Origin of the sequence: Psychroserpens sp. (assembly GCF_036960315.1) — a bacterium.
Taxonomy (GTDB): domain Bacteria; phylum Bacteroidota; class Bacteroidia; order Flavobacteriales; family Flavobacteriaceae; genus Psychroserpens.
In genome coordinates this window covers 230,685-288,355 of sequence record NZ_JBALVR010000002.1, presented here as the reverse complement: position 1 = coordinate 288,355, position 57,671 = coordinate 230,685, and the positions used below count along the sequence as shown (strand labels likewise).

At 33.4% G+C, this 57,671-nt stretch carries 61 protein-coding genes, 1 pseudogene and 1 riboswitch (1 of these 63 only partly in view); of the genes and pseudogenes, 29 read left to right on the top strand and 33 right to left on the bottom strand.

Features of this window, described 5'->3' with window-relative positions:
- Positions 1 to 234: the start of an RsmB/NOP family class I SAM-dependent RNA methyltransferase gene (locus V7719_RS04985; RefSeq protein ID WP_335728771.1), read on the bottom strand. 981 nt of this gene lie to the left of the window's left edge; the window shows 234 of its 1,215 coding nt (coding positions 1-234); its start codon is at positions 232 to 234; the stop codon falls past the left edge of the window.
- A gap of 184 nt (positions 235 to 418) precedes the next feature.
- Between V7719_RS04985 and V7719_RS18785 the strand changes: the two are divergent.
- From V7719_RS18785 to V7719_RS04960, 6 genes and pseudogenes are all read left to right on the top strand, one after another.
- A pseudogene (locus V7719_RS18785) lies at positions 419 to 523 on the top strand (YHYH protein); the annotation flags it as partial.
- A 59-nt stretch (positions 524 to 582) separates the two neighbouring features.
- Entirely contained in the window at positions 583 to 831 is a 249-nt protein-coding gene (locus V7719_RS04980) for an EF-hand domain-containing protein (protein ID WP_335728770.1), read from the top strand.
- Between the two features lie 74 nt (positions 832 to 905).
- On the top strand, positions 906 to 1,772 hold the full coding sequence (locus V7719_RS04975; protein WP_335728769.1) for a YHYH protein: 867 nt from the start codon (positions 906 to 908) through the stop codon (positions 1,770 to 1,772).
- 123 nt (positions 1,773 to 1,895) lie between these two features.
- On the top strand, positions 1,896 to 2,342 hold the full coding sequence (locus V7719_RS04970) for a toxin-antitoxin system YwqK family antitoxin (protein ID WP_335728768.1): 447 nt from the start codon (positions 1,896 to 1,898) through the stop codon (positions 2,340 to 2,342).
- Positions 2,343 to 2,351: 9 nt separating this feature from the next.
- On the top strand, positions 2,352 to 3,002 hold the full coding sequence (locus V7719_RS04965; RefSeq protein ID WP_335728767.1) for an SCO family protein: 651 nt from the start codon (positions 2,352 to 2,354) through the stop codon (positions 3,000 to 3,002).
- Positions 3,003 to 3,080: 78 nt separating this feature from the next.
- Positions 3,081 to 4,145, top strand: a complete 1,065-nt coding sequence (locus V7719_RS04960; protein WP_335728766.1) for a WD40/YVTN/BNR-like repeat-containing protein — start codon at positions 3,081 to 3,083, stop codon at positions 4,143 to 4,145.
- Positions 4,146 to 4,174: 29 nt separating this feature from the next.
- Here V7719_RS04960 and V7719_RS04955 read toward each other — a convergent pair whose 3' ends face one another.
- The 3 genes from V7719_RS04955 to V7719_RS04945 are packed head-to-tail and all read right to left on the bottom strand — an operon-like array spanning position 4,175 to position 5,700.
- The gene (locus V7719_RS04955) at positions 4,175 to 4,624 is read right to left on the bottom strand and encodes a sensor of ECF-type sigma factor (protein ID WP_335728765.1); all 450 of its coding nucleotides are present in this window, start codon (positions 4,622 to 4,624) and stop codon (positions 4,175 to 4,177) included.
- Positions 4,621 to 5,127, bottom strand: coding sequence for a hypothetical protein (locus V7719_RS04950; protein WP_335728764.1), 507 nt, complete (start codon positions 5,125 to 5,127; stop codon positions 4,621 to 4,623). Before V7719_RS04950 ends, V7719_RS04955 begins: the two co-directional genes overlap by 4 nt.
- A 30-nt stretch (positions 5,128 to 5,157) precedes the next feature.
- On the bottom strand, positions 5,158 to 5,700 hold the full coding sequence (locus tag V7719_RS04945) for an RNA polymerase sigma factor (protein ID WP_335728763.1): 543 nt from the start codon (positions 5,698 to 5,700) through the stop codon (positions 5,158 to 5,160).
- A gap of 368 nt (positions 5,701 to 6,068) precedes the next feature.
- Here V7719_RS04945 and V7719_RS04940 point away from each other — a divergent pair, with 368 nt between their 5' ends.
- Positions 6,069 to 7,097 carry a hypothetical protein gene (locus V7719_RS04940; protein WP_335728762.1) on the top strand — a complete coding sequence of 343 codons (1,029 nt, stop codon included), beginning with the start codon at positions 6,069 to 6,071 and terminating at the stop codon, positions 7,095 to 7,097.
- A 1-nt stretch (position 7,098) separates the two neighbouring features.
- Here V7719_RS04940 and V7719_RS04935 read toward each other — a convergent pair whose 3' ends face one another.
- The 4 genes from V7719_RS04935 to V7719_RS04920 all read right to left on the bottom strand — a co-directional run bounded on the left by V7719_RS04935 (position 7,099) and on the right by V7719_RS04920 (position 12,281).
- The gene (locus V7719_RS04935; RefSeq protein WP_335728761.1) at positions 7,099 to 8,925 is read right to left on the bottom strand and encodes an ABC transporter ATP-binding protein; all 1,827 of its coding nucleotides are present in this window, start codon (positions 8,923 to 8,925) and stop codon (positions 7,099 to 7,101) included.
- Positions 8,925 to 10,655 carry a phospho-sugar mutase gene (locus V7719_RS04930; RefSeq protein WP_335728760.1) on the bottom strand — a complete coding sequence of 577 codons (1,731 nt, stop codon included), beginning with the start codon at positions 10,653 to 10,655 and terminating at the stop codon, positions 8,925 to 8,927. Before V7719_RS04930 ends, V7719_RS04935 begins: the two co-directional genes overlap by 1 nt.
- 100 nt (positions 10,656 to 10,755) lie before the next feature.
- Positions 10,756 to 11,703 carry a glycosyltransferase family 2 protein gene (locus tag V7719_RS04925; protein ID WP_335728759.1) on the bottom strand — a complete coding sequence of 316 codons (948 nt, stop codon included), beginning with the start codon at positions 11,701 to 11,703 and terminating at the stop codon, positions 10,756 to 10,758.
- A 44-nt stretch (positions 11,704 to 11,747) separates the two neighbouring features.
- Entirely contained in the window at positions 11,748 to 12,281 is a 534-nt protein-coding gene (locus V7719_RS04920) for a DUF4199 domain-containing protein (protein ID WP_335728758.1), read from the bottom strand.
- 159 nt (positions 12,282 to 12,440) lie between these two features.
- On the opposite strand from V7719_RS04920, the gene V7719_RS04915 reads away from it, so the two are divergent.
- The 3 genes from V7719_RS04915 (at position 12,441) to V7719_RS04905 (ending at position 14,886) form a co-directional block, all read left to right on the top strand.
- Positions 12,441 to 12,692: a type B 50S ribosomal protein L31 gene (locus V7719_RS04915; RefSeq protein ID WP_335728757.1), complete on the top strand. Its 252-nt coding sequence runs from the start codon at positions 12,441 to 12,443 to the stop codon at positions 12,690 to 12,692.
- Between the two features lie 101 nt (positions 12,693 to 12,793).
- Complete coding sequence (locus V7719_RS04910; protein WP_335728756.1) at positions 12,794 to 13,969, top strand: GlmU family protein; 1,176 nt, start codon at positions 12,794 to 12,796, stop codon at positions 13,967 to 13,969.
- 17 nt (positions 13,970 to 13,986) lie between these two features.
- Positions 13,987 to 14,886, top strand: a complete 900-nt coding sequence (locus V7719_RS04905) for a TolB family protein (protein ID WP_335728755.1) — start codon at positions 13,987 to 13,989, stop codon at positions 14,884 to 14,886.
- On the opposite strand, the gene V7719_RS04900 is transcribed toward V7719_RS04905, so the two are convergent.
- The gene (locus V7719_RS04900) at positions 14,873 to 16,507 is read right to left on the bottom strand and encodes an ABC transporter substrate-binding protein (RefSeq protein ID WP_335728937.1); all 1,635 of its coding nucleotides are present in this window, start codon (positions 16,505 to 16,507) and stop codon (positions 14,873 to 14,875) included. The two genes, V7719_RS04905 and V7719_RS04900, sit on opposite strands and share 14 nt — an antisense overlap.
- Positions 16,508 to 16,594: 87 nt before the next feature.
- Here V7719_RS04900 and mtaB point away from each other — a divergent pair, with 87 nt between their 5' ends.
- Positions 16,595 to 17,920: a tRNA (N(6)-L-threonylcarbamoyladenosine(37)-C(2))-methylthiotransferase MtaB gene (gene mtaB, locus V7719_RS04895; RefSeq protein WP_335728754.1), complete on the top strand. Its 1,326-nt coding sequence runs from the start codon at positions 16,595 to 16,597 to the stop codon at positions 17,918 to 17,920.
- A 38-nt stretch (positions 17,921 to 17,958) separates the two neighbouring features.
- On the opposite strand, the gene V7719_RS04890 is transcribed toward mtaB, so the two are convergent.
- A complete protein-coding gene (locus V7719_RS04890; RefSeq protein ID WP_335728753.1) occupies positions 17,959 to 18,255 on the bottom strand; it encodes a GNAT family N-acetyltransferase in 297 nt (98 codons plus the stop codon).
- 116 nt (positions 18,256 to 18,371) lie between these two features.
- Between V7719_RS04890 and V7719_RS04885 the strand changes: the two genes are divergently transcribed.
- Positions 18,372 to 19,043, top strand: a complete 672-nt coding sequence (locus V7719_RS04885; protein WP_335728752.1) for an alpha/beta hydrolase — start codon at positions 18,372 to 18,374, stop codon at positions 19,041 to 19,043.
- A 79-nt stretch (positions 19,044 to 19,122) separates the two neighbouring features.
- A complete protein-coding gene (locus V7719_RS04880; RefSeq protein WP_335728751.1) occupies positions 19,123 to 20,064 on the top strand; it encodes a lytic transglycosylase domain-containing protein in 942 nt (313 codons plus the stop codon).
- 8 nt (positions 20,065 to 20,072) lie between these two features.
- Here the strand turns inward: V7719_RS04880 and V7719_RS04875 are convergent, their stop codons facing one another.
- The 3 genes from V7719_RS04875 to V7719_RS04865 all read right to left on the bottom strand — a co-directional run bounded on the left by V7719_RS04875 (position 20,073) and on the right by V7719_RS04865 (position 21,959).
- Positions 20,073 to 20,759: a hypothetical protein gene (locus V7719_RS04875; RefSeq protein WP_335728750.1), complete on the bottom strand. Its 687-nt coding sequence runs from the start codon at positions 20,757 to 20,759 to the stop codon at positions 20,073 to 20,075.
- Positions 20,760 to 20,897: 138 nt separating this feature from the next.
- Complete coding sequence (locus V7719_RS04870; protein ID WP_335728749.1) at positions 20,898 to 21,458, bottom strand: DUF2892 domain-containing protein; 561 nt, start codon at positions 21,456 to 21,458, stop codon at positions 20,898 to 20,900.
- Positions 21,459 to 21,515: 57 nt separating this feature from the next.
- The gene (locus V7719_RS04865) at positions 21,516 to 21,959 is read right to left on the bottom strand and encodes a DUF6263 family protein (RefSeq protein WP_335728748.1); all 444 of its coding nucleotides are present in this window, start codon (positions 21,957 to 21,959) and stop codon (positions 21,516 to 21,518) included.
- A gap of 197 nt (positions 21,960 to 22,156) precedes the next feature.
- Here V7719_RS04865 and rpmH point away from each other — a divergent pair, with 197 nt between their 5' ends.
- The 4 genes from rpmH (at position 22,157) to V7719_RS04845 (ending at position 27,182) form a co-directional block, all read left to right on the top strand.
- On the top strand, positions 22,157 to 22,318 hold the full coding sequence (rpmH, locus tag V7719_RS04860) for a 50S ribosomal protein L34 (protein WP_091426250.1): 162 nt from the start codon (positions 22,157 to 22,159) through the stop codon (positions 22,316 to 22,318).
- Positions 22,319 to 22,419: 101 nt separating this feature from the next.
- Positions 22,420 to 25,272, top strand: a complete 2,853-nt coding sequence (gene carB, locus V7719_RS04855) for a carbamoyl-phosphate synthase large subunit (protein WP_335728747.1) — start codon at positions 22,420 to 22,422, stop codon at positions 25,270 to 25,272.
- A 139-nt stretch (positions 25,273 to 25,411) separates the two neighbouring features.
- Positions 25,412 to 26,281: a T9SS type A sorting domain-containing protein gene (locus V7719_RS04850; protein WP_335728746.1), complete on the top strand. Its 870-nt coding sequence runs from the start codon at positions 25,412 to 25,414 to the stop codon at positions 26,279 to 26,281.
- A 130-nt stretch (positions 26,282 to 26,411) separates the two neighbouring features.
- Positions 26,412 to 27,182: a T9SS type A sorting domain-containing protein gene (locus tag V7719_RS04845; RefSeq protein WP_335728745.1), complete on the top strand. Its 771-nt coding sequence runs from the start codon at positions 26,412 to 26,414 to the stop codon at positions 27,180 to 27,182.
- Positions 27,183 to 27,234: 52 nt separating this feature from the next.
- Here V7719_RS04845 and V7719_RS04840 read toward each other — a convergent pair whose 3' ends face one another.
- From V7719_RS04840 to V7719_RS04810, 7 genes are all read right to left on the bottom strand, one after another.
- The gene (locus tag V7719_RS04840) at positions 27,235 to 27,771 is read right to left on the bottom strand and encodes a YceI family protein (RefSeq protein WP_335728744.1); all 537 of its coding nucleotides are present in this window, start codon (positions 27,769 to 27,771) and stop codon (positions 27,235 to 27,237) included.
- 17 nt (positions 27,772 to 27,788) lie between these two features.
- The gene (locus V7719_RS04835) at positions 27,789 to 28,151 is read right to left on the bottom strand and encodes a hypothetical protein (RefSeq protein ID WP_335728743.1); all 363 of its coding nucleotides are present in this window, start codon (positions 28,149 to 28,151) and stop codon (positions 27,789 to 27,791) included.
- An 11-nt stretch (positions 28,152 to 28,162) separates the two neighbouring features.
- Positions 28,163 to 29,011, bottom strand: coding sequence for a DUF5777 family beta-barrel protein (locus V7719_RS04830; RefSeq protein WP_335728742.1), 849 nt, complete (start codon positions 29,009 to 29,011; stop codon positions 28,163 to 28,165).
- A 59-nt stretch (positions 29,012 to 29,070) separates the two neighbouring features.
- Entirely contained in the window at positions 29,071 to 29,838 is a 768-nt protein-coding gene (locus V7719_RS04825; protein ID WP_335728741.1) for a T9SS type A sorting domain-containing protein, read from the bottom strand.
- Positions 29,839 to 29,868: 30 nt separating this feature from the next.
- Entirely contained in the window at positions 29,869 to 30,288 is a 420-nt protein-coding gene (locus V7719_RS04820; protein WP_335728740.1) for an OB-fold protein, read from the bottom strand.
- Between the two features lie 113 nt (positions 30,289 to 30,401).
- The gene (locus V7719_RS04815) at positions 30,402 to 30,872 is read right to left on the bottom strand and encodes a hypothetical protein (RefSeq protein WP_335728739.1); all 471 of its coding nucleotides are present in this window, start codon (positions 30,870 to 30,872) and stop codon (positions 30,402 to 30,404) included.
- Between the two features lie 21 nt (positions 30,873 to 30,893).
- Positions 30,894 to 31,970 (bottom strand): hypothetical protein, encoded by a 1,077-nt coding sequence (locus V7719_RS04810; protein ID WP_335728738.1) that lies wholly within the window; start codon positions 31,968 to 31,970, stop codon positions 30,894 to 30,896.
- Between the two features lie 112 nt (positions 31,971 to 32,082).
- Between V7719_RS04810 and V7719_RS04805 the strand changes: the two genes are divergently transcribed.
- Genes V7719_RS04805 through V7719_RS04795 form a run of 3 tightly spaced genes read left to right on the top strand, consistent with a single transcriptional unit; the run spans position 32,083 to position 35,841 of the window.
- Positions 32,083 to 32,607: an RNA polymerase sigma factor gene (locus tag V7719_RS04805; RefSeq protein WP_335728737.1), complete on the top strand. Its 525-nt coding sequence runs from the start codon at positions 32,083 to 32,085 to the stop codon at positions 32,605 to 32,607.
- Between the two features lie 47 nt (positions 32,608 to 32,654).
- Positions 32,655 to 33,566 (top strand): FecR family protein, encoded by a 912-nt coding sequence (locus V7719_RS04800; RefSeq protein WP_335728736.1) that lies wholly within the window; start codon positions 32,655 to 32,657, stop codon positions 33,564 to 33,566.
- Positions 33,550 to 35,841 (top strand): TonB-dependent receptor plug domain-containing protein, encoded by a 2,292-nt coding sequence (locus V7719_RS04795; protein WP_335728735.1) that lies wholly within the window; start codon positions 33,550 to 33,552, stop codon positions 35,839 to 35,841. Before V7719_RS04800 ends, V7719_RS04795 begins: the two co-directional genes overlap by 17 nt.
- Here the strand turns inward: V7719_RS04795 and V7719_RS04790 are convergent.
- From V7719_RS04790 to V7719_RS04755, 8 genes are all read right to left on the bottom strand, one after another.
- Positions 35,838 to 36,389 (bottom strand): acyl-CoA thioesterase, encoded by a 552-nt coding sequence (locus V7719_RS04790; protein ID WP_335728734.1) that lies wholly within the window; start codon positions 36,387 to 36,389, stop codon positions 35,838 to 35,840. The genes V7719_RS04795 and V7719_RS04790 overlap by 4 nt on opposite strands.
- Positions 36,390 to 36,454: 65 nt before the next feature.
- On the bottom strand, positions 36,455 to 37,774 hold the full coding sequence (gene rmuC, locus V7719_RS04785) for a DNA recombination protein RmuC (RefSeq protein WP_335728733.1): 1,320 nt from the start codon (positions 37,772 to 37,774) through the stop codon (positions 36,455 to 36,457).
- Positions 37,775 to 37,846: 72 nt separating this feature from the next.
- Positions 37,847 to 38,491, bottom strand: a complete 645-nt coding sequence (locus V7719_RS04780; protein WP_335728732.1) for an SCO family protein — start codon at positions 38,489 to 38,491, stop codon at positions 37,847 to 37,849.
- An 11-nt stretch (positions 38,492 to 38,502) separates the two neighbouring features.
- Entirely contained in the window at positions 38,503 to 40,182 is a 1,680-nt protein-coding gene (locus V7719_RS04775) for a tetratricopeptide repeat protein (RefSeq protein WP_335728731.1), read from the bottom strand.
- A 14-nt stretch (positions 40,183 to 40,196) separates the two neighbouring features.
- Entirely contained in the window at positions 40,197 to 41,894 is a 1,698-nt protein-coding gene (locus V7719_RS04770) for a tetratricopeptide repeat protein (protein ID WP_335728730.1), read from the bottom strand.
- 208 nt (positions 41,895 to 42,102) lie between these two features.
- Positions 42,103 to 42,897 (bottom strand): ABC transporter ATP-binding protein, encoded by a 795-nt coding sequence (locus V7719_RS04765; protein WP_335728729.1) that lies wholly within the window; start codon positions 42,895 to 42,897, stop codon positions 42,103 to 42,105.
- Entirely contained in the window at positions 42,898 to 43,920 is a 1,023-nt protein-coding gene (locus tag V7719_RS04760; RefSeq protein ID WP_335728728.1) for a FecCD family ABC transporter permease, read from the bottom strand.
- Complete coding sequence (locus tag V7719_RS04755) at positions 43,921 to 45,090, bottom strand: ABC transporter substrate-binding protein (protein ID WP_335728727.1); 1,170 nt, start codon at positions 45,088 to 45,090, stop codon at positions 43,921 to 43,923.
- 66 nt (positions 45,091 to 45,156) lie between these two features.
- A riboswitch (cobalamin riboswitch) is annotated at positions 45,157 to 45,363 on the top strand.
- Positions 45,364 to 45,392: 29 nt separating this feature from the next.
- Here V7719_RS04755 and V7719_RS04750 point away from each other — a divergent pair.
- A complete protein-coding gene (locus V7719_RS04750) occupies positions 45,393 to 47,225 on the top strand; it encodes a TonB-dependent receptor plug domain-containing protein (protein ID WP_335728726.1) in 1,833 nt (610 codons plus the stop codon).
- A 3-nt stretch (positions 47,226 to 47,228) separates the two neighbouring features.
- Complete coding sequence (locus tag V7719_RS04745) at positions 47,229 to 48,290, top strand: DUF5074 domain-containing protein (protein WP_335728725.1); 1,062 nt, start codon at positions 47,229 to 47,231, stop codon at positions 48,288 to 48,290.
- 77 nt (positions 48,291 to 48,367) lie between these two features.
- Here V7719_RS04745 and V7719_RS04740 read toward each other — a convergent pair whose 3' ends face one another.
- Positions 48,368 to 49,849, bottom strand: a complete 1,482-nt coding sequence (locus tag V7719_RS04740; protein WP_335728724.1) for a S41 family peptidase — start codon at positions 49,847 to 49,849, stop codon at positions 48,368 to 48,370.
- 204 nt (positions 49,850 to 50,053) lie between these two features.
- Between V7719_RS04740 and V7719_RS04735 the strand changes: the two genes are divergently transcribed.
- From V7719_RS04735 to V7719_RS04720, 4 genes are read left to right on the top strand one after another with little or no spacing between them, the layout of a single operon-like run.
- A complete protein-coding gene (locus tag V7719_RS04735) occupies positions 50,054 to 50,563 on the top strand; it encodes an RNA polymerase sigma factor (RefSeq protein ID WP_335728723.1) in 510 nt (169 codons plus the stop codon).
- Positions 50,550 to 51,080: a hypothetical protein gene (locus V7719_RS04730; protein WP_335728722.1), complete on the top strand. Its 531-nt coding sequence runs from the start codon at positions 50,550 to 50,552 to the stop codon at positions 51,078 to 51,080. Before V7719_RS04735 ends, V7719_RS04730 begins: the two co-directional genes overlap by 14 nt.
- A gap of 11 nt (positions 51,081 to 51,091) precedes the next feature.
- Entirely contained in the window at positions 51,092 to 51,664 is a 573-nt protein-coding gene (locus tag V7719_RS04725; RefSeq protein ID WP_335728721.1) for a DUF4252 domain-containing protein, read from the top strand.
- 4 nt (positions 51,665 to 51,668) lie between these two features.
- The gene (locus V7719_RS04720; protein WP_335728720.1) at positions 51,669 to 52,214 is read left to right on the top strand and encodes a DUF4252 domain-containing protein; all 546 of its coding nucleotides are present in this window, start codon (positions 51,669 to 51,671) and stop codon (positions 52,212 to 52,214) included.
- 205 nt (positions 52,215 to 52,419) lie between these two features.
- Here the strand turns inward: V7719_RS04720 and V7719_RS04715 are convergent, their stop codons facing one another.
- Positions 52,420 to 52,599: a hypothetical protein gene (locus V7719_RS04715; RefSeq protein ID WP_335728719.1), complete on the bottom strand. Its 180-nt coding sequence runs from the start codon at positions 52,597 to 52,599 to the stop codon at positions 52,420 to 52,422.
- Positions 52,600 to 52,609: 10 nt separating this feature from the next.
- Complete coding sequence (gene purB, locus V7719_RS04710) at positions 52,610 to 53,953, bottom strand: adenylosuccinate lyase (protein ID WP_335728718.1); 1,344 nt, start codon at positions 53,951 to 53,953, stop codon at positions 52,610 to 52,612.
- A gap of 173 nt (positions 53,954 to 54,126) precedes the next feature.
- On the opposite strand from purB, the gene V7719_RS04705 reads away from it, so the two are divergent.
- Complete coding sequence (locus tag V7719_RS04705; RefSeq protein ID WP_335728936.1) at positions 54,127 to 54,279, top strand: DUF1028 domain-containing protein; 153 nt, start codon at positions 54,127 to 54,129, stop codon at positions 54,277 to 54,279.
- Positions 54,280 to 54,387: 108 nt separating this feature from the next.
- Here V7719_RS04705 and V7719_RS04700 read toward each other — a convergent pair whose 3' ends face one another.
- Complete coding sequence (locus V7719_RS04700; RefSeq protein ID WP_335728717.1) at positions 54,388 to 54,954, bottom strand: adenylosuccinate lyase; 567 nt, start codon at positions 54,952 to 54,954, stop codon at positions 54,388 to 54,390.
- 48 nt (positions 54,955 to 55,002) lie between these two features.
- Here V7719_RS04700 and V7719_RS04695 point away from each other — a divergent pair, with 48 nt between their 5' ends.
- Both V7719_RS04695 and V7719_RS04690 read left to right on the top strand, forming a co-directional pair.
- Positions 55,003 to 55,476, top strand: coding sequence for a heme-binding domain-containing protein (locus V7719_RS04695; RefSeq protein ID WP_335728716.1), 474 nt, complete (start codon positions 55,003 to 55,005; stop codon positions 55,474 to 55,476).
- 7 nt (positions 55,477 to 55,483) lie between these two features.
- Positions 55,484 to 56,713, top strand: coding sequence for a glycosyltransferase (locus V7719_RS04690; RefSeq protein WP_335728715.1), 1,230 nt, complete (start codon positions 55,484 to 55,486; stop codon positions 56,711 to 56,713).
- 11 nt (positions 56,714 to 56,724) lie between these two features.
- Here the strand turns inward: V7719_RS04690 and V7719_RS04685 are convergent, their stop codons facing one another.
- Positions 56,725 to 57,447 carry a YebC/PmpR family DNA-binding transcriptional regulator gene (locus tag V7719_RS04685; RefSeq protein WP_335728714.1) on the bottom strand — a complete coding sequence of 241 codons (723 nt, stop codon included), beginning with the start codon at positions 57,445 to 57,447 and terminating at the stop codon, positions 56,725 to 56,727.
- Positions 57,448 to 57,671 lie beyond the last annotated feature (224 nt).

The window sequence follows — 57,671 nt, the reverse complement described above, 5'->3', positions numbered from 1 at the left end:
ACGCCAAATGTTCTCTCTGTCATAAGGAGCTTTGACTTCTGCAATCTCTGTATATAGACGTTTCCATCTTACAATATCATAAGTGGTCTCTGCAACAAAACCGCGATCGCGACTTCCCCAACGCTTGTCACGCTTAAGTAGTTGTTGGATAACTTTGTCTGCATATTTGCCTTCGTTAAGGATTAATGTTAATCCGTCGATGACTGCAAAGCATAAATTTCTGTGTAAACGCATTATAAAAAAATTAAGCATGCAAAGGTACATTAAAAGTTCATATATAGAAAACTACAAAAAGTATTATCTTTTGAAAAAAATAGAAAATCGCGCAAGTTTTTATTCAGAATAACATCTAAATTTAATTAAACAGCCTATAACCATCATTTTTTGATAGAAACCGAATTTATAGAACAATAAAAACATCTCACAGCAGAGTCATGATGACCATTCTCATGATGGCACATTTACTTCAGATTTTGAATATGTAGACGGTTCTGGTGATTTAGATGATTGCAACGGTATTACAATTGACGGAGAATACATGTATCTCGTAACTAATGAGTTTCCATATGTAAGTCGTTGTTTATGGGAGAAGTTGAACAAGAAGAACCTAGAGGACAGCAAGGTGGTCAGGCCGGACGGCCAAACATTGCTCGACTATTTGAAAAGATGGACAATAATAACGACGGAAGACTATCTCCAAAAGAAGTGAAAGGTCCATTAGCAAATAACTTTTCCAAAATAGATACTAACAATGATGGATTTCTTACGAAAGAAGAAATAGAAAAAGCACCACGACCTAATGGTCAAAGATCACAAGGTCGTAGAGATTAAGAATAAAATATTTTTATAAGAATTAAACTTTCATTGGTCTATTTAGTCCAAAGAAAAACTAATCAAACTAATAAATGAAAAACGGAATTAAAGTAGTACTGTCAATAGTGATTTTAGCTTTTATAGCTTGTTCGAGTGATGATGATAACTCATGCACAGAATCTACATGGTATCAAGATTTAGATGGAGATGGTTTAGGAAACCCAGATGTAAGTCAAGATGCTTGCGAACAACCAGATGGTTATGTTTCAAACAATTCAGATACGGATGACAATCCAGTAAGTACAAATTATGATATTTCATCACTATTAGCGCTTTTTGATGGCACAGGATTATCTTATGCAGTTAATGGAAATACTGTAACATTTACAACACAAGATTTACCAAATCATACAAGTCCTTATTGGCCAACTAATAATTCATTATATGAAGCATATAATGGAACCAATTCAAACTTTAATCAAAACCCTAATGCGATCACGGCACAAAATATTACGTTTACAATTCCATTAAATCCAGCGGAAGACACAAATCATCAAGCTACAGCTTTAGGTGCTATGGGGATTTCTAGAAATGGAGTCGTATTTTATAATCAGTATGCAGGACCAAATCAACCTTTAACTAATGAGATTAATTCTTTTGATCAGTGGTTAGGACATCCACAACAACAAGGAGCTTATCATTACCACATAGAACCAACGCATTTAACTCAAGAGTTTGGGGAAGATGCATTCTTAGGATTGCTTGCCGATGGATTTCCTGTTTATGGACCGTTAGAAAATGGAGAAGTTATTACGTCTTCAGATTTAGATGCATATCATGGACATACAACTGCCACTGCAGATTTTCCTGATGGAATTTATCACTATCATGTTACTGCTGATGATCCATATCTTAACGGAAATGGGTTTTACGGAACACCAGGAAATATTACAAACTAGTTGAAAAGGTTTTCTCTATATAGTCTTTTTTTTCTTTTCGTATTGCAATCATGCCAGCAATCAAATAAAGAATTAGTTATTCAAAATACTAACACTGAACTCGATTTACTAAATGGTGTTTTGATGTATAAAAATGAACCATTTATTGGTGCATTAGAATCGTATTATGATTCAAAGAAAATGAAATCTCAGACAAATTATAGTCAAGGGAAAAAGGAAGGTCTAGAAACTATTTGGCATCAAAATGATTCAGTCGCCTCAAAGCGTTTTTATAATAATGGCTTAAAAGTAGGAATCCATAAAGCATGGTGGGAAAATAGGAATCCGAAATTTGTGTATCACTTCAATGATAAAGGCGAGTATAATGGCAATGTTAAAGAATGGTATGAAACTGGAACCTTATTTAGAGATTTTAATTACATCAATAGAAAGGAAGTTGGAAGCCAAAAATTATGGTATGAAACTGGGAAAATAAGAGCAAACTACGAAGTAATTAATGGTGAGCGGTTTGGATTGATTGGATTAAAAAAATGCTACCAGGTCACTGTAGGTAGTAACAACGTAAAATAAAAGATACAGATGAAACCATTATTTATAATATTTGTTTTTGCGATATGCTTTTCTTGTGCTGAAAAAAATAAAAGCAAAGAGGAAGTTGGAGAAGTTGAAGTTTCAGCAACAAAATTGCCTTATTTTGATTCGCCCGATTTCACACCAAAATGGGAAAAGGTTGCACACAAAATTCCGGAATTCTCTTTTACTAATCAAGACGGAATTACAATAAACAATGCGACGTATAAAGGAAAGTTATACGTTGCAGATTTCTTTTTCACTACTTGTCCTGGTATTTGTCCTAAGCTGACGAAAAACATGCATTTGCTTCAAGATGTTTATAAAGATAACGATGAGATTTTATTATTGTCTCATTCTGTTATGCCGTGGGTGGATTCAGTTGAAAAGTTAAAAACCTATGAGATAAATAATAATGTCGATTCTAAAAAATGGAATTTAGTTACAGGTGACAAAGATCAACTATATGCCATTGCCAGAAACGGCTATTTTGCAGACGAAGACTTTAAAAAGACACAAGATGAAAGCGAGTTTATCCACACCGAAAATTTTATACTAGTGGATAAAGAAGGTTATATAAGAGGGGTTTTTAATGGCACTATAGAATTTGATCTTCAGCGCTTAATACGACATATAAAACTTTTACAAAAGGAAGATTGATTGATTAGTTTGATGTTAATTTGAAGAGCTTTGTGATTATTCGCAAAGCTTTTCTATTTTTAAAGAAATTTAAAACCTATGAAAAGCTTACTACCTATAATAGTAATTATCTCTGTCTTATTTTCCTGTAAGAATAATGATGAAATTCCACAAAGACAATATACTAAATTTTGGAAAAAAGATATTATTGTTGATTCTACATTAAACATTAGAGCAATTGAAGTTATTGATGGGAATATTTATTATGCTTCAGGGGATGGTAAGAATGGAATAATTTTGGACGATGGTTCGCTAGTTACTGGTTTAGTTCACAGTGATAGTTTAAAGTATTCTTTTAGATCTTCTGCATTCAATGGTAAAAACTTATTCTATATGAGTATTGAATCTCCTGCTTTAATATATAAATTAGACTATCATCAAAAGAATAAAGTTTATTTAAATCATAATTTAGTCTACCAAGAAAACCACGAGAAAGCCTTCTACGACTCCATGGACTTCTGGAACGATCAAGAAGGTATTGCCATTGGTGATCCAACCGATGATTGTATGAGTATCTTAATTACACGTGATGGTGGAAGCATATGGACGAAATTGTCCTGTGAGGATCTACCAATAGCTAAAGAAGGTGAAGCGGCTTTTGCAGCTAGTGATACCAATATAGCCATCATAGGAGATCATACTTGGGTTGCTACAGGTGGAAAGTCGAGTCGCATTTTATATTCTTCTGATAAAGGAAAAACTTGGGAAGTTTATGACACACCAATCGTTCAAGGTTTAGAAACAACAGGAATGTATTCCATCGATTTTTACGATGAAAATAATGGTTTTGCTATTGGAGGTGATTATACGAAACCAGCAGATAGTAGTGCTAATAAAATTAGAACACAAGATGGTGGAAAAACATGGAAACTTGTAGCGAAAAACCAATCACCAGGTTATAGAAGTTGTGTGAAATATGTTCCTAATGGAGAAGGGAAGGAATTGGTTGCTATCGGATTTAAAGGTATTGATTATTCCAATGATGCTGGAGATTCGTGGACACATTTAAGTGATGAAGGTTTTTATACGATTCGCTTTTTAAATGATAGTGTTGCTTATGCTGCAGGGAAAGGTCGTATATCTAAGTTGACGTTTAGAGAATAAAAAAAGAAGCCAATGGGCTTCTTTCTTTTTTAAGGTTTATTCTTTTTAAACTTTTCACGTCGTTTTTTCATTTCCTCAAACATCCGTTTATTGAATTGGTCTTCAACAACCTTGAGTAAAATAATCTTTTTTGCAGGAATCACTTTTAACAGATCGTTTATTTGTTTACTATGTAAATTGTGCTTTCTGTTTTCAAGCCCGAGCATATCTTTTATAAGTTTTTTAGCTTGTTCATCGGTTAAAGATTCAAAATTCAAATCTTTACGCATTTTTTGAGCTTCTTTGCGTAACATGTTTTTTTGTTCTTCAATAGCATTGTAAACTGGCCAAAACTTTTGAGCTTCAGTTTCACTGAGTTCTAATTTATCAGTAATGAAAGCAATCTTTAAAGCCTTAATGCGTTCTTGTCGTTCTTTTCTTTGTCCGAAAACGCTAACCGTTAATGCTATAAAAAACAGTGTTATGAGTGTTTTTTTCATTGTGTTTGTTCTATAATTAAATCTTCAATTTCAACATGTTCTAATAAATAGTCTTCAATTGAATTTTCTGGTATTTCGTTATCTATAAAATTGTCTTTACTTAATTCTTCTTCAGTTAGAAGCGATGCTAATTCATAATTTGAATAGTCTTCTTGTTCGATGTAATTTTCAATAGAAGCTATTTCAAGAGAATCAAAAGTTATTTTTTCCGAAGAAAAGAACACGTTAAACATTAAAACCAAAGCTGCTGCAATTGCTGAAGCGTAAATGATTTTTTTCCAACCAATGAGTGACACGACTTTTGTCTCAGTTTCGGCTTCTATTTTGTTAAATATCTTTTCCTCAAAAGATTCGAAATACGACTCAGGAACATCAAAACCAGATGTGTCAACTTTGTCTTTTAGATGCACTTCATTAAGGATTTGCTCTTCAACTTGCGAAAAGTAATCCTTGGGTATTTTAAATCCTGAAGTTTTAATTGTATCTAATTTTTTCTGTGTCATATCTATAAGACTCTGAAGTCTTTAATTGGTTTAATCTTGTGTTAAAATTGCTTCTATTTTTTTTACTGCAATATGATAAGATGCTTTGAGTGCACCTTCACTAGTTTCTAAAATATCTGACATGTCCTTATATTTAATATCCTGAAAATATTTCATATTAAACACTTGCTGTTGCTTCTGAGGCAAAGTCGCAATGGCCTGCTGTAATTTAAGTTGGATGGCATCACTTTCAAAATAAACATCGGCTTTTAAATTATTCACCATAAGCTGATGTGTTTCCTCGTTGTTTAAATTTAAATGTTTAGCATTTTTATTGATATGTGTAATCGATTCGTTGGTTGCAATACGATACATCCATGAGTACAATTTGCTATCCCCTTTAAAGTTATGGATATTTTTATAGACTTTAATAAACGTGTTTTGCAACACATCATCTGCATCGTCATGAGATTTAACCATATGACGAATATGCCAATAGAGCCTTTCCTTGTATAATTTCAATAGTTCTTTAAAGGCTAGTTCTCTGGTCTTTGGGCTTGCAAGTTGTTGTATGAAATCCTGTTCGTTATTCAATAAAAATGCTTTCTCTTTAGACTCATCAATTTACTGAAAGTTTAATGAAAAATAAGTTATTTTTTAATTCATTGCAAATCAAGTAGTTGAATTATATAACATCGATAAAGTGTATAAAATAACGTTGAAATGCATTTTTTTCTTGCATACTATACTTATTTCATTTATGTTTGTTCCAGCCTAACCTACTTAAATATTGCCATTGTCCCCAAATATGGTAATAGAATTGAAAAGGATACGACCCAAATCGCATCCTTTTCTTTTTTTTACGTTCTTCTTAAATCGATTTTTATAGCCTTATTCCATTTTTTTTATGACGCTGGATATAAATATATTATCTTGATAGCAGTATCTTTTATTTAATCGTTATGAAGTTTAATATTCTATTAGTCGTCTTATGCGTTCCGTTTTTTATTTTTTCTCAAGTTGGAATTGGTACAACGAACCCATCTGCTCAACTTGATGTTGTAACAGAAGCAACCGCTACATCTGAGCGAAAAGGTATTCAGGTAGACCTGAACAGTACATCTATAGCTCAGCAAAACACGTATAGTCTGCATCTTACAAATTCAAGTATGCCATCACTTACAGCAGCAAAATATGGGATCTTTAATAATGTCTCTGGAGCTGGAACTGCTACGCGTTATGGAATTTACAGTGAGGTTTTTAAGCCAGGTTCTGGCGCGACAACAACTGATATGTATGGCGTATCTAGTTTTATAGGTCAGGCTACAGGTGTGGATAGTAACAGTTATGGGTTCTATTCCGATATAACCAATGCTAGTAATACAGGAAATATATATGGTATTTATAGCACAGTAAATGGAACACCAGCAAATAATGATATTTATTCTGGCTATTTTTTAGGTGGTCAATTTTCAATAGGACAAACAACTACAGACAATTATATTTTACCAGCGAGTAGAGGTACAGTTGATCAAATTATGCAGACTGATGCTAATGGTAGTGTCACTTGGGTAGATAATGTAAACCCAGTGTCTTCAATTCCTATTTATTCAAACGGGAATTATGATATGAATCATGGAACAGTAGGAGTAGATTTAAACATGATGAATTCATCAATTGAGCCTACAGTTTATAATACAACAGGAAATATTCAGGTTAAACTGGTTATACGTTATACCAATGCCTTAGGGACAAATAATTTTCAGCTTAGAGCTCATGATGGTGCCACGCAAACATTTGCTATTACAAACGCTTCAGGATGGACGTATGCGTCAACTCAGACAGGAGGAATAGCAACAAGTAGTTGGGTCGATTGGAATGCAGGTACTAATGCACACGAAATACATGTTTTTGGTTGGAACAATACAAATAATGCAGCATCAGATAGTATCACTATTGTAAATTCTTATCTTCTAGTACGTTCTCAGTAAGCTACTCAAAACTCTGCATGTCTACCAACTTTTTATAAACACCATTTTTAGCAATGAGTTCGTTGTGTGTGCCTTGCTCAGCAATTTCACCTTTATTCATGACGATAATCTCATCTGCATTTTTAATAGTAGATAAACGATGTGCAATTATAATAGAGGTTCTGTTTTTCATCATGTTCTCTATAGCATCTTGAACTATGCGTTCGCTTTCAGTATCTAATGCTGATGTTGCTTCGTCTAGAATCATAATTGGTGGATTCTTTAAAACTGCTCTAGCAATATTTAAACGTTGCTTTTGTCCTCCAGAAATTTTTGTTCCTGAATCGCCAATATTGAAATCTAAACCACCTTTTAAATCTTTCACAAACTCCCAGGCATTGGCTATTTTTAAAGCCTCTATAACCTCTTCATCTGTAGCGCCTTCTTTCCCTAATAAAACATTATTTTTTACTGTGTCATTAAATAAAACAGAATCCTGAGTTACTAATCCCATTAGATCTCGAAGAGAATGTTTAGTTAAGGTTCTTATATCTGTTCCATCTATAGAAATAGAGCCTTCGTTAACATCATAAAATCGCGTTACTAAATTAGCTATGGTAGATTTTCCACTTCCAGATTGCCCAACTAAGGCGACGCTTTTTCCTTTTGGCACTTTGATAGAAAAGGCTTTAAGTACTAAATCGTCTTCATATTTAAAAGAGATATTATTTAGTGCAATTTCAGAAGTAAAATCAGTCTTAGTAATAGCATCAGGATTATCTTTTAGAGGCGATTCTGTATTTAAGATTTCTAAAACACGTTCTGCTGCGGCATTTCCTTTTTTAACACTATAACTTGCTTTACTGATGGCTTTTGCTGGTGTTAAAATATTATAGGCAAGTCCCATAAATGTCAAAAATTGTTCACCTCCAAGGCTTCCTTCAACTAATACCATACGTCCTCCAAACCATAATAAAACACCAATAACACCAATACCTAAAAATTCACTTGTTGGTTTCGCTAGATTTGTTCTATTGAGAAGTGAGTTTGAGTAATGAAAGAAACGCTTAGTTGAATCTTGGAATTTCTTATTAAAAAGGCCTTCCATATTGAAGCCTTTAATCACTTTTAATCCGCCTAATGATTCTTCTAATAAGGATAAAAAATAGCCTTGTTCTTTTTGAACTTTATCAGATTTTCTTTTTAAATTTTTACCTATTAAGGAGATAATAATTCCGGAAATAGGAATAAATATGAATACGAAGAGTGTAAGCTTTACACTAATAGTAAGCATAAATAAAATTGTAAAAATGATAGTTAAAGGTTCTCTGAAAAATAATTCTAATATAGATAAAAACGAATGTTGAATCTCTAGCACATCTGTACCTAATCTTGCCATGATATCTCCTTTTCGCTTTTCGGAAAAGTAAGAAAGAGGTAGTTCAATTGTTTTGCCGTAGAGTTCGTTACGGATGTCTTTTAACGTTCCATTTCTTAAAAATGTAATAAAGTACATTGCTAGGTAATTAAATATATTTTTAAGGAAGAAAACAGTAAGAATTAGAATGATTACAAAGGTTAGCGCTTTTGAAGCGTCGTTATCAGCGAGCTCGCCTATATGATAATTTAAATAATCATTAAAATAAGTTGCAGCATCAGTAAAACCTTTATAAGTTGGTTCTTTTAATACTTTTTCTGCATCATTATCGAATAAAACTTTTAATAAAGGCATTAATACCATAAAAGATAAACCTGAAAATAGGGCATAAAAAATATTTGCAATAATATTTAATATGGCATAGCCTTTATAGGGAATTGCAAATCGAAGTATTTGTTTGAAATAATTCATTAAATAAGTTTCATGTCTTTTAAGATGGCATCAATACGATCTTCTAATTTTTGTTCCGTAGCTTTAAATGCTGACACATTATTTAGAGTAGTATTTACGCTAATGTAGAACTTTATTTTTGGTTCTGTTCCACTTGGACGTAATGCTATTTTGCTTCCGTCTTCAGTATAATAAATCAAAACATTGGATTTTGGAATATCTATTGTGCTTTCTTTTCCTGAAACCAAATCTTTGACAATGGATAATTCGTAGTCTTCAACGCGAATTACTTTTGAGCCATTGACTTCACGTAAAGGGTTTTTACGAGCATCAACCATCATTTGTTTGATTTCTTGAGCACCTTCAATTCCTTTTTTAGTTATTGAGATTAATCGCTCTTTATAAAAGCCATGTTCTATATATAAATCAATTAAAGTTTGATACATCGTTTGGCCCTTTGCTTTTGCTTGAGCTGCAATTTCGCAAGCTAGAAGTGTAGATGTTACTGCATCTTTATCTCTTACAAAGTCACCTACCATAAAGCCAAAACTTTCTTCACCTCCACCAATAAAGTCTACAGTAGGGAAGTCTTTAATCATTTTAGCAATCCATTTAAAACCAGTTAACCCAATTTTACATTCTACTTTATATGCGTCTGCTAGAACAGACATCATAGGTGTAGAAACAATGGTCGATCCAATAAATTGATTACCATTAATTTTACCTGAGTTTTTCCACTGTTTTAAAAGGAAATCGGTCATTAATATCATGGTCTGATTTCCATTAAGAATAACCAATTCATTTTCAAGATTTCTAACCACGACACCTAAACGATCGCAATCAGGATCTGTACCAATCACGATATCACCATCAACTTTATCGGCTAATTCTACAGCCATTTTAAGCGCTTCAGGTTCTTCTGGGTTTGGAGATTTTACTGTTGGGAAATCACCATTTGGTTTCCGTTGTTCTTCTACAATATGAACATTGCTATAGCCTGCACGCTTTAAAGTTTCAGGAACTACTGTGATAGATGTACCATGTAATGAAGTAAATACAACATTTAGATTTTCCTTAGCTTCTGATGGCGTATCAAAACTTCCGTTTTTAACAGATTTATTTATAAAAACGTCATCAACCTCTTGACCTATATATTCTATATTATTTTCGTTGGCTTCAAATTTAATTTCAGAATAGTCCAAACGATTAATCTCAGCAATAATCTCTGCATCTTGTGGTGGTACTATTTGTCCGCCATCTTGCCAATACACTTTATAACCATTGTATTCTGGTGGATTATGAGATGCAGTTAATACAATTCCACAATGGCAGTTTAAATGTTTTAAAGCGAAAGATAATTCTGGCGTAGCACGTAAATCTTCAAAAAGATAGACGTGTATTCCATTTGCCGAAAAGACATCAGCCACTACTTTTGCCAATGTATTACTATTATGTCTACAATCATAAGCAATTGCCACTTTAAGAGGTTCAGCTGGAAACGATTGCTTTAGATAATTACTTAGCCCTTGGGTGTTCTTCCCTAAAGTGTATTTGTTGATTCTATTTGTACCAGGTCCCATAATGCCTCGCATTCCGCCTGTTCCAAATTCAAGATTTTTATAAAAGCTCTCTTGGAGTTCGCTAGTTTTGTTAGCAATTAAATCTTTTATGTGGTTTTGAGTCTCTTGGTCAAAAGTTGGCGTTAGCCATGTATTGACGCGTTCTAATAGTTGAGGTTCAATGTGTGTCATGTATAATAATTATGCTACAAAAGTAGGTAATTGAATGATTTTTGGGTAAAATAGATGTAATAAATTACACTATAACGTTTACGTTAAAATTGGTTTAAAGCTAAAAGTTTAGCTCTTGTTTTATCAAATAAAGACTTCCACCTCTTTTAGAACGAAGTATAAGCTCACCTAAAAACCCAGCTACAAAAAATTGAGAACCGAGAATCATGGTGGTTAATGAGATGTAAAATTGTGGACGATCGGTAATTAATCGACCAGTAGGATTGAGGAAAAGCTTATCGAAGCCTAAATAAGCGGCGAATACAAATCCAATGGCAAGCATGATTACGCCTAAAGCTCCAAACAAGTGCATTGGTCGTTTTCCAAATCTAGATAAAAACCAAATCGTAATCAAGTCTAAAAAGCCGTTAATAAAACGATCCATCCCAAATTTGGTCACGCCATATTTTCTGGCTTGATGTTGAACCACTTTTTCTCCAATTTTTGAGAAACCTGCATTTTTAGCTAGAACAGGAATATAGCGATGCATTTCACCATTAACATCAATATTTTTAATCACATTTTTGTTGTAGGCTTTGAGTCCGCAATTAAAATCATGAAGTTTTACACCAGAGGTTCGTCGTGCTGCCCAATTGAATAATTTTGATGGAAGGTTTTTAGAAATCACAGAATCGTATCGCTTCTTTTTCCAACCAGAAACGAGATCGAATTTATCAACTACAATCATATTATAGAGTTCTGGGATCTCCTCTGGATTGTCCTGTAAATCGGCATCCATAGTAATAACAACATCTCCTTCTGCTTTGGTGAAACCAGCATGAAGTGCTTGCGATTTACCGAAATTTTTTAAAAACCGAATACCTTTAACATTAGCATCCTTTTGGGATAATTGCATTATGGTAAACCAAGAATCATCTGTACTACCATCATCTATAAAAATGATTTCATAAGAAAAACGATTGGATAGCATAACTTTTGCAATCCAATCGTGTAATTCTGTTATTGATTCTTGTTCGTTAAGTAGTGGTATGACTACTGATATATTCATTTAGTGATTTTGAAAATTTGATATTTCAAAAATACTGAATTTTTTTAAGCTTCGTTAGGATCTTTTTTCTTCATTATTAATGCAACTATTAAACCTATAACAGTAAAAAAGATTAAACTCTGAGCTAATGATCTTAATTGTGTGCCAATAGCAAATGTATCTTGCTCTTCCATTTGAGCGATGGTTTTGTTAATTTCACTTTGAGGCGCACCCATATTTTCCATAAATCCCTGAGTTTTCGTAATTACAAGTTCTTTTATATATAACGCAGAGTCTGGGTCAATAAAGTTGAAAATAATAACTGTCACTATTGTGCTTATCGTTACGCCAATTGCAATCGGTATGAAATAGGCTGTGAATGCTTGTTTGAAACTCATAAACCCTCCGAGAATACTTTTTGATTTTGCGCTTGATATAACTCCTATTGTTATTATTATCAAAGGCATAAGGAGAAGGTTTATCCAAAAGTTAACTATCAATTCTATATTTAATGCATAACATAGAACAGTATATAAAACTAGACCTAATGCTAGATATATGCCATAGTTTACTGCGGTTGATTTTAATGATTTTTCCATAATTTGAGTTGATTATTTAGTTATTATGTTAGTTAGTATCTTATTAATTAAAATTGTTACATTTACTTTCTAAATAAAAAAGAAAGAAATCATTGGTAATTTACAAATTTTACTTAAATTTGCACCTCCAAAATAGTAAGGATTTTAAAGATTAAAGAGATGAAAAAAGGAATACATCCAGAAAATTATAGATTAGTAGCGTTTAAAGATATGTCAAACGAAGACGTGTTTTTAACTAAATCTACTGCTGAGACGAGTGAAAAAATTGATGTTGATGGTGTTGAATATCCAGTGGTTAAATTGGAAATTTCAAGAACGTCACACCCATATTACACTGGTAAATCTAAATTAGTTGATACAGCAGGACGTATCGATAAATTCAAAACCAAATACGCTAAGTTTAAAAAATAAACTTAGACTACAGATATTTCATAAGCCTTCAGGATTTTCCTCGAAGGCTTTTTTGTTTTCTATAATTCATTTACTTTTAACGTCTAACACCAAGTTTGATTATGAATTACATTCTTTTTGACGGTCCATCGCGTAACAATCTGTTGCCTTTTACATTCACAAGACCAGTTGCAGATATTAGAGTTGGTATTCTCACCATTAGAGAAAAATGGGAAAATCAACTTGGTTTTACCATAACAACTTTAACAGAAGAGTACCTATCTGAAAAGTATCCAATGGTAGAGATGGATGAAAATGTAATGATTAATGCGTCTTACTTGCCAAATAAAAAATTGGTCGAAATCATAGAAGGACTAGAAGAAAATCAAGCCGTATTTTCAGGAGAAGATGTGATTGCGTTTTTCTCAAAAGATACGCAAGATGAAATTAATTTCGATACTTACGAAGCCATAGAGTACGACGGGGATGTTTTAAAAATCGAACATACTTGGGATATTTTTGCCAATAATGGGGAAGCCATCCAAGCCGATTTTGACTGGCTTACTCATGATAGAGAATCGCAATCCATACCAAGTACTTGCAATATATTAGGCGCACAACATATTTTTATCGAAGAAGGCGCCAAGCTAGAATTTACGACCTTAAATGCTAATTCTGGCCCAATATATATTGGTAAGGATGCTGAAGTTATGGAAGGCAGTATCATTAGAGGGCCTTTCGCTTTATGTGATCATGCAACAGTAAAACTAGGAGCCAAAATTTATGGACCAACAACGGTTGGACCACATAGTAAGGTTGGAGGAGAAGTTAATAATTCAGTGATTTTTGGGCATTCTAACAAAGGGCATGATGGATTTTTAGGGAATTCAGTGATCGGAGAATGGTGTAATTTAGGTGCAGATACCAATAATTCCAATTTAAAAAATAATTATGCCGAAGTGCGTTTATGGGATTATCAAACTGAAGGTTTTGCAAAAACCGGGTTGCAGTTTTGCGGACTCATGATGGGTGATCACAGTAAATGCGGAATTAATACGATGTTTAATACTGGTACAGTTGTTGGAGTTAGTGCTAATATCTTCGGAAGTGGTTTTCCTAGAAACTTCATTCCAAGTTTTTCTTGGGGAGGACATTCCGGATTTACAACATTCTTGACCAAAAAAGCGTTTGAAGTAGCCGAAGTGGTTATGAAACGACGAGATATTGAGTTTTCCGAAGTTGATAAAAGTATATTGGAACATGTCTTTGAAGAGACTAAAAAATGGAGAAAAAGTTAATCTAAATTCATAAAAACATGAAGTTTATTTGCAGTATCATTCTAGTATTGACACTAAATTTCGGGTTTTCCCAAACCTATACAATCAAGAACCTAAAACTTAACGACGATAAGAGCCAATATGGAGTCGTTTTCTACAAAGGCGATAAAGTATATTACACATCTTATATGCTTGATGACAGAAATCGAGCAAGACGTGATCACGACAAACGTTTGATTTATACAATATTTGAAGGTCAGAAAACCAAAGACGGTGAAATTATAAACCCCAAACAGTTTATCAAATCTGAAGATTTTGTATTCAATACCTCAAGTGCTGGGTTTAGTCCAGATGGAAAGTATATGTATGTCACGACCAATTTTATGAAACGTGGAAAGTCTTATAAACGAAAATTGAAATCCATTAACCTCAATATTCAAAGAGGCGAATATATTGTAGGACGTGGTTGGACTAACTTTGAGCCTTTACCATTTTGCGAAGCGAAATACAATTATGGTCACGCGGTTTTAAGTCCTGATGGATCCACTATGTATTTTACATCAAATGCACATGGAGCTCATGGTCAAACCGATTTATTTAAAGTAAATATTTTAGGAAATGGAGAGTATGGAGAAGTAGAAAACTTAGGCAAGAAAATTAATTCACCAAGAAGAGATATGTTTGCGTTTGTGAGTAAAGACAATGTGCTTTATTTTGCTTCAGATCGTGCTGGAGGTGTTGGCGGTTTAGATATCTATAGTTATGATTTAAAAGGTGACCCAGAGACCGAAAAACCTGTATTACTGCCTAAGCCAATAAATACAAGAAGCGATGATTTCTGCTATATCTTAAATGACGATATGACTGAAGGGTACTTTTCTTCACGACGACCAAAAGGTAAAGGTGAAGACGATATCTACTACTTCACTTTTGAGTAGATTTCTTGACTCGTTTTAAATCCAATAAATTAATCGGATTAATACCTAAACCAGATACGTTTTTACGCGTGAACCTTACAACTTCATCATAAAACAAAGGTACAACAGGTGTTTGTGACATCACTAGGCTATCCATTTTCGTATAGAGTGCTTCTCGTTCTTTTGTTTCTGTAATGGTAAACGCCTCTTGGTACCAAGTATCAAATTGTTCACTTTGGAAATGTGTGTAATTTGGCCCATTTGGTGCAAAATTCTTACTCGAGTACAAGGATAAATAGTTCTCTGCATCAGGGTAATCGGCAACCCAACTTGCTCTAAACATGTCTAATTTTCCATTGGCTTTCGCATCTTTTAAAGTCGCTGGAGGAATCACATCTACGTTAACTGTAATCCCAATTATTTGAAGTTCTCGTTGAATATATTCACAAAAACTTAAGTAATTACTTGTGGTTGTAATTGTAATCTCTGGATTTGAAATCCCTGTTTCACTTTTAAATTGTTGTACCAATTGTTTCGCTTTTTCTGGCTGAAATGTAAAGCCTATAGATTCATCGTAACCAGGTAGTCCCTTAGGAATAAATCCACCATAAGCTGGAATTCCGATACCATTACGCAAATAGATCATCATTTTCTGTTTGTCGAAACCGTAATTAACGGCTTGTCTCAGGGTTTGCGATTGCATTTCAGGAATTTTAGAATCCATAAAAAACCCGAGATATTCGGTATTGAGATATGGACCGCGAATCATATTGACATCTTCAGAATACTTATCACGTAAGCTTCCGCTAGCATTTAAAATTTCATCTTTATAAGACGCATCAAGTCCTGACACAAAATCGATATTGCCTTGTGCAAATTGAAGAAATTCACTTTGTTTATCGGGTAAAAAGGTAATGGCTACTGATTCTAAGTATGGCAATTGTTTTCCATCTGTATCCGTTTCAAAGTAATGATTGTTTCTTCGTAAAACGAGCTTTAAATTTTCTTCCCATCGCTTAAATTGAAAAGGTCCAGTACCAATAGGATGGGCTCTAAAATTACTGCTGTAATACTCTGTAATTTCCTTGGGAACCACCGAACAATATTTCATAGTTAACAATCCCAAAAATGCCGGAAATGGTTGCTGCAATTTTATTTGAAATACCGTGTCATTAATGGCTTTAAATGCCTCTACTTTATTGAGTGTCCATCGTCCAGGAGAAGCCACTTTTTTATCTAGTAACCGGTTAAAACTATATTCAAAATCATAAGCGCTTACTGTACGAGTGGAGTCTTTTCCGAAGCGTTCATGTTTATGAAAACTGACATCATTCCGAAGTGAAAACGTATAGGTGAGTGCATCTTCAGAAATGGTCCAATCTTTAGCAATACAAGGATGCACATTCAGATTTTCGTCCATTTGCACTAAACCATTAAACAATTGATTGATTGCCCAAATATCTGCATTGTCTTTAGCGAAAGCTGGATCTAGAGAGCCAATGTTTTTGTGTTCATTATAACGAAATACCAAATAATCTCTTGTGGAGTCGACATTATTTCCGCAGGAAAAGAGTAGGAAAAGCGTTAAAACACTTAAAATTAGCCAAGAAAATGTAGATTTATCACTTACTCGTTTTAGCATTTTGCTCATTAGTTGTAAATTTGCCAGTCTGTATTAGAAACGAGTAAATATAAATAGATTTCTGTGCTAACGGAAATTAAATAAGTCATGAATAAAAAAGTCGCATTTTATACCTTGGGTTGTAAACTCAATTTTTCTGAAACCTCTACAATTGCACGAAATTTTTCTTCGGAAGGTTTTGAGCGTGTAGACTTTAAAGAAAAGGCAGATATCTATGTCATCAATACATGCTCTGTAACTGAAAATGCCGATAAGCGTTTCAAATCAGTGGTCAAACAAGCGCAAAAGGTAAATCCGGATGCATTTGTAGCAGCCGTAGGTTGCTATGCACAATTAAAACCTCAAGAGCTGGCTGATGTAGATGGTGTGGATTTAGTGCTAGGTGCTACTGAGAAATTTAAAATTACAGATTATCTAAACGACTTGTCTAAGAATGACATGGGAGAAGTGCATAGTTGCGAAATTGAAGAAGCCGATTTCTACGTTGGGAGTTACTCGTTTGGAGATCGTACACGTGCATTTTTAAAGGTTCAAGATGGTTGCGATTATAAATGTACCTATTGTACAATACCTTTGGCTAGAGGTATTTCTAGAAGTGATGCTTTAGAGAATGTGCTTCAAAATGCAAAAGAAATTTCAGCAAAAAACATCAAAGAAATTGTACTCACAGGTGTTAATATTGGTGACTACGGAAAGGGAGAATTTGGAAATAAAAAGCACGAACATACATTTTATGAGCTTGTCCAAGCCCTAGACGATGTTGAAGGTATTGAACGTTTACGGATTTCGTCTATTGAGCCTAATTTACTTAAAAACGAAACCATAGAATTTGTTTCAAAGAGTAAGACATTTGTACCGCATTTTCATATTCCGTTGCAAAGTGGAAGTAACGAAATTCTTAAATTAATGCGTCGTCGTTACGTGAAAGAGCTCTATATAGATCGTGTGACAAAGATTAAAGAAGTGATGCCTCATGCTTGTATTGGTGTAGATGTGATTGTTGGTTTTCCTGGTGAAACTGATGAATTATTTTTAGAAACGTATAATTTTCTCAATGAATTAGATATTTCATATTTGCATGTCTTTACGTATTCGGAACGTGATAATACAGTTGCAGCTTCATTAGAAGGTATTGTGCCTAAAAATGTGAGAGCAAAACGCAGTAAAATGCTACGTGGATTGTCTGTAAAAATGAGGAGAGCTTTCTATGAGAATCAAATAGGAAGCACAAGAACGGTATTGTTTGAAGGCGAAAATAAAGAAGGCTATATTCATGGGTTTACTGAAAACTATGTAAAAGTCAAAACACCTTGGAATCCAGAATTGGTGAATACACTTCAAAAAATTCAATTAACTGAAATTGATACTGATGGTTTGGTGAGATTTGAATTTACACAAGTAAAAGTGATATAAAAAAATCCGAAGTTATTAGCTTCGGATTTTTTTATGCGTTATATTCTGATGCCTACAGGTAGCATCTTTTTATATTTTCTGTGTCTTCTAATAAATTTTGCGATTTCTGGGCTTGTTGGCACGACACTAATATTGCGTTCGGCTATGTTTTCAAAAACAAGCGTTAAAAATTCTTCTTCAAAGTCTTCGCTAGTAATTCCGTCGGGAATAATAAGTTTAGTTAAAAAGATTTTTCGATCTTGAAGAGAATACTCAATTTTTGCAAGTTCACCATCTACTTTTAGTTCAAATTGGCGTAAAAAGTCATTGTCCGTTAATTCAGCAGCATCAATCATAGTAATTTGTATTTAATTCAATGGTCGGTAGGGTGGAACTATACTTTTGCATAGTTTTGTAATGCAAATTTACGAAAAATTTAACAGATATTGCAAACCCATTACTTTAAATGCTTATGCAACAAGAAACTATACATGTATATCTTATGCCAGGAATGGCAGCGAATCCTACAATATTTGAACATATAAAATTACCTGAAGATCAGTTTGAAATTCATTGGCTTGAGTGGATGATTCCGAATAAAAAAGAAACACTTGAGGCTTATGCAAAGCGTATGATTAAAACGCATATTCATCATGATAATATTGTCTTGTTTGGTGTGTCTTTTGGCGGAATGTTAGTCCAGGAAATGAGTAAGCATATGAATTTACGAAAACTGTTCGTGGTATCGAGTGTGAAGTCTAAACACGAACTTCCAAAGCGAATGAAAGTGATGAAGTATACCAAGGCCTATAAGTTATTGCCAACCCAATTGGTGAGTAATATCGACTTTTTAGCCAAATATGCTTTTGGAGAAACTATAACTAAACGAATCGAATTATATAAAAAATACCTTTCGGTAAGCGATAAACAGTATTTGGATTGGGCTATAGAAAACATTATTGAATGGAATCAAGAGAATCCTAACGATCAAGCCATTTATATTCAGGGAGACAAAGATGCAGTTTTTCCACACTCTTGTGTTGGTGACTGTATTGTTTTAAAGGGCGGAACACATATCATGGTGATTAACAAGTACAAGTGGTTTAACGAAAATTTACCAAAACTAATTTTGGAAGAATCTTGATACAATCATTTAATTTTATACTTTTGATAAGCAGCCAATTAAAGGCTTTAATTAAATTTACCCCTAAATAAGAATTATTATGACAATTATTAAAAATATTTTAGCAGCTATTGGTTTACTATGTGTGTCTGGGCTATTTATTTTTGCAGTGCAGTCTGACAAAGCACCATCTGATAATGAAGTTACTGAGCCTTCAAAAATGATAAACGATTATAACGTGTATGCTATATCTGTCCCTGAGAACTTAGATTTTGCAGGAGAAGCAATGCCATTAGGAGATCCAGATATATTAGAACGTATGGATAGAGAGCTATTGGTTAATACCTATTGGCAATCTAATGGTTTGTTGATGTTTAAACGTGCTGAAAAGTATTTTCCTATTATAGAGCCAATCCTCAAAAAGCATGGTATTCCTGAAGATTTTAAATATTTAGCAGTTATAGAAAGCGGACTAACAAACGCTGTATCTCCAGCTGGAGCAAGAGGTGTTTGGCAGATTATGCCTGCAACAGGTCGCGAAAATGGTTTAGAAGTTAATAAAAATGTTGATGAGCGTTATAATCTAGAAAAGGCAACAGAAGTGGCTTGCAACTATTTACTAAAGTCTAAAGAAAACCTAGGATCTTGGACACTGGCAGCTGCGGCCTACAATGCTGGTAATGCTGGAGTTTCTAAACGATTAAAGGAGCAAGGCGTTTCTGAGTATTACGATTTATTATTAGGAGAAGAAACGGGTCGTTATTTATTTAGAATTGTTGCCCTTAAAGAAATATTAAGCCACCCAAAAGAATATGGTTTTAACTTTACTTCCGAAGATTTGTATAAACATATTCCAACCTACAAAGTAGAAGTAGATACTGTAGTTACAGACTTTACTAAATTTGCTCAGCACTATGGTATCAATTACAAAATATTAAAGATTCATAATCCTTGGTTAAGAGAGCCTAAGCTTAATAATAAGTCTAGAAAAAAGTATCTTATTGAAATTCCTAAAGAAGGCTACTATTCGGTAAAACCTTAATGGTTACTTTAGTTTAAAGTCGTAATAATTCCTTCGTTTGTTTTTTTGTCTTCAAAAAGAATCAACTTTATTTGTTGATGTGCAGACTTAAATGCTAGTTCAGAGTCGTCTTCATCCAAATTCGCTGTAAACTTTCTGTCTATGTTTAACAGACGTTTGTCTTCAGAGATATAAAAACATGTAGGCGCTCCAAATGAATGCTTATAAGGTTTGATAATGTGATTCGAATTATTTTCACGTTCATCTACGTAAGTTACAGTTACGAGCGAATTGAAATCACTTCCACGTTTTTTTGCAATAGATTTTGATGTCCAAAACAGTATAACAATATCTATTTGTCCTTTATACATTATGGACATTCTATTAATTGCTTCGATTTCTTTAGAATCTAGTTGTTCCCAAGCAGATTTTGTAATCAAAAGAAACGCATTTTCTACATTAGAAGTATTTAAGCGACCACCATTAGCCTTATTTAAAGTTATTTCTGAAATGTAACTTGATTTTAAATGGCTGTCGAATAAAGAATCAAAAAGGAATTCTGCATACTCTTTATCATCATTTTCTATGGCAATCTCAGATTGAGTCTTGTACGCTTTTAAATGCTTAGATATTTCATGCTCAAAGTAAGTCTTTGGCTCTTGTGAGAAAGCTAAAAACACTAATAAAGTCGCAATTATGGATAAATATACTCGCATGTCTAAAATCTATAAATTTTAGACAAAACTAGAGGTGTTTTACTTCTTGTTAAAAAATAGTCGTTAAAAGGCTATTAATTATAGAGAAATGAAGTGTTTGTGAACAATAATTCGATGAAACTAATGCTAGCATTAATTTTAGCGTTGTCTCATGTTACGGTTTCCGTAGTGTTGTTTAGGACCTTGAGACTTCTTCATGCCGTCTTTCATCATTTTAATCTGTTCGGTTAGGATACCTCTTTTGTCCAGCTTTTGAGCTTCATTTAAAAGCTGTTTTGCTTCTAATGGTCTACGCTTACTAAATGCGATTCCTGCTAAATTTAATTTAGCCATGGCTACGTCATGATCCATAGATAATCCTAGACCTAATGCTTTTTTGAAGTATTTCTCGGCTTCATTCATATTAGACTGTGAAACCATAACTCCATGGAGATAGTTGTAATAGCCTTCTTGCTTTTTAACCAAAGCACCAGATGGATTCTTTATTTTATTTAACCACTTTGTTGCACCTGGAAAATCTTGTTTTCTCAGTTTTAAAAAGGCCAATAAGATAAATTCATTTTTAAAATAAAGGAAAATGAAAATAAGTGATAATAGAATATACATAATTCCATTTCCTATATAGCCTTCTATAAATTGGTAGACGGCATAAGCTATAATAAGTACAGCGATTACGAGCTTTATATTTTTATTGAACATGTTTTTCTATTTTATAAGTGATTTTTGAGGTAATGCTTGTTGGTACTTCAAGGTTATTCATATTATGCATAATAGATTTTCCTTGCCTGTTATGGCTTTTATTTTCCCGTTTTTATACATAATCATTGATAAATCAGTACTTGTCAGCTGAGAAAATATTTTTCCTTCTATAGCATCATCAGCTATAGTATCTTCTGTATTGATATTACATAACTCACCAAATGGATTCGATGTAGCCACCTTTTTAAAGCGATCAAACTTGAACTTGATTTCATATGCACTATCGATAACACCTTGAATAATGAACGTTAAATCTCCCTCGAGAAGATTTTTTATTTCGTGTTTTTGATCATTCATATCTTTGACAATGTCTTGATTAACAACTTGGTGTGCTTTGAATTCGCTGCCAATCTCAAGATTGTAAGTTAAGTTAGTTTGTTCAGTTATGACGTTTGTCGTTATTATAAAAGCAACTAAAAACTTGGTTATAAATAACTTCATTTATTATTTAGTTTTAGAAGATACAAAGAAACTAATTTTTTGTCAATTTGTAGCTAGAATATGGGTTGATATAAATAACTAAAAATAATTTTAAATTTAGGTTTGGCAAAGTAAAAACTCTTTGTATATTTGCACCCAGTTTTGAGACAGCTCTAAACTTATAAAAAAAGAATATTAGTTTATAAAAATATAAGACAATGCCAAAAAGAACGTTTCAACCGTCAAAAAGAAAGAGAAGAAACAAACACGGTTTCAGAGAAAGAATGGCTTCTGTAAACGGAAGAAAAGTTTTAGCACGTAGAAGAGCTAAAGGAAGAAAGAAATTGTCTGTATCAACTGAAACTAGACACAAAAAATAATGATTAACAATTGTTAATATTTTAAAGGCGTTACTTAGGTGTAACGCCTTTTTTTGTATCTATATGTTACCTATTTTTGAATTTTAAAAAAAAAAATTGACATGCCAAAAAACGAAAAATTAAAATCTATCCTTATTATAGGCTCAGGTCCTATAGTAATTGGGCAAGCCTGTGAATTTGATTACTCTGGAACTCAAGCTTTGCGTTCGCTTCGTGAAGACGGAATTGAAACTATTCTCATCAATTCTAATCCAGCAACGATTATGACAGATCCAACAATGGCTGATCATGTGTATCTGTTGCCATTAACAACAAAATCTATCATAAAAATTTTAAAAGATCATCCTCAAATTGATGCAGTCTTACCAACGATGGGTGGACAAACAGCATTGAATTTGTGTATTGAAGCCGATGAAAAAGGAGTTTGGAATGATTTTGATGTAGATATCATAGGTGTAGATATTGATGCAATAAATATTACTGAAGATAGAGAGAAATTTAGAGAGCTCATGCTTGAAATAGGTATTGGTATGGCGCCTCAGGCTACTGCTAATTCTTTTTTAAAAGGAAAAGAAATCGCCCAAGAGTTTGGCTTTCCTTTAGTAATTAGAGCATCATTTACTTTAGGAGGTGATGGTGCAGCTATTGTTTATAAAGAAGAGGATTTTGATGAACTCTTAAGTCGCGGATTGGAAGTTTCTCCAATTCATGAAGTGATGATTGATAAAGCATTGATAGGTTGGAAAGAATATGAGTTAGAATTATTACGTGATTCTAATGATAATGTTGTTATTATTTGTGCTATTGAAAATATGGATCCAATGGGAATCCATACTGGAGATTCGATTACTGTGGCTCCAGCAATGACACTTTCTGATAAAACGTACCAAAAAATGCGTGATATGGCTATTCATATGATGCGAAACATTGGCGATTTTGCAGGTGGTTGTAATGTGCAATTCGCTGTAAGTCCAGACGAAAAAGAAGATATTATCGCTATAGAAATTAATCCGCGTGTATCACGTTCATCTGCCTTAGCAAGTAAGGCAACAGGTTATCCAATTGCAAAAATTGCAGCAAAGTTAGCTATAGGTTATACCTTAGTTGAATTGAATAACCAGATTACTGGATCTACTTCAGCTTTATTTGAACCAACTTTAGATTATGTGGTTGTGAAAATTCCGAGATGGAATTTTGATAAATTTGAAGGATCTGACAGGCGATTAGGCTTACAAATGAAATCAGTAGGTGAAGTTATGGCAATCGGTCGATCTTTTCAAGAAGCGCTTCATAAAGCGACACAATCTCTTGAAATTAAACGTAACGGATTAGGTGCAGACGGAAAAGGGTATAAGGATTATCAGCAGATTATTGATAAGTTAACCAATGCGAGTTGGGATCGTGTATTTGCGATTTATGATGCGATTCAAATGGGAATTCCACTGAGTAGAATTCATGAGATTACCAAAATTGATATGTGGTTCTTAAAGCAATATGAAGAATTACATGAACTTGAAAAAGAGATTTCGACATTTACTATTGATACTATAGAACGTGATTTGTTACTTGAAGGGAAGCAAAAAGGGTATGGTGACCGTCAAATTGCACACATGCTTAAATGTTTAGAAAGTCAGGTTTATAAAAAGCGTGAAGAATTCAATATCAATCGTGTTTACAAGTTAGTAGATACTTGTGCTGCGGAATTTAAGGCGCAAACGCCATATTACTATTCCACGTTTGAAAATAAAGTAGAAACTTCAGAGGGGAAGATAATTCCTGCCAATGAAAGTGTTGTTTCAGATAAAAAGAAAATCATCGTTTTAGGCTCTGGTCCAAACCGAATTGGGCAAGGAATTGAGTTTGATTATTGTTGTGTACATGGTGTATTAGCTGCAGCCGAATGTGGTTATGAGACCATTATGATTAACTGCAATCCTGAAACAGTTTCTACAGATTTTGATATCGCAGATAAGCTATACTTTGAGCCTGTTTTCTGGGAACATATCTACGATATTATACGTCATGAAAAGCCAGAGGGTGTCATCGTTCAATTAGGAGGACAAACCGCCTTAAAATTAGCCGAAAAATTAGATCGTTACGGTATTAAAATTATAGGAACAACTTATAAGTCTTTGGATTTAGCTGAGGATAGAGGGTTGTTCTCTAATCTTTTGATGGAAAATAATATTCCGTATCCTGAATTTGATATAGCTACCACTGCGGACGAAGCTTCGGCTATTGCAGATGTGTTAGATTTTCCAATCTTGGTAAGACCGTCTTATGTTCTTGGAGGTCAAGGCATGAAAATTGTGATTAACAAGCAAGAACTCGAAGAACACGTTGTGAGCTTACTTCGAAGAATGCCTGGAAATCAATTACTATTAGATCATTATCTTGATGGAGCTATTGAAGCTGAGGCAGATGCAATTTGTGATGGTGAAAACGTGTACATTATTGGAATAATGGAACATATTGAACCTTGCGGAATTCACTCTGGTGATAGCAACGCTACCTTACCGCCTTTTAACTTAGGAGAGTTTGTGATGCAACAGATTAAAGACCATACCAAAAAGATAGCGCTAGCATTAAATACTGTGGGATTAATTAATATCCAATTCGCCATAAAGGACGATATGGTTTATATCATTGAGGCAAATCCTAGAGCGTCGAGAACTGTGCCTTTTATTGCAAAAGCTTATGGTGAACCTTATGTGAATTATGCCACTAAAGTCATGTTAGGTGAGAAAAAAGTGACCGATTTTGATTTCAATCCACATTTAGAGGGTTATGCTATCAAACAACCCGTATTTTCGTTCAATAAATTCCCTAACGTGAATAAAAAGTTAGGCCCAGAGATGAAGAGTACAGGAGAAAGTATCTTGTTTATTGATAGCTTAAAAGATGATGAGTTTTACAACTTATACTCAAGACGTAAAATGTATTTGAGCAAATAGCATGTTTTTTCGATAAACGACTAGTTTTAATACCCTATTAATTACTATTTTAGCTAAAAATTTGAAAATTGCTAATATTGGAATCATTTTTGCAATCCTCTTTTGGATTGTCAATAGATTTTAATTGAAAAAATATACTATGAAAACAAAATTACTTTTATTATCATTATTGCTAACATCCTCGATGGTGCTATCGCAAGTCATGGCCAATCAGGTTGATGATTTTGATGGTACACTTGCTAATTGGACTATAGGAAACGCTGGAGTAGCCGCTACCCAAATAAGTAATCCTAGTGATGGAGGACCTAATGGTGCTGGTGATGCTTATTTTAGCTATGTTACTACAGGTTCAAATAATGGTCCAGGAAGTAAGATGTTAATTTTTAATAGAAACGCACAATGGTCTGGTAATTTTACGGCTCAGGGTATTGTTGCTATAAAAATGGATGTAAAGGCTACAGATGGTGATTTAGCACTACGATTTGGTGTTAGTGATCAAGATTCTAATGCTGCTGGTACACAAATTGTGACTACAACCCCAGTTGTTGTTACTGCTGGTTCTGGTTGGCAATCTGTTACAATTCCTATTTCTGCATCAGATTTTACTAGTTTAGGAGGAGCTTTAACTAATGCGCAAGTTTTGGCTAGCGTCGTTGAAATGAGAATTTTCAGTAATACAAATGTGGATTGGGTTGGACAAAATGGATTAAGAAGGATGGATCTAGACAATATCAATGCCTCTACAACATTAAGCACTCAAGACTTAAATACTCAAAACGGATTTGAGATATCTCCTAATCCTGCAACCTCAAAATTAAACATCAAATTATCACAGACTTTTGATAATGCTAATGTGACGGTTTATGATGTGTTGGGAAAGAAAGTATATTCTAAATCACTAAGTGCCATGACATCTTCAATTGATGTGTCAAAATGGAATACTGGTGTGTATTTAGTGAGGATTTCTTCAGATAAACAAACAATTACTAAGCGTTTTGTAAAACAATAATACTTATTAAAATAGTGTAAAAGCCCATTGATTTCTGATCATTGGGCTTTTTTATTGCGCTAATTTTACAAAGCAATTAAAAAAATCACTAAATTGTATAGCACTTAATCGGATACGAAACCTAAATATTATGAAAAAAAAATACATTTTTTATAGTCTTGTAATTATTTTTTGTTTTGGTTTTTCAATTCAAAAGGCAAATGCGCAATTTAGAATTGTAGAAGTTAATCCTGCTACGGAAACGGTTAAAATCAAAAACTTCGGATCTACAACCCAAGACATTTCGGCTTATAGATTATGTGCCTTATTTAAATATGGTGCATTGGGAAGTATGACGGTACAGAGTGGTTCTTTAAACTTAGCAGGAAATGCTGAAGTTGAAGTTACTGTTTTGCTTACTAGCGGAAGTGTACTAAACAATACTGCTTCAGATTTAGGATTATATCTGCCTTCTGGAAACTTTGGGTTACCAGAAAACATGGAAGATTTCGTACAATGGGGAAGTGGTGGTAACGGTCGTGAAGGCGTAGCTGTCACTAAAGGGATATGGACAGCAGGAACATTTATAAATGTTGCAGCTCCTTATGCGTTTACAGGAGGAACATCAGATATTGGAGTTCCATTTTGGGATACTTTATTAAATATAGAAAATCCAGATGAGATCAATAAGTTTTCAATTTCACCTAACCCAGCATCATTAGACCTTAATGTTGAACTGCCAAATAGTATTGAAAATGCAACACTTCGCGTTTATGATTTATTAGGTAAAAAAGTTTTAGAAACTGAAATGAGCGGACTACAATCTGTCTCAATAGATGTTAGTAAATGGAATTCGGGTGTTTATATCGTTAGAGTTTCAAGTGATGATGTCACGCAAACAAAGCGATTTATAAAGCAATAAAAAATCATTTATAAAACTAAAAGTATAGGTCATCTCTCAAAAAAGATGGCTTTTATTTTTTTTGCAGTTCGAATTCAAATGAGACTACGACATCCTGTGCAATCTTGTTTTTCACAATCTTAGGAATATCAACATCAAAATCGGAAGCGTTTGCTGAAAACGTTCCGCTTATTTTTATAAGATCTTTTTCTATTGAAAAGGAAATAGCAATTTTATCTACTGCTATGGTTTTTCCATGAAATGTAAGTTGGCCATCAATGGTATAAGAAGACTTTATTTTTTCTAAATTGAAATTTTCTATTTTTCCTTTAAAACTTGCCTTTGGAAATTTATCAGACTCCGCATAGTTCTCATTAAAATGTTCCTCCATCAGCGCATTTTTAAAACGAAAACCTTTAACTAAAACCAGAGCTGCGATTTCTCCGTTATCGGTATTTAGTATTGCCGTTACCGAATTATTCTTTGCAGCGACTTCTTCAAATGATGGCACGGAAGCCTCAAAATTAATGGTTCCGGTTTTGGTTAGATATCTGTTTTGAGCAGAAATGCTTATAGAAGCTAAAACGAGTATAAATAGTATCTTTTTCATTTTATAAGTTTTTAAAGTTATTCTTCTAACAGACCATTAGTTTCCCATTGAATGATGAGGTCTATTTTGTTTTGTGGAAGTCTTGGACCTCCAAAGGGCATTAAAAAAGCTAGGTCATTAGAAGAGATACGAGATATTAATCCATTATTCTCAATAGCACTTTTCACGTTTTCGAAAGTGACAAGCGATATTGGAGCTCCATTTATTGGAGGATTACTGTGGCATAGAACACAGTTATTATCTATAATAGATTTTACGTTGTTTAGATATGTAACTGTTGTAGGTAGTGGTGTAGTATCAATCAAATCCTCTTCACTTATATTACTGCAATTAAATGCTAATACACCAATTATTAGATATAGTATCTGCCTAGTTTTCATAGTCTTTAAATTTAAAATACGCGACTTAAATTGAATCCAAAATAAATATTGCCGTCACTCCAATCTCCTGTAGCTTGTCCTAAAAACCCATTGGTATTCATCGCTTGGGCATTAGAGAAATGCATTTGAAATACATGTCCACCTGTTTCTAAATCAAAACCAATAGATAATGGGTTTTTAAATGGTGAATTTTCTGCTCTGTTTAAATGCCAACCATAATCCGCATTTATAGACCATCGTTTAGTTAATTTATGTCGAGCGCCAAGACCAAGCGCAAATTGTGAATTATCTTGATTATTTTGCTGTACATAATTGTCATGGAAAAAGGTAGGAGCTAATTCAAAAGAAAAGTTCGCATTGACTTTTCGAGATATTAAAAGTTGTGCAGTATAACCTAAACGGTGTTTGAATTCGAGTTTTGGTAAATTAGCCTCATCTAAGGCAGTATTTACTACAACAGAATTAAACCCAACAACAGTAAAAGGAAACCCCTTCTCTTGCTGTCTTAATAACCTATATTTTGTTGAGGCTTCATAGATTTTTTGAAAAGAACTTCGAGAAACTCCAATATTGAAGCCATCAGAAATTCCATAAACAAAATTCAATCGGGTAACGGCATCATCAAGTCCGAAAAAACTATCAAATCCGTTTTTAATACTTCCAAATCTATGTGATACAATAAATGTGAATTCTTGTTTTGCAACAAGCTTTGTAGATTCAAAATTAACAATTTTCAATCCTTTAAACGCAGCTGTTGCGAATTGATTTTTAGTGATTTCGATGTCTATTTCATCCAGTAAATCATCTTGAGCAATGGCTAAAATAGGGATGCAGAATATCAGTATGAATAAAGTTTTCATAGAGTTTTATTTTGAAATTAAAGCCAAATACTCCTACAGCATTTGGCTTTAAACTATTCCTAGTGCTTAATAAAACGTTTTGTTTCAGTTTTATCACCATTTGAAATTTTAATGAGATATAAACCATTATTCCAATTTGAAACATCAATTTGAGATAGGTTTACTGTGTCTAAAGTTTCAATTAAAACTTGTTTGCCTAGCACATCAAAAACTTGGTAAGTTAAATTGGTTTGGCTACTGTTTAATTCAATATTTAATATCGAATTTGTAGGGTTTGGGTAGACACTAAAACTAGAAGACGCATCTAAGTCATCAACACTTAACAGTGTAGCCCAAAAATTGACGCCGAAATCGGTTATAGTTCCATTAAATTCATATGGAGGAGCGATATTTATGAAAGTGCCGGCAGTCCAAATCCCTTTAGTGACTGCCACACTTTCACGACCATTTGGTGAACTTCCCCATTGCACGAAATCTACCATATTCGCAGCTAGACCAAAATTCCCAGTAGGTAAGTATAAACCTAAATCTGCAGCAGTATTGTTTAACCAATCGCCAGATATAGAAACCGTAACTTCTGCATTTGGAGCTAGGTTTAATGATCCATTAATCACTGTTGTTTGAGAAGATAATGTTCTATAAGTAATAAGGCTACATAATCTGTAAGACCCAATATTTTCAGTTGTGGACCCAAAGTTTTTGATAGTTACTGTATCTGCTGCTGGATCAACTACTAGTAATTTGAATTGTTGTGCATTTACTTGCTGACTTATAAATGCTGTAAATAGCAATGTAAAGATGGTTTTGATAAGGTAATTTGTTTTCATAGTGTATTTCTTTTATTTGTTAGTAATTTATTATTTATTAATGGTGCATTGGTCTAATTTTACTTGCTCTAGCAAGTCATCATACCCAATAACACGTCCTTTTATTTTTAGTTCAGAATCATGCGCAATTGTATTTTGAATAGCCTTAGTAAACTGACAAAACACTTTGTCGTCTAATGTGATCGCATTACTATCTTTTTCTGAAACTTTACCAATAACTTCAATGGTTGTATTGAGGTATTTTGATCCTGCCCTTTTTGAGTTTTCTAAAAATCGTAAAGCAATTTCATGAGTTGTTATTTCATATTCAGCAACTTCATTTTCTATAGTTCTATGATCTTGATAGATATAGTTATAGCCAATTATTCCTACTATTATGAAAGCAATAAGAATGATAATCCGTTTACGCATCAATAGTTTTTTAGTTAAGTAGGTTTGTTTAAGCTCCAAACTGCCTCAGGTTTTATGCTAAAGCAGATTTTAGCTATCAATCAAATATGGATTTAGGACCATTGGTAATATCTGATTAGTGGAAATTTTTCTTTTTCAATGTATAGTTTTGACTAATTCATTTGAAATACTAAAGTATCGGTTCCACCATTTCCTCCACTTATGTCAATTAAGTTAATACTTGTATTAGTATTTGAGACAATGTCCCAATCATCGTTTAAATCTTCAAAATCGTTAGTGTCAGGTACAGGGAATGAGATATTAAAATCTATATCATTATCATCATTACTGTTGCTGCTCGTAACAGACCATGTGCCTATATAGGTTGTTGTGCCATCTGTTGCAGTTAAGGTTCCATCAGAAGCAAAGGTGAAATCGAAACCATTAAAATCGGTGGTTTCATCTTGTCCAGAATCTACATAGCTAGTAATTTGCCAGGTTCCAGTTTGCACTGTGCTTTCTATTTGTGCTATCTCTTGACTGTTGTCGTTTTGATTTCCTCCATCATCGTCTGAAGAGCATGTGGAGGACATTAATGTCATACTTAACATTATAAGTAAACCATAAAAAAAAGTGTTTTTCATAACAATAAAATTTATATATAATTAATTACAAGTGTTTTCATATCGTAACCTGTCATCGTCTCCAACTCTCAGATCTACTTTGGTTTCACTACCATTATTTTCAACTTCATGTAAATTCCAATTGTTATTACATAATTGCAAAGCAGGAATATTAATAATAACAGTAATATTGTTTTCAGAACCTGAAGTAGACCATGTCCCATTTACCATTGTAGTATTCCATTCGACAGTTATTGATCCATCGCTAAAGAAGTTAAAATCATAATCATAGTATGCATCATCATAATTTATGCTCTCACGCTCTAATTTGTCTACAATCCAGTCTGAACAATTAATTAGGATACTTTCTAATTCCTCTACTGAACACAAATTACAATCATCGTCGTTATAATCGAAATCATCATCTTCATCACAATCATCTTGAGCGTTTTCTATAGTGTTTTCAAGTTCAGAAAGTGATCCTATTTGCTGTTGAGAACCGTCTGATAGTATAACTGAAATAGGAAAGTTTATGCTTATTATATCATCATCTGAAATATCATCAATAAAATTATAAAGCTCATTATCGTTTGTGAATATTTCGGTAGAGATTAGCTCATTATTGATGTTAAATATTGAAGCCGTTATAGGATATACAAAATCAATACATTCAATATCATCATCATCAATGTTTTCACCACTGCAAGTCATGGCATAGTTGTTTAGTTCACCATTGTTGTTAATAATAACTTCGGTAAAATCAGTAAGTACAATAGTAATCGGAAAAGTAATGGTTAAGGTGTCTGCATCATCGTCAAATTCATCAAAAATAGATTCTACGATATCATAGTCAGATTCACTATTTATTGTAACTTCAATAGAATTAGCAGTTACAGTAACTGGAAGTTGGATATTGAAGCAATTGGCATAATCCAAAATATTATCATTAGAACCGTCGTTTGATGCTGTTTGTTGCATTAAATTAGCAACTGTAGAGTTGGGTGCTAAAACGTCTTCAGGAGGTGTCTCTATAAACTCTGTCTCTTCAGTTCTACAAGACGTAAACATCATCACTGATGAAAAAAGTAGGATTAGAGTAATTTTAGTGATTGCTTTCATAATTCTGCATTTGTTTATTTCTAATGCAATTTAATATATAACAACTCAGTTTTGAAAACTCCTGAAAAATAAAATAAATAATTATTTACCTTTGAAATCTAAAATCAGCAACTTGCCAAAAGATCTAAACGAAAATATATGCGAGGCCAGAGTTTTTGAGCATGTCTATAATACACACTCAATAGATGTTCATAATTTCCTGTATTATAAATATGGTGAACAATTTAATCCTAAAGACAAAGTACAAGACGCATTTATTAAACTTTGGGATAACTGTAAAAAAGTAACATTAAGTAAAGCAAAATCATTTTTGCTTACTGTGGCGAGTAATATGGTACTCAATGATATTAAGCATCGCAAAGTGGTACTCAATCATCAAAAAAATGTACCTAAATCACATACTAACGAAACACCAGAGTTTATTTTAGAACATGAGGAATTTTTTCAACGTTACAAAAAAGTATTAGAAAGCTTAAGCGAAGAACAACGTGTTGCATTCTTGTTAAATAAAGTGGAGGGTAAGAAACATAAGGAGATTGCAGACCTTTTGGGTGTGACAAAAAAAGTTGTGGAGTATCGCATTTACAGCGCATTTGGTATATTGAAAAAGGAATTAGAAGGTTTTAAAATAAAATAATCAGGAGAAATAGAATTGAAATTGTTATATAAATAGTAAATCGATTTATGGATAAAGAAACCCTAATCAAAAAATGGTTAAATGATGAGTTAACTCCTGCCGAAAAAGAAGCATTCGAGCAAGGAGATGATTTTGATTTGCATCAAACTATAATTGATGGCGCAAAACAATTTAAGGCTTCAAATTTTTCTGAACCTAGATCTTTCAATGACTTTAAATCGGCTTATGAAACCAAGAATATTACGAATAATAGGCTAGATTGGTTTAAGCCTATGTTGCGAATCGCAAGTATATTAGTTGTCGGTTTTGGCCTTTATTTTACTTTATTTTACGACAACTTCACACAAATTGAAACATTTGCAAGTCAGAAAACAACTATAGAACTTCCAGACCAAACTAAAGTGACTTTAAACGCAGGTTCAGAAATAGAATTCAGTGAAAAAGATTGGAATGATAACAGGCGCTTAAACCTTGAAGGTGAAGCCTATTTTAAAGTGGCAAAAGGTAAAATATTTGAGGTGATTACTTCGCAAGGTATCGTTACTGTTGTTGGTACCGAATTTAATGTCAAACAACGTAACAACTATTTTGAAGTGCAATGTTTTGAAGGTATTGTTAAGGTTACTTCTGGAGAGTTTACCAAAAAACTGCTTGCTGGAGATACCTACAGACTATTCAATAATATCGTTACAGAAGACAAGACTACATTTTTACAACCTGATTGGACTACTAATAAGAGTACGTTTAAGGCGCTTCCTTTTAAAGCGGTTATGGACGAAATGGAACGCCAATACGATATTAAGATTATAGTAGAAAATGTAAATACTGAACGGTTGTTTACAGGAGGATTTATGCATGATAATATTGAAAATGCCCTTTTATCCATTACACAACCAATGGATTTGACCTTTAAAATTAATGCATCAAATGACGTTGTGATTTATGGCAATAAAAAATAAAATATATTTTTTATGTTTCGTTTTATTTATGTTTTCTTTTGAAATAGATGCTCAAGAGACTAATAATGAATTGCCATTAACTGAAGTTCTTACAACGCTCCAAACCCAATATAATATTCAATTTAATTATGCCGAAGATAGCCTTGAAGGCATTACGATTATTCCGCCTTCTGAAAGTTTAACCTTAGTCGAAGTGTTATCTTATCTTGAAATCAATACTAAATTTTTGTTTAAAAATTTAGATGGCACCTTTGTTTTGGTGCGCATAAAGGAGGCAACCCTCGATTTACAGCAATTATCAGAAGTCATAATTTCACAATACATCGTTAAAGGCATCAATAAATTAAACAATGGATCTTTCGAAATTGATTTCTCCGAGTTTGATATCCTTCCAGGATTGATTGATACCGATGTGTTGCAAGCAGTACAGGCTTTTCCAGGGATTCAGAGTATCAACGAAACGGTTTCAAATATAAATATTAGAGGAGGAACTCACGACCAGAATTTGATACTTTGGGACGGCATTAAGATGTATCAATCTGGACATTTCTTCGGATTAATTTCTATGTTTAATCCACAGATTACACAACAGGTAAGCGTTTTAAAAAACGGAACTGAAACGGCACTCACAGACGGTGTTTCTGGAACCATTTCCATGGAAACAAGCTCTAAAATTAATGAGGCCTTTAATGGCAGTTTAGGCGTTAATTTTATTGATGCTAATGGTTTTGTAGACATACCATTAAGTGAAAAATCCTCACTGCAAATTGCTGCTCGAAAATCGATTAGTGATTTTACAGAAACACCAACATATACCAACTTTTTTGAGCGTATATCTCAAGATACCGAAGTAGAAACCAATGCTAACGATATTATGAATTCTGATCAAGAGTTTGATTTCTACGATACGTCTTTGCGATGGATTTATAACGTTACGGAAAAGGATCAATTACGAGTCAACTTTTTAAATGCAAATAACGAATTACGATTTAACGAAAACACGATAATTGATGGTATGGAAACATCAAAGCGAAGTAGTTTAAGTCAAAATAGTATTGCGGGCGCATTACAATATAAAAGAGTTTGGAATGCGTCTTGGCAAACCACTTTTGAAGTTTACGAAACGGATTATAAATTAAAAGCGATTAACGCAAATATACTAGACGATCAAAGGTTTCAGCAAGAGAATGTAGTGTCTGAAACAAGTATAAAATTATTGGCAAACTATAAGATAAATGATCAACTTCAGTTTTTAAATGGTTATCATTTTTCAGAGACTAAAATCACAAACTTGGATGATGTTGATAGTCCGCGTTTTAGGTCTTTAGTTTCCGAAGTCGTAAGAACTCATGGGCTATTTTCACAATTAAACTATCGCTCTTTAAATAAGAAAACGAATTTGAATTTTGGTTTGCGATACAACTATATTGATAAATTTGAAAAGCATCTTCTAGAGCCAAGGTTAGCATTTACCTACCAATTTCTTCATAATTTTTCTGTTGAAGTTTTAGGGGAATTCAAACATCAGAGTACCTCCCAGATTATTAATTTTCAGAATGATTTTTTAGGCATTGAAAAGCGACGATGGCAATTATCTAACGATGTAGACATTCCTGTTATTCGTAGTAAACAAGTGTCTGTAGGTTTAAGTTTTAGCAAAAGAGGTTGGTTATTAAGTGCGGATACGTATTACAAATATGTGAAAGGAATCACGACGCAAAGCCAAGGGTTCCAAAATCAATATGAATTTGTAAAAACTAACGGAAATTATGATGCTTTTGGTATAGATTTTATTTTAAGAAAACAGATTAAAGATTTTACAACATGGCTGAGTTATTCGTATTTAAAAAGTGATTATACATTTAATTCTTTGCCAGAGCAAACACTTCCAAATAATTTTGATATCACTCACACTATCACTTTTGGTGCTAATTATACTTTAGAAGATTTAAAACTATCTGCTGGACTGAATTGGCATTCTGGACGACCAACTACGCAGCCAATAGAAGGTAATGAGATTATTGATAATGCTATTAATTTTGAATCGACTAATTCTAGTAAACTGCAAGATTATTTGCGCGTAGATATTTCAGCATTGTATGCGATAAAACTATGGGAAAATACGAAAGCCGATTTGGGTGTTTCGGTTTGGAATGTTTTAAACAAAAACAATCAGATTAATAATTTCTACAGAATTAATAACGATAATGTAAGTGAAACTTTGCAGAGTTCACTGGGCATCACGCCAAATGCAGTATTGCGAGTTCACTTTTAATTCTCTGGAAGCTCTACCTTAACACGATACTTTTTTAAATCATCTAGATAGTGTGTATGCGAAAAATCTGCGCTATCAAATTCTTTTTTACGATGTTTTCTGGTTTCCATTCGTTTTATAGCTTTTAAAAAACGCTTTACCTCAGTTTTGTCATTGATTATGAGTCCTGGAACTTCTACCGAATGACCATCATCATCTTTAGCGACCATGGTGAAATATGACGAGTTACAGTGTTTCATTTCTCCTGTTCTTATATTTTCAGATTCTACACGAATACCAACAACCATAGAGGTGCGACCAACAAAATTAATAGAGGCTTTCATCGTTACTAATTCACCAATTTCTATTGGATTCAAAAAATCAACAGTATCTACAGAAGCAGTCACGCAATAGGTTTTAGAATGTTTTGATGCACATGCAAACGCGATTTGGTCCATCAATTTTAAAATGTAACCCCCATGAATTTTACCGCCAAAATTGGAGTGTGATGGTTGCATCAATTCAGAAAGGCTAATTCGAGAAGAGTCTATGGCTTTGTAGTTTTGCATTATATGTCTTTAGTTTATTAAATTCTTCCTTTCTGGGAAAATACCAAGAAGTGACAGAGGGAAAATTATTCGTCTTCTTGAGCGCGTTTTAGGATAGCTTCAGGTAATGCTTTTTTTGCTTTCGCTCCTAATTTTTTAATTTTTTCAACGCTCGTTATAAGGTTTCCTTTTCCTTCAACTAATTTATTCATCGCTGAAGAATAATCTTTTTTCGCATCATCAATTTTCTTTCCAACTCCTGTTAGATCAGTTACTAAGCCATGAAATTTATCGTATAGGGCTCCAGCTTGTCGTGCAATTTCAATAGCGTTTTGTTGTTGTTTTTCGTTATTCCACATACTGTCAACTGTTCTTAAAGTTGCTAAAAGGGTAGATGGTGTAACAATTACAATATTTTTTTCAAATGCTTTATTGTATAGGGAATTATCTTGATTAATAGCGACTGCAAAAGCAGGTTCTATTGGGATAAAAAGTAATACAAAATCTGGACTTTCTATTTCGTACAGGTCTTCATATTTTTTTTCGGACAATTGGTCTACGTGTCTTCTAATAGAATTGATGTGTGCTTTTAGATAAACCTCTCTTTCATCATCTTCTGAATTAACAAAACGTTCGTAATCGGTTAGTGATACTTTACTATCAATAATCATTTTTTTGTTGTCTGGTAAGTGCAATACAATATCTGGTAACACTCTTGTGCCATCTTCTCTAGTAAAGTTTTGTTGCACAAAATATTCTCTATCTTTTTCTAATCCGGATTTTTCAAGGACGCGTTCTAATACTAATTCGCCCCAATTTCCTTGCATTTTACTATCACCTTTCAAAGCTTTGGTTAAATTCGTAGCTTCTTTGGTCATTTGCTGATTAAGATCTTTTAAACCCAATAATTGCTCTTTTAAAGCAGAATGCATTGAGATACTTTCCTTTTGGGTATCATCAACTTTCTTTTCAAATAATTGGATTTTTTCTTGTAACGGATTTAAGATATTTTTGATGTTTTCTTTATTCTGAAGGGTGAACTTCTCCGATTTTTCATCTAGGATTTTTGTTGCGAGTAATTCAAAATCTTTCCGTAATTGTTCTTGACGCTCTTCTATTTCTTCATCACGCTTTATGTTTAACTGCTGAAGGTTTTCATATTCTGTATTCTTTCTTGTTAACTCCGTATTTAAAAACTCTTTTTCTCTTCTAATGTCATCGCGTTCGCTCTCTAGTTTTGATATATTTTGCTTTAAATCGCCTATAGTTGACGACATCTGACTTTGACGTTCTTCTAAGGTACTCTGTTCACTTTTGCTTTTTAACTTAATAAAAAGCATACCTAAATACGCTCCAATGGCTGCTGAAATAATAATGGCTAAAATGAGAATTAGACTGTCGTTCATAAAGAGAATTGAAATTTACTCAAAGATAAATGATTTGTCGAAAGATTTAGGCTTGTAATTAAAAGATATATTCTAGTTTTCTAAAACATGGATATCATTAATAATACGTTTGATGTCTTCATCCTTTGTGCCATCATAAATGCCTCGAATTCGGTTCTCTTTGTCAATTAATATAAAGTTTGGGGTATGAATAAAATCTTGCAGTCCGCCATCACCTTGCTCAACAACAGCAAAATAGCTTTGACGTGCTAGTTCATAAATATGTTTTTTGTCACCTGTAGTCACATTCCATTTGGTGTCAACGACGCCTTTTTTTCTTGCATATTCCTTGAGTACCGAAACACCATCTATTTCTGGAGTGACAGATAGCGACAAAAACATAATGTCGTCATTGTCTATAAATTCCTCTTGAATTTTCGTCATGTTATCAGTCATTATTGGACAAATAGTAAGACAGCTTGTAAAAAAAAAGTCCGTAACATAAATTTTATCTTTATAATTATCCTGTGTTATTGTATCACCATTTTGGTTAATTAGACTGAAATCTGAAACTGTATGATACTGGGTTTTATTTCTAAGACTTTTATCTACTAGTTCAGGCTTGAAATCGGTTGGATTATAGATTGGTAATACCCTTTTTTCTTTAGTGTTACATGATGATAGTCCGAATAAAACAAGACTTAGTAAGGTACATATATATGATTTTTTAGATTTCATACTTGTTGTAATTAAATGGATGTCTCATTAACAAAACGTTTTGCATCCTCTAGTTCAGGGCGATTGCTATTTGAGTTTTTAGTAAGCTCAATAAGTTGATTAAAATAGTCTTTGGCTTTTTCTTTATTTCCTGATAGTCTTGCTGCAATAGCAGCTCCATATAAACCATTAAACCGATTAGGTCGTATGTTTAAGTTTAATGCATAAGCTTTCAGTGCCTCAGTTGGTTTATTTAATTTAAGAAGTAAATCTCCTAGAAGTTCTTGAGATGGAAGAACTTCTCCAGGTGTTAAAGACTGTTTTTCTGTTTTAGATTCTATATCTGCGGATTCCTTCATTAATGCTAAGGCTTCTTCATTTTTACCTTCATTAAAATGAATCCAAGCATCTGCAGATTTCACCATGATTAGAACTTGATTAGCCATATATTCGTTTCCGTTTTTTATTAAAATATCATGGCAGAAGTTTAGTTTTTTAAAAGCCGTATGAGCTAAATCCAAATTATTAATATTTACTGCGCCTAGAACACGTGTATAATGAATAATTGCATTTGCCCAAGGGAATTTTTGTGAAGGATAATCATTAGTTGGCATTGTGAGATTTGATGCTTTTTCCCAATCTCTGGTTTCTAAATAAAATCTTGAAGGTATTGCAGCTGATGGATATGCTCCTTTAACTCCAATAGGGTTTATTTTATCTATTGATACTAAGTAGTCTAATAGATTTTTAGCTTCCTGTATTTTACCTAGTTGTAAGTATGCATATACCAAATAATCAGTGCCATGGATTTCTTCGTCCCAATGTCCTTCCATTTCTACTTGTTCGGCATAACATTGAGCAGAAGAAGTTGCACTTAAATTAGATTGAATCGATTCTTCCCAAAGGCCTAATCTTGTGAAAATGTGTGAAGGCATGTGCTGCGCATGTGAAGATGCAGGAGCAATTGAAGCATATCTTCTTGCTGGCGAGAGTGCCATTTTTGCTAATTCTGGATAATCGTAACTGTGAATAATATAGTGCGTAATTCCTGGATGATTGGGTTGGTCTGGAAACAGTTTTTCTAAAATCGCACCTGCTCTTCTTCTATTTGCATAAGTTTTATCTGAAAGATCTGCACCAGAGTTTAAAGCCAACGCATAAAAAATAGCAGCTTCCTTATCGTCAGGAAAAGAATTATATATAGTTTCCATTGCATTTTCAAACCTTTTTATTCTTGTTTGATGATCTACAGTTTCCCAATCTGTATAAAAATGAGCAATTGCTTCAATATATTTTACTTCTCTTTCTGTTTTATCTTCAAGCGAACGCGCAATTTTTATTGCCAAAGAACCTTTTTTTAAGTCAACTTTAGTTGGTGGTCGCCATAGAGCATGAAAGTTACACATGGCAACACCCCAATACGCCATGGCACAATTTGGATCGATATCAATTACTTTTGCGAATGCTTTTTCGGCTTCTTCATATTCAAAAGAATGTAATAATGAAATAGCTAAATTAAAATTAGATCTAGTTTCATAACTACAAGACAAAGCAAAGCTAACATCTCCAAAATCACCTCCGCCACATAATAGAATATCTCCTTTGATAAGATTTAAAGAATCTAAATCTGAGTTATATGTTCTTTTACAACTGATTGTAGTTATACATACTAATAAACAAATAGTTATGAAACTTGTGTTTGTTAATTTCACTGCATTGATTTAATTTAAATTATCGTTTCTTCTAGAAATGCTTTTGCTTCTAATAACTCTGGACGACTACTATTAGAATCTTTGGCTAAATCAATAAGTTGATTAAAATAGGCTTTAGCTTTTTCTTTATTTTCAGATAGTTTTGCTGCAATAGCAGCGCCATAGATGCCATTAAATCTATTAGGGTGTCCTTTTAAATTAATTTCATAGGCTTCTAATGCTTCTTTAGGTTTATTTAAAGCTAGTAGCATGTCACCAAGAAGTTCATCTGCTGGTAATACTTCTCCAGGAGTAACGGGATGTTTAGAGGTTTCGCTTTCAAGTTTCGAAGCCATTTTCATTAATGTAAGTGCTTCATCATTCTTTCCTTTGGCTAGATTAATCCAAGCTTCGGCTGTTTTAATTTCAATACGTACTTGACCAGCTTTATATGTGGCTTGAGCACTATTCATTTCAAGGAGTTCTTTGTGGAAAGCTCGAATGATTTCAAGCTCATTTTCAGCAGAAGCGATGTCTCCCGAACGCGCTGATCCTATGGCTCTAGCAAAATGCAATATTGATTTTTCCCAAGGGAAACCGTCCCAATTAAACTCTATAGTTGGCAATTCTAATTTAGCAGCTTTTTCCCATTGTCTATTTTCTAAGGCTATTCGAGCAGGAATTGCATTAGCAGTATATGCTACAGCAAAGTCATTTAAGGGAAATATTTTTTTCATTGATTTTAAATACGCATTTTGGGTATCTACCTCTTTGTTATTTCCTTGCTGTAAGTAAGCATAAACAAGATAATCCATAGCATGTATCTCTGCTGCCCAATTAGCATCTGGATTAACACTTTCTGCATAGCAAACTGCTGATGATGCTGAGTTTATATTTGTTTCAATAGATTCTTGCCAGAGTCCTAATCGTGTAAAAATATGTGAAGGCATATGTTGCGCATGTGCTGAAGCTGGTGCGATTTCTGCATAACGTCTAGATGTATTTAAAGCTGTTTCGGCAATCTCTGGATAATCATAAGTATGAATTATATAATGTGCGATTCCAGGATGGTTCGGCTGCTCTTTAAAAAGTTTTTGTAAAATAGCACCTGCTTTTTTCTGACTAGAATAGGTTTTGTCATTTGGATCTGCAGCTGAAGTAATAGATAAAGCGTAAAATATTGCCGCTTCAACATCATCACTTTGACTTTTATGAATTTGCTCCATTTTCTTTTCATATAATAGCTCTCTTGTTTTATGATCTTTGTTTTCCCAGTCTTCATAAAAGACGTTTATGGCATCTAAGTAAAGTTCTGCACGTTCAGATTTTGGTAAAGATTCCGCTATTTCTAAAAGTTGTGTGCCTTTTTTTAATTCTTTTGGTCCTGGTGGCGCCCAAAGCTCATGATAAATACTCATGGCAACTCCCCAATATGCCATCGCACATTCTGAATCAGCATCAATAACTTTTACAAATGCTTTTTCGGCTTCAGCATATTCAAAAGAGTGGAGTAGTGAAATAGCTAAATCGAAAGCTTCTCTAACATCGTACTTACAATCTAAAGCAAAACTAACATCACCAAATTGAGGATTCCCACAAAGCAAAATGTCACCACGAAGTAAATCTATTGATGCTAATGCTGGATTAGGAATAACTTTTTTTTCTTTACATGCTAGTATGAGCGTTAAGAATAAAAGACAAATAATACGTAAATAATTTTTTAGTGGTTTCATGGCTAGTTGCTTATGTATTTAAAGGTAATGATTATTATATGATTTATGAATTCCCTTTTTATTTAGTGTGTTCTTTTAAGTGAAGTAAACAAAGAAAATGTCATGCAAATCAAAATGATTAGCGAACGCTAGAATTTAAATAAAAATTAAACAACTAAACTTTTGGTATATAGGTTACTATGAGTTTAAAATAGGTCATCAAGTTTGACTATTTCTTCACTCTAAAACTTCCGGTTTTTTTATCAAAGCCAATCAAATCTTTTGGAAATAAGGTTTCAAAAACACCTTTTTCGATGAGGTGGCAAGGCGTATCTGAAATAACACCATTATTCGTCATGACAATCATGGTATCACACAACTGAATCGCTAAATCAATTTCATGAGAAGAAAACAAAATGGTTTTATTAGTGTCTCTTGCTAATTGCTGAAGTAACTTTAAGATATAAGCTTTGTGATACATATCTAGATGTGTTGTAGGTTCATCTAGAATAATCAAATCGGTGTCTTGAGCTAAAGCACGCGCAATCATTACTTTTTGAAGCTGGCCATCACTCAACTCAAAGCATTTGCGATGTTTCAATTCTGAAAGATTAGTCCGTTCTATAGCATTGTGGATAATTGACTTATCCTCTTCGGTTATATTACCAACCCAATTGGTATAGGGTTGACGACCAAGCGCTATCAATTCAAAAACGGATAAATTTTTAGACATGAGTTGTTCAGTCAAAACCAAACTCATGGTTTTTGCTAATTCTATTGCAGCATAATTTTTAAGAGGAATATCGTTTATTTCTATATGACCTTCTAAAGGCTGTTGAATAGTCGTTAAGGTTCTCAGAAGGGTAGATTTCCCAATACCATTAGCGCCAACGAGTCCGATGAGTTCTCCTTGTTTGAGTTCAAGATTAATATTCTCGACTATAACAGATGTGACTTTCTTAGATTGATAACCAATAGAAAGGTTTTCGGTTTTGAGGATAATATGTTTGCTGTTCTCTGCCATTTAAAACACCATTTTACGTTGTCGTACTAATAACCAAACCACCACTGGAGCACCAATTAAGGAAGTAATTGCATTAATAGGTAAGGTGTAATCACTTGTTGGTAATTGTGCAATACTATCACAAATAAGCATCACAATTGCTCCAAATAGAAATACAGCAGGTAATAAAATTTTGTGATTAGAGGTGTTGAAAATTTGTCGTGTCATATGGGGTATGGCTAAACCAATAAACGCAATAGGACCAGCAAAAGCAGTAATCGTTCCCGCGAGCAAACTTGTGGCTATAATGATAATCAACCGACTTTGTTTAATGTTGAGACCTAGACTTTTTGCATAGTTTTCGCCTAGCAAGAATGTATTCAATGCTTTAATCGAAAAGATGGTTAAAATTATCCCGAAACTGTAAATTCCGAAGAAAATTAAAAGCTCATTCCAAGAGAGATTGCCTAAACTTCCAAAACCCCAAAAAATGTACTGTTGCAATTGTTCTGCAGAACTAAAATACGATAAGACACTCACCACAGCAGCGGTAATACTACCAAACATTAACCCAATAATTAAAATAGCCATGGTGTCTCTCACTTTTGAAGACACTAGTAATACAGCTAACAATACCAGAAAACTTCCTAAACTAGCAGCTATGACAATACTCCATTTTGAAATCAATAATGTTGCAAAAACACCACCAAATAATCCAGAACCTAGAATGACTAAAGCAACACCCAAACTTGCTCCAGAGCTAATCCCTAAAACAAAAGGTCCAGCCAACGGATTCCTAAAAAGAGTTTGCATGAGTAATCCTGAAATTCCTAATCCGGAACCTACCAGAATAGCAGTTATAGCTTTAGGTAATCTATAATCTTGAATAATATATTGCCAGTTTGTGTTTTCCGAAGCGCCAAAAATACTATTGAATACTTCATTAATCGGAATACTTACAGAACCTAAACTAATGTTTACTAGAAAGCATAACACTAATACTATGGCTAAGGTGATAAACGAATATGTGTATTTGGCTTTCAACTAGTTTAAAGGTTTAAAAAAAGTGGTTTCATAATCGACTAACAATTCGGGATGACAAATCTTTATCATATCCTTCAACACTAAATCTGGTCTGGCTGTGCCAAGTTCATAATATAAAACACCTCCTGTTTTTCCGGTTGTATTTGAAAATGTAAATATATTTTTATTCTGAAATGCGCCAAACTGTGTGTAATGCGAATTCGATTTTTCTAGAGCTTCGTAGCTTGGGTAATACGACGGACTCAACCATAACTGAGCATCTCTCGCTTTATCAAAAACAGCTTCAAAACTTAAAGCAATACTGCCAGTTTCTCTAGTTTCACTCCATAAATAATTAACATTAGCATCATTTAAAAATTGTGCTTCAGGACTCGTGCCATTTGGTAGATACCAGACGTCTTTATGCATGGCTCCACAAAGGACTGTTGGCTTAGACGTCGCTTTTTTAGCAATGGTTTTAGCTTCTAAGTAGTCCTTTTCAATTTGATTGAATATAGAATCTGCCATTTTCTCTTTATTATATAAAACACCAAAAAACTTAATCCATTCGGCTTTAGCTAAAGGTGATTTTTCAACCCAATCCCCATTGAAAATGACCGTAATTCCAGATTTTTCAATTGTTTCCATACTTTTATTAGTGCCATCAACACCAAAAGCAACAACAACATCTGGACGTAATTCTAATAAGACTTCAGTATTGATACCTTCATTTTTCCCCAGCTCTCTTATCTCGCCATTATCTATTCTTGTTCTTGTTTTTTCCGAAGACACATAATGGGCTCCAGGAAATCCTACTAAGGTTTGTTCCACACCTAGAAGTTCAAGCGCAGGAATATGAGTGGTTGAGGTGACGACTATTTTTTGAATAGGCGTTTGGATACTTACTAAATCATTGTCTTTTAAAGTATAGATATCTTCATTTTCTGATAGTATGAAAGAAACAATCTTATCTGCTTTTGGCCAAGGGTTGATTATATTTAAAATTTTATAATCTTCATAATCTCTAATTGAAAAGCCTTCGGCATGTTTTAATTCTTGTAAATGAATATCAGATTCTGGAAACGAATTAATTGATTCGTATTCAATAGCTGGAAGCTCTCTGGATAGTCCTTTGTCTTCTTTACAGGAAAGAATAAAAATTACAATTAATATGAACAGTATATGTTTCAATAGTTATGATTTTCTTCAAAAGTAAGATTATTTAAAGTTTTTAGTAAACGCTTAAACAAAATGTTTATTTTTGCGTTGAATTTTGGTTCTATTCAATGTATCTGAATAGATTAAAAGGGAATCTGGTGAGAAAATAATTTTCAATACCAGAGCTGTTCCCGCAACTGTAAGCTATAAAGCTTGTTATTACCTTCAATGTCACTGGAATTTGTTTTCTGGGAAGACCAATAACAAGACGCAAGTCAGGAGACCTGCCATTTTTCATAATCAAAAATCACTTTCGGGAGAAAAGTATTTGGGGTATGAAACAGATAATTCTATTTTATTTTTTACTGCTTTATTGCAGTGTGGCTTGGTCACAGACAACTTTGGATTCCATTCAAAAATTGGATGAGGTCGTGTTGAGTGATGTCAAATTGAAACGATACGCCAACGGCTATAAGCTAACCGTATTGAGTGATTCTATTCTTAGAAAAAATAATACCTCATTAACAGATGTCTTACGATTTAATTCTAATATCTATTTCAGAGAAAATGGCTATGGCATGGTGTCTTCACCATCTTTTAGAGGTACCAATGCATCGCAAACCGCAGTTATTTGGAATGGGATTAATATCAATTCTCAGCTTAACGGACAAGTAGATTTTAATACGATATCGTCTTCTAATTATGATAATATTGCTATTAGAAGCGGAGGCGGGAGTGTGCAATACGGAAGTGGAGCCATTGGGGGAAGCATCCATTTATCTAACGATTTTGATTTTGAAAAGCATTTTAATCATAAACTTCAATTTGGCTTTGGAAGCTTTAATACAAAAAATGCGAATTATAATACATCTTTCGGAAATGGTACTTGGTCTGGTGATTTTGGAGTCGCTTATGTCGATTCTGATAATGATTATCGTTTTTTAGGTACAGATAGACGAAATGAAAATGGAGCCTTTAATAATTTGGATCTCAATTTTAATATAGGTTATGTGATATCAGTTAAAGATGTACTCAAAATATACCATCAAAACTTCAGAAGTGATCGTGAGTTTTCTTCAACATTATTGGCGCCTTCAAATAGTAAATACGAGTCTGAAGATTATCGTAGCATGATAGAATGGGCTCATATTGAAAATAATTACACATCAAGCCTAAAAGCAGTTCATTTATTAGAACAATTCAAATATTTTGAAAATAAAAATTTAGATAATTTTTCAGAAGGCCATGCTAATACATGGTTAATTAAACATCATTATAAACGTCACTTTTCTAAACGCTTATTACTAAGCGTGATTACAGATTATAGTTATATCACTGCTGAAGGCAATAGCTTTAGCGATCCCAAACGAAATGCGTTTTCTGCTACAGCGATTTTAAACCATCGACCTACAAAGAAGGTGCAATACAACCTAAATGTGAGAAAGGATGTGATTTCAGGTTTTGAAAGCCCGTTAGTGTTTTCGGGAGACATAAGTTATCAATTATTTAAACCATATACGCTAAAATTCAATGCGTCTAAAAACTTTAGAGTACCAACCTTTAATGATTTGTATTGGAATCCGGGAGGGAATTTGGGCCTAGAACCTGAAGAATCCTACCAGTTAGATTTAGGACATGAGTTAGCGTTTGAAACTATCAATTTCAAACTTAATACCTTTTACATAGAAACGTCAGATTTGATTCAATGGCGACCTAGCAATAGTTCTGGATATTGGAATCCTGTTAATATTGCCAATGCTAAACAGTATGGTGTTGAAGCAGAATTTGGTATGACCAAAAAAATAGATAAGCATACCTTATTCTTATCAACCTCTTATTCTTATACTGAAACGGAAGATGTTGAGAAAAACCAACGTTTGTTTTATGTGCCTGTTCATAAAGCGAATGCATCATTATCTTATAATTATAAGTCATTCACAGCATTTTATCAGCATTTATATAATGGAGAAGTTGCTATTATAGGTAACACACTTGATGGTTTTGATGTTGGTAATTTAGGCGTTTCATATACCATCAATACCAAGAAAAAATTGAACTATATAGCCGATTTCAGAATCAATAATTTATACAATTCATATTACGAAAATGTAGCATTACGACCAATGCCAAATAGAAATCTAAATATCAAATTAACACTTAAATTTTAAACAATGAATTCAAAAAAAATAGCTTTACTTTTCTTATCAATCGCATTGATGTTTATATCATGTAGTAACGATGATGATATGACAACGTCTGAACCCTTAGGTGATTATGAAGACGGATTATTAATCCCTCACGAAGGTAATTTTGGACAGGGAAATGCATCTGTCTCTTATGTCTCTTATGATTTTATGACGGTAGAGAATAATATTTTTAGTTCTGTTAATTCAAGTCCTTTAGGAGATACAGCGCAAAGTATTGCGTTTAATGGGAATTTGGCTTATATCGTTTTGAATATATCTAATACGATTGAAATTGTTAATAGATATTCTTTTGAATCTATTGGTACTATTAACACTGGTTTAAATAACCCAAGATATATTGCTTTCGCTAACGGAAAAGGTTTTGTCACAAATTGGGGAGACGGTTCAGTTGCAACCGACGATTATCTAGCTGTAATTGACTTAACAACAAATACACTTGACAATCAAACGATTTCTGTTGCCGAAGGACCAGAAGAAATCATTGCTAATGGAAATATGATTTATGTGGCTCATCAAGGCGGATTTAGCCAAAATAATATTATATCTGTTGTTGATGCGGGTTCTAATATGGTGTCATCTATAATTACGGTTGGGGATGTTCCTAACTCTTTACAATTAGATTCAGATGGTAACCTATGGGTATTAGCAGAAGGTAAACCAGCTTGGACTGGAGACGAAACTGCTGGACGGTTGTCTAAAATTAATACAAGCAACAACACTGTAACATCTATAGATTTTAGCGTTTCAGAGCATCCTAATTATCTCGCTGTTGAAAATGGAACATTGTATTATTATAATGCAGGAAGTGTTTATAAAATGAATAGTGCTGCATTGACTTTACCTACGTCTGCTGAGTTATCAGGTGTGAATTTCTATGGAATGACTGTTAATGATTCAGTCTTATATGGTATAGATGCGGTAGACTTTACAAGTAATGGGACTTTGTCAGCATATGATTTAAACTCCAATACGTTAATTAATTCTACAACATTAAGCATCATTCCTGGGAACATCTATTTTAACTAATTTTGATGCTTATGTACTAATCTAACATATGATTATAAATAAAAAAGCCACTTTATTAAGTGGCTTTTTTATGAGTTTTATTCTAGATCTAAACGATTTAGAAACAAGTCATTTTCAATATACATGCCTTCTTCAACAGGTTTGATGTTGACATTAGTTTTTATTGGACGGAAATCGGTTTGTGAAAGACCAAATCGTCCTAAACCTTGAATATCTGCAATGGCTGCAGCTAAAAGCGGTTCGTTAAGATCACCTAGCATTCCGAAGTTTCTTGGAGATTCAATGATACTGATATCTGGAGTTAACCCAGTAGAAGGCACTGCAACATCATTAACGTTAATTGAATTAGCAACCAAAGGCTGCATGGCATAAGTATGACTTGGGTTGATGTTTTCAGGTCTTAAATTTGGAGAATCATAAATAGTAATAGATGCTTGCGTTTTTCCAGTTGTTTCGTCTCCTATTTGAACAACATCAATATAAGCACTCAAACTATTAATGACCAATTCACTTGCCGATGCTGAGCGACTTGTGGTTAATACATAAACTTTACTTAAATTTAAGTTGTTTATGGTGTTACCATCAAAGTTGTTAACGAAATTGAAATTTGTATTAGATGCTTGTTGGTCTTCATTGTAAACTAATTTAGAATAAATATCTCCCGTAAATTGTCCAGTAACCATACTTCCTAATAAAGAAGCCGTATTTACAGAGCCACCAGGATTATATCTTAAGTCTAATACCAAATGCTGAACGTTGTTAGCTTGAAACTGAGCAAATGCTGCATTAAGGTCATTGTCGAAGTTGCGATTAAATCCATTGTAAACTAAATACCCAACATTTTCGCCACCTAGGTCTATAATGTTTGCTTGGTGAACAGGATTTTCTGTGTAAGGCTGTTTTGTGAGATCTACGGTTTCTGTTGACGATTCTATAATGTCATCTGTAACCGTTTCTGTTCCATTATCATTATAGGTTGCAAAATTGAGCGTATAAGAATCTTGATTCAATAAATTATTTAAATTAGTCGCAGTTAAATCGGTACCATTTACTGCATCAAATATTTGTCCGCGTTGCAAACCTAAGTCACTGGCGATACTATTATTGAGTACAAGCCTTATGATTCCAAAGACTTCAGTAGAACTTCCTGGTTTTAGATAGAAATTAAATTCTAATCCGTTGCTTAAAGATGTTCCAGCTAATAATTGTTCGAACTCGATATAATTCGGAATGATAACACTAAAACGATCTATAGTTTCTCTTTCATATATTAAGCTTTCAAACAAAGTTTCAGGTGATGAGAAACTATTGAGATAACTGCCATATTCTTCATTAGTGGCAAAACGATTGTTTGCTAAATCAGGAACTTCGAATTTATATAAATACACCGCATTCATACCTTTCCAAACAAAATCATTGATTTCACTTGCAGAAATAGCATTGTCATCTTGGTCATCAAAACAACTGGTGATTGCTAATGTCAGTATACATAATAATCCAATTTTTAATAGTCGCATCTGTTTTCTTGTTTTAAAATTTCCGAAGTAAACGTCGCTCATAGCATTAGCGATGTCGACTCCATTAATTTTTTATTAATTTTTCTTTTTCAATGTAATCACATCAAACAACGTGTCGTTGGTCCTGTAAGCTATAAATTTACTTACATTATTGTGAATTAAAAAATATCGTGTAACAAAATTGAAACATGTTCGTCGTAATAATAAGAAGCAGAATAATTATCTGTTTTTAACTATCAAACCACAATGACACAAACTGATTTTACAAAATTAGTAATGCCTTTTAAGGATAAAGTCTTTCGATTAGCAAAAAGACTTCTAGTTTCTAGGGAAGAAGCTGAAGATGCAACGCAAGAGATTTTGATGAAATTGTGGAATAATAAGGAGAAGATTAGCGACTATAATAATGTAGAAGCGTTTTCGATGACAATGACAAAGAATTTTTGTTTGGATCGATTAAAATCAAAACAGGCACAGAATTTGAAAATCGTTCATAGTAATTACGAAGACAATAACACCTCGTTACAAAACCAAGTTGAAAATAGAGATAGTGTTGATTGGGTTTCAAAAATAATTGAAAAATTACCAGAACAACAAAAAATAATATTACAGCTTAGAGATATAGAGGAATATGACTTTGACGAGATAGCAAAAGTAGTAGATATGAATCCTACAGCCATTAGAGTCTCCTTATCAAGAGCTAGAAAAACAATAAGAGAAAAATTAACTAATACACATCATTATGGTATTAAATAGCATAGAAAAATTACTGGAAAAGTATGACAATGGCGAAACAACGCTAAAGGAAGAGCAGCAACTTAAGACTTATTTTGCTCAAGATGATATCGCTCCACATTTAGAGTCGTACAAAACCATGTTTCAGTACTTTAACAACACAAAACAAGAACTATATACAAAGGACGTTCCATTAAAAACCAGAAAGAGTTATATCTATCAATGGATTTCTGTCGCTGCAGTTGCGGTTCTTATGTTAGGAATTTTAATTCCGAATATTATTGGAGGAGGGCCAAGTTCTTTGGAAGATTTATCTACCGAGCAACAAATGGCATTCAACCAAACCAAGGAAGTTTTTGATATAATTGGAACTCAATTTAACACTGGACAAAATCAAATGGGAGCACTGTCGTTGACATCTTCGAATTTTGAAAAAGGTGCTGATCAGGTGAAGTATATCAATGAATTTTCAGAAACATCAAATAAATTTTTTAAAAGCAAAACCACAAAAACAAGTAAAGAAAGTAACAAAAACTAAAACAAGAAATCATGAAAAAAATAATTTTAATAGTAGCAGTAGCCTTAACAACATCAATGTCATTTGCACAAGGAGGTCTTTTTGATAAGTACGAAGATATGAAAGGCGTAACATCTGGAGTTATCAATCAAAAAATGTTTTCAATGCTAGCAAGTATTGATATCAATATGGATGATCCAGAAGATCAACAAATGCTTGAAATGGCAAAGAAAATCAAAAGTGTAAAGTTATTGACCACTGGAGATGATAAAATTTCGGCAAGTATGAATGCAGATGTAAAAAAATACGTTGGAAGCTCAAGTTTAGAAGAACTAATGCGTTTTAAAGATGGCAATCAAACCGTAAAATTTTACGTAAAAGAAGGTAAAGACGAAAATCACGTTAAAGAATTGTTGATGTTTGTCAACGGTCTAAAAGAAATGACTAAAGGACAAGACATTGAAATTAATGGAAAAAAACGTGAAATAGAAACAGTTATCGTATCTATAGTTGGCGATATTGATTTAAGAGAAATTTCAAAAATTACCAGTAAGATGAATGTTCCTGGAGGAAAAAACATTGAAAAATTAGGTAAGAAAAACTAAAATAATGAATACATCAATCAAAACAATAATCACGATGTTAATCTTGATTGTAACTCTACAGAGTTGCAATCAAGGTCTAACATTACAAACATATTATGTAGACAACGAATTAGCGCCTGGTTTTACGAGCTTGGATGTGCCTGTTAGTATGTTACGAATCGAAGAATCAACGTTGACTGAAGAACAATTAGAAGCTTACGAATCTGTTGAAAAACTAAGTATGCTCGCTTTTGTGAAAGATGAATCTAACATGGAAGATTTTGAAGCTGAAATCGCAAAAGTGAAGACTATTTTAAAAGATCCAAAATATGAAGAGTTAATGCGTGGCGGAAATTCTACCGACGGAAAATTCATTATAAAATGTATTGGAGATGGAGATAACATTGATGAGTTTATTCTCTTCGGAAATTCTAATGAAACAGGTTTCGCAGTGGTAAGAGTTCTTGGTGACGATATGAACTTTAATAAAATTATGGAATTAGCTTCTGTTTTTGATGAAAACAGTATTGAAGAAAATCAATTTAAAGACATCACTAAATTTTTTAAATAGACTATATATTTAAAATGTTAATAGAAAACCACTTCAAGTCTGACTACTTGAGGTGGTTTTTGTTTTCATACCAATTAAAGTATAAGATGGCTTATAAATAAGTTGAATTATTTTATGTTAGAACAAGGCAAGAAATAAAGCATAACCTTAGTTGCAGTGTTTTTTATTGACATTAAAGAAACAATTTACATGAGTTTTCGATGCTTTATTTGGCATCTGCATTTTTTAAAACAATAAGAATAAGATAAACTGCCAAAGCCCCGAAAGCCGAAAACAACAACGCTTTCACAATCAAATAATCTAGAATATCTAAAAGGCCAGACACAAAAAAACCAGCGACTATAAGTCCGGAGAACACAAGAGACAATGTATTTCTAGTTGGCATATGTAGTAGATTATATTCCTGTATAATTACTTGGAGTAATGGCTTTTAATTCCGTTTTTATAGCTTCGGAAACCTCTAAGGTATCAATAAATTCTGAAATAGAACGTTTGTTAATCGTTTCGTTAGTTCTCGTTAAACCTTTTAGAGCCTCATATGGATTAGGATAAGCTTCACGTCTCAAGATCGTTTGAATGGCTTCAGCAACGACAGCCCAATTGTTTTCCAGATCTTGAGCAAACTTCGGTTCGTTAAGCAATAACTTACTCAATCCTTTTAATGTCGACTTAAATCCAATTAATGTATGCCCGAAAGGCACACCAACATTTCTAAGAACTGTACTATCTGTTAAATCACGTTGTAATCTTGAAAGAGGTAGTTTTGCAGATAGATGCTCAAAAATGGCGTTCGCTATGCCTAGGTTGCCTTCAGAGTTTTCAAAATCAATAGGATTCACTTTATGAGGCATTGCGCTACTACCCACTTCACCTTCTTTTATTTTCTGCTTGAAATATTCCATTGAGACATACGTCCAGATATCACGATCTAAATCGATAATGATGGTATTGATACGTTTTAAAGCATCAAATAATGCAGCCATATGGTCGTAATGTTCAATTTGTGTTGTTGGGAATGAATGCTGTAATCCTAATTTTTCTTGAACGAATAGGCTTCCAAACGCTTTCCAGTCCATATTTGGATAAGCCACTTTATGAGCATTGAAATTTCCAGTTGCTCCACCAAATTTTGCAGCACTTGGCACATCATTTAATAAATTGAATTGCTCTTCCAAACGCACCACAAATACCTGTATTTCTTTTCCAAGACGAGTAGGAGAAGCTGGTTGACCATGAGTTCTTGCAAGCATCGGAATGTCTTTCCATTCTTCGGCTAATGCTTTAAGCCTATTTAAAACTTCAAAATATTCTGGGACATACACATCGTTCATCGCATCCTTAATACTTAAAGGTATAGCTGTGTTGTTGATGTCTTGGGATGTTAATCCGAAATGGATAAACTCCTTATATTTTGATAAGTTGAGCTTGTCAAATTCCGCTTTGATAAAATACTCAACTGCTTTTACATCGTGGTTGGTGACTTTTTCAATGTCTTTTATAGCTTGCGCATCTTCCGAAGAAAAATCAGTATAAATAGTCCTTAAATCGTCATAAGTGGTTGTGTCAATGCCTGAAAGCTGGGGTAATTTCGCTTCGCATAATGCAATGAAATACTCAATCTCTACCAAAACGCGGTATTTAATGAGAGCTTCTTCTGAAAAATAAGGCGCTAAATTACTGACTTTACTTCTATAGCGACCATCTATTGGTGAGATGGCATTGAGAGATGATATGGACATTAGTTGTGTGTTTAAGCTAGCAAAGATAGTTAATTCGAATATTAAATTGAAGATAAATTGGTTATCTTAGAGCATAAATTTATTCACCATTTAAGAGCTATTTTTATTTAAGTTTTCAATTGATATTCTCTCAAGTTTATAAAAAATAAGCACCTTTTACGCATACCTATTGTATCGTTGCTAGAGATTCTGTTACAGGTGATATTGGTGTAGCTGTTCAATCGCATTGGTTTAGTGTTGGTCGTGTGGTCACTTATGGGAAAACTGAAGAACTTTACTTAAGCGCTCAAAAACTGTTTCTAGATAATCTAGAAATGCAATATTAATTTGCTAAATAATAAACAAGATGAAAATTGGAGAGCATTGATGTCATGATCGATAAAAAGTTAATTGTTAACGATTTCAACTCCAAAATTGGGAAAAGTTATGAAGCTTTAATTCTTTGTAACCTTCTTTAAGATGTGTCTTGCTCTGGCTTTAAAACCAGAACTCTGCAGTTGATAGTCACGTTCTAAAATCATCACGAGTTCTGGGTGAACCCAATCATAATCTTTTCCGAGGAGAAATAATGTATTCATAGCATATGCTTTTGGCGCGATTTTTTCGTCATTAATCATCCAATCAAAACAGGACTCAACGATTTTTTCTTTGTGCTTCGGAAGCAATGCAGACTTGATTTTATTCTCATGTTTTGAATAATATGCTTTTACCAAATACTCACAAACCTTAGCGACAGGTCGTACGGCAGAATCTAAATGAACTTTGTGAATAGTAGCCGTAAATACATCTAAATATGGAATACAGGTCTCAAGATTTTCGCCACACATAAACTCAAAAACCCAAGCTGCTCGACAAGATATTTTGTCATCGACCATAAATAGAATGTCTAATAGTTTCGGAATCATATCAGGATTGTCTATGACCATATTGGCATAATACAAACGTTTTTGACGCGTGTGATTCACGTAATTTAATTCTTGATAAAGTTGGTTTGTTGTCACTTCGATTTTTGTATTTTTATGTCCATAAAAATAAATAAATATTTACAGATGAAAATCATAAAAAAAATACTTGTTTTCTTATTAGTTGTTTTTGTCGTTATGCAATTTTTTGGTCCAGATAAGAACGAAGGTAATATGGCTGCAATAGATGCTTTTATTGCAGATACGAATCCGCCCAGTGATGTTCATGATATTTTTAAAAATACTTGTTTTGATTGCCATAGTGATGTCACTAGATATCCTTGGTATAACAAGATTACTCCAGTAAATTATTGGATGGCAGATCATGTTAAGGATGGGAAAAAGCATTTTAATGTATCTGCTTGGGAAAGCTATTCAGTAAAAAAGAAAGACCATAAATTAGATGAGCTTATAGAAATGGTTGAAGCCAAGGAAATGCCATTGCCTTCATATACATGGACACATGGCGACGCTAAACTTAGTGATGATCAAATTAAAGCTATTGTAGATTGGGCAAAAAATGTAAGGTCTAGCTACAGTTTAAAACCAAAGGCTGATTAATTTTCTTTTGAATAAAAAACTTCTTATTATTGGATTTGTATGGCCAGAACCTAAGAGTTCTGCTGCTGGAAGCAGAATGATGCAACTCATTTCCTTTTTTCAGTCTGAAGGATATCAAATTACGTTCGCTAGTGCATGCGCAAAAAGCGATAATGCTTTTGATTTATTGACTATTGGAGTTGATAAAGTTGCCATAGAACTCAATCATGCTAGTTTTGATGATTTCATTTTAGATTTGAAACCCGATGTTGTGCTTTTTGATCGGTTCATGACCGAAGAGCAGTTTGGTTGGCGTGTTTCTCAACATTGTCCGGAAACCATTAAACTTTTAGACACCGAAGATTTACATTTTCTAAGACGTGCCAGACAGCAAGCCTTTAAGGACGATTCTGAAGTTACCAATCACTATTTGTTAAATGATACTGCCAAACGTGAAATCGCAAGTATGTATCGTTGCGATTTGAGTTTGATTATTTCTAAAGCTGAAATGAGCCTGCTTAAAAACACGTTTCAGATTGAAGATTCCTTGTTGCACTATCTTCCTTTTCTTGTTGAAAATATTTCCGAAAGACATATAGAACAGTTTCCGGAGTTTGAAGATCGACAACATTTTTTAACGATTGGAAATTTTCTTCACGAGCCCAATTATAATGCCTTATTGTATTTAAAAGAAACCATATGGAAAGGTATAAAACAGCAATTACCAGAAGCTGAATTACATAATTATGGTGCTTATGCTTCGCAAAAGGTGAATCAGTTACATAATGCGAAAGATGGGTTTTTAATTAAGGGTTTTGCAGAAGATGTTAATGACGTGATGCAGCAGTCTAAAGTGCTTTTGGCACCAATTCGTTTTGGAGCAGGATTAAAAGGAAAGCTCTTTGATGCGATGCAAAACGGAACGCCATTCGTTTCTACATCACATGGAGTAGAAGGGATTGTAGACAAAACAAATCAAGATTTCATTTGCGATAATGCTGATGATTTTATCAATTATGCCGTGAACTTATATCAAGATGAATCGGTTTGGAATGCCCAGAAATCTTTAGGGTTTGATATCTTAAAAAACCAATTTTCAAAGTCTGAATTTGAAAGCGGATTTAGAATGCGATTATTTGCACTATCTGAAGATTTAGAAACACACAGACAGCAAAATTTTATCGGACAATTATTACAGCATCACACCATGCAAAGCACGAAGTTTATGAGTAAGTGGATTGAAGCTAAGAATTCTTGATTTTTTAATTTCTACTCTTCCGTAGACTCTTCCATGGTATGATATACGTTTTGTACATCATCATTATCATCCAATTTTTCTAAAAGTTTTTCTACATCTTCAACTTCTTCTGTGGTCAATTTTTTAGTTACTTGAGGTATACGTTCAAATCCAGAGCTTAAAATTTCTATATCTCGACTTTCAAGTTCGGCTTGTATCGCACCAAAACTTTCAAAAGGTGCGTAGATTAAAATACCGTCATCGTCTGCAAAAACTTCTTCTGCACCAAAATCTATGAATTCCAATTCTATTTCTTCAGGATCTAAACCTTCTGCATTAATTCTGAAATTACATGTATGATCAAACATAAACACAACAGAGCCAGACGTACCCAAACTACCATCACATTTATTAAAGTAACTACGAACATCAGCAACAGTTCGTGTATTGTTATCGGTTGCAGTCTCCACTAAAACAGCAATTCCATGAGGTGCGTAGCCTTCAAAAATCACTTCTTTATAATCGCCTTGATCTTTTTCACTTGCTTTCTTAATAGCACGTTCAACATTGTCTTTAGGCATGTTAACCGCTTTCGCATTTTGAATCACTGCACGCAATCGAGAGTTACTTGCGGGATCGGGACCACCTTCTTTAACTGCCATGACAATGTCTTTACCAATACGTGTAAAGGCTTTGCTCATAGCTGACCATCGCTTCATTTTTCTTGCTTTGCGAAATTCAAATGCTCTTCCCATTAGTGTTCTGTTCTATTTGTTGTTGTAGACCTCAAAATTATTGAAATTATATCGAAATGGCAATACTAAAACCTAGTCTTTCGGTATGTTCTTAGATAAAAAGTTAGAATTCGTATTATTTTAACTATTAATGACTTTTTGACGTTGCGTGTTTAAACCGGCATTGACTATATTATAATTATTAACAGCATCGTTGATGTCTTCAACCTTTTTATTGTAATGGT

Coding starts and splice junctions, on each gene's coding strand:
- V7719_RS04800 (WP_335728736.1), top strand. CDS start 32,655: ATGGATAAAGAAACCCTAATCAAAAAATGGTTAAATGATGAGTTAACT.
- V7719_RS04815 (WP_335728739.1), bottom strand. CDS start 30,872: ATGAAAAACACTTTTTTTTATGGTTTACTTATAATGTTAAGTATGACA.
- V7719_RS04870 (WP_335728749.1), bottom strand. CDS start 21,458: ATGTTCAATAAAAATATAAAGCTCGTAATCGCTGTACTTATTATAGCT.
- V7719_RS04780 (WP_335728732.1), bottom strand. CDS start 38,491: ATGAAATCTAAAAAATCATATATATGTACCTTACTAAGTCTTGTTTTA.
- V7719_RS04885 (WP_335728752.1), top strand. CDS start 18,372: ATGCAACAAGAAACTATACATGTATATCTTATGCCAGGAATGGCAGCG.
- carB (WP_335728747.1), top strand. CDS start 22,420: ATGCCAAAAAACGAAAAATTAAAATCTATCCTTATTATAGGCTCAGGT.
- V7719_RS04890 (WP_335728753.1), bottom strand. CDS start 18,255: ATGATTGATGCTGCTGAATTAACGGACAATGACTTTTTACGCCAATTT.
- V7719_RS04745 (WP_335728725.1), top strand. CDS start 47,229: ATGAATTCAAAAAAAATAGCTTTACTTTTCTTATCAATCGCATTGATG.
- V7719_RS04740 (WP_335728724.1), bottom strand. CDS start 49,849: ATGAGCGACGTTTACTTCGGAAATTTTAAAACAAGAAAACAGATGCGA.
- V7719_RS04955 (WP_335728765.1), bottom strand. CDS start 4,624: ATGAAAAAAACACTCATAACACTGTTTTTTATAGCATTAACGGTTAGC.
- V7719_RS04795 (WP_335728735.1), top strand. CDS start 33,550: ATGGCAATAAAAAATAAAATATATTTTTTATGTTTCGTTTTATTTATG.
- V7719_RS04810 (WP_335728738.1), bottom strand. CDS start 31,970: ATGAAAGCAATCACTAAAATTACTCTAATCCTACTTTTTTCATCAGTG.
- V7719_RS04950 (WP_335728764.1), bottom strand. CDS start 5,127: ATGACACAGAAAAAATTAGATACAATTAAAACTTCAGGATTTAAAATA.
- purB (WP_335728718.1), bottom strand. CDS start 53,953: ATGTCCATATCATCTCTCAATGCCATCTCACCAATAGATGGTCGCTAT.
- V7719_RS04720 (WP_335728720.1), top strand. CDS start 51,669: ATGAATACATCAATCAAAACAATAATCACGATGTTAATCTTGATTGTA.
- V7719_RS04715 (WP_335728719.1), bottom strand. CDS start 52,599: ATGCCAACTAGAAATACATTGTCTCTTGTGTTCTCCGGACTTATAGTC.
- V7719_RS04845 (WP_335728745.1), top strand. CDS start 26,412: ATGAAAAAAAAATACATTTTTTATAGTCTTGTAATTATTTTTTGTTTT.
- rmuC (WP_335728733.1), bottom strand. CDS start 37,774: ATGAACGACAGTCTAATTCTCATTTTAGCCATTATTATTTCAGCAGCC.
- V7719_RS04935 (WP_335728761.1), bottom strand. CDS start 8,925: ATGAATTATTTCAAACAAATACTTCGATTTGCAATTCCCTATAAAGGC.
- V7719_RS04735 (WP_335728723.1), top strand. CDS start 50,054: ATGACACAAACTGATTTTACAAAATTAGTAATGCCTTTTAAGGATAAA.
- V7719_RS04905 (WP_335728755.1), top strand. CDS start 13,987: ATGAAGTTTATTTGCAGTATCATTCTAGTATTGACACTAAATTTCGGG.
- V7719_RS04830 (WP_335728742.1), bottom strand. CDS start 29,011: ATGAAAACTTTATTCATACTGATATTCTGCATCCCTATTTTAGCCATT.
- V7719_RS04940 (WP_335728762.1), top strand. CDS start 6,069: ATGAAGTTTAATATTCTATTAGTCGTCTTATGCGTTCCGTTTTTTATT.
- V7719_RS04730 (WP_335728722.1), top strand. CDS start 50,550: ATGGTATTAAATAGCATAGAAAAATTACTGGAAAAGTATGACAATGGC.
- V7719_RS04825 (WP_335728741.1), bottom strand. CDS start 29,838: ATGAAAACAAATTACCTTATCAAAACCATCTTTACATTGCTATTTACA.
- V7719_RS04695 (WP_335728716.1), top strand. CDS start 55,003: ATGAAAATCATAAAAAAAATACTTGTTTTCTTATTAGTTGTTTTTGTC.
- V7719_RS04850 (WP_335728746.1), top strand. CDS start 25,412: ATGAAAACAAAATTACTTTTATTATCATTATTGCTAACATCCTCGATG.
- V7719_RS04975 (WP_335728769.1), top strand. CDS start 906: ATGAAAAACGGAATTAAAGTAGTACTGTCAATAGTGATTTTAGCTTTT.
- V7719_RS04970 (WP_335728768.1), top strand. CDS start 1,896: ATGTATAAAAATGAACCATTTATTGGTGCATTAGAATCGTATTATGAT.
- rpmH (WP_091426250.1), top strand. CDS start 22,157: ATGCCAAAAAGAACGTTTCAACCGTCAAAAAGAAAGAGAAGAAACAAA.
- V7719_RS04840 (WP_335728744.1), bottom strand. CDS start 27,771: ATGAAAAAGATACTATTTATACTCGTTTTAGCTTCTATAAGCATTTCT.
- V7719_RS04765 (WP_335728729.1), bottom strand. CDS start 42,897: ATGGCAGAGAACAGCAAACATATTATCCTCAAAACCGAAAACCTTTCT.
- V7719_RS04925 (WP_335728759.1), bottom strand. CDS start 11,703: ATGAATATATCAGTAGTCATACCACTACTTAACGAACAAGAATCAATA.
- V7719_RS04865 (WP_335728748.1), bottom strand. CDS start 21,959: ATGAAGTTATTTATAACCAAGTTTTTAGTTGCTTTTATAATAACGACA.
- V7719_RS04685 (WP_335728714.1), bottom strand. CDS start 57,447: ATGGGAAGAGCATTTGAATTTCGCAAAGCAAGAAAAATGAAGCGATGG.
- V7719_RS04915 (WP_335728757.1), top strand. CDS start 12,441: ATGAAAAAAGGAATACATCCAGAAAATTATAGATTAGTAGCGTTTAAA.
- V7719_RS04965 (WP_335728767.1), top strand. CDS start 2,352: ATGAAACCATTATTTATAATATTTGTTTTTGCGATATGCTTTTCTTGT.
- V7719_RS04920 (WP_335728758.1), bottom strand. CDS start 12,281: ATGGAAAAATCATTAAAATCAACCGCAGTAAACTATGGCATATATCTA.
- V7719_RS04875 (WP_335728750.1), bottom strand. CDS start 20,759: ATGCGAGTATATTTATCCATAATTGCGACTTTATTAGTGTTTTTAGCT.
- V7719_RS04835 (WP_335728743.1), bottom strand. CDS start 28,151: ATGAAAACTAGGCAGATACTATATCTAATAATTGGTGTATTAGCATTT.
- V7719_RS04770 (WP_335728730.1), bottom strand. CDS start 41,894: ATGAAACCACTAAAAAATTATTTACGTATTATTTGTCTTTTATTCTTA.
- V7719_RS04725 (WP_335728721.1), top strand. CDS start 51,092: ATGAAAAAAATAATTTTAATAGTAGCAGTAGCCTTAACAACATCAATG.
- V7719_RS04960 (WP_335728766.1), top strand. CDS start 3,081: ATGAAAAGCTTACTACCTATAATAGTAATTATCTCTGTCTTATTTTCC.
- V7719_RS04980 (WP_335728770.1), top strand. CDS start 583: ATGGGAGAAGTTGAACAAGAAGAACCTAGAGGACAGCAAGGTGGTCAG.
- V7719_RS04790 (WP_335728734.1), bottom strand. CDS start 36,389: ATGCAAAACTACAAAGCCATAGACTCTTCTCGAATTAGCCTTTCTGAA.
- V7719_RS04880 (WP_335728751.1), top strand. CDS start 19,123: ATGACAATTATTAAAAATATTTTAGCAGCTATTGGTTTACTATGTGTG.
- V7719_RS04930 (WP_335728760.1), bottom strand. CDS start 10,655: ATGACACACATTGAACCTCAACTATTAGAACGCGTCAATACATGGCTA.
- V7719_RS04910 (WP_335728756.1), top strand. CDS start 12,794: ATGAATTACATTCTTTTTGACGGTCCATCGCGTAACAATCTGTTGCCT.
- V7719_RS04750 (WP_335728726.1), top strand. CDS start 45,393: ATGAAACAGATAATTCTATTTTATTTTTTACTGCTTTATTGCAGTGTG.
- V7719_RS04900 (WP_335728937.1), bottom strand. CDS start 16,507: ATGCTAAAACGAGTAAGTGATAAATCTACATTTTCTTGGCTAATTTTA.
- mtaB (WP_335728754.1), top strand. CDS start 16,595: ATGAATAAAAAAGTCGCATTTTATACCTTGGGTTGTAAACTCAATTTT.